Genomic DNA, 43780 nt, shown 5'->3' with positions numbered 1-43780 from the left:
GCCGAGGCGGCCAGGGCGGCGGTCGTCGCGGCGGCGAGGCGGTCGAGGTAGCGGGGGGTGAGCGGGATGCGGAGGACGACGAGCCGCCAGTAGAGGGGGCCGGCGATGAGGTCGAGGGCGAGGTCGCAGTCGGTGCCGGCGGCGAGTTCGCCGCGTTCCACGGCGGCTTCGACGATGGCCTCGGCGATGCCGCGCTGGGTGTCGCGCAGCGCGGCCTGCAGGGTCTCGGCGATCTCCGGGTTGCGGGAGGCCTCCGCCAGCAGGTCGGGGATGATCTGCGAGGCGAACGGGTGCCGCAGCGCCCGCGCCGTGATCTCCAGCAGCATCCGGATGTCGCCCAGCAGGCTGCCCGTGGCGGGTGCCGGGACGCCCAGGGCGGCGACGGCGGAGACCACGTCGAGGACGAGCGGCAGCTTGGAGCGCCAGCGCCGGTAGACCGCGGCCTTGCCGACGCCCGCACGCCGTGCGATGCCCTCGATGGACATCCGGCCGTACCCGACCGCTGCGAGCTCCGCGAAGACGGCGGCGCGGATCGCCTCCGTGACCTCGTCGCGGAGCACTGCCGCCCCGGCGGGCGGGCGTCTTGGGGGTGCGGTGTCCGGTGCCATGTCCGGTAGCCTACGCGACGACGGGACGGAACGGTTGCGTTCCAGCGCCCAGGTGGTCTAACGTCCCGGTAACGACGATACGGTCTCGTTCCGCCGGTGCACAACCGCCCCCCTTGCGCATCACCCCCGAACGGAAGCGCCCCCCTCGTGAGCCTTGACATCGAGTCCTCCTCAGCGGCGCCCGCGCCGCCCGGCGCTCCGGCGCCGTCCCCCGCAGAGCTGGCGGCCCGGCACGGCCTCACGGTCAGCGGAGCCCGTCCCGGGCTGGCCGCCTATGTGCGGCAGCTGTGGGGACGCCGCCACTTCATCACCGCGTACGCCACCGCCCGGGTGTCGGCGCAGTACACCCAGGCCCGGCTGGGACAGCTGTGGCAGGTGCTGACGCCGCTGCTCAACGCGGCCGTCTACTACTTCATCTTCGGCCTGCTGCTGAACACGGACCGCGGTGTCGACAACTACATCGCGTTCCTCGTCACCGGCGTCTTCATCTTCACCTTCACCCAGTCCTCGGTGCTCGCGGGCGTCCGCGCCATCTCGGGCAACCTCGGCCTGGTGCGGGCCTTGCACTTCCCCCGCGCCAGCCTGCCGATCGCCCAGACGATCATGCAGCTGCAGCAACTGCTGATGTCGATGCTCGTCCTCGCCACCATCGTGCTGATGACCGGCGAGGTGCCCGGGCCGTCCTGGCTCCTCGTGGTGCCCGCGCTGGTCCTGCAGTGCGTCTTCAACGCGGGCCTGGCGCTGGTGATGGCCCGGCTCGGCAGCAAGATGACCGACCTGGCGCAGCTGATGCCGTTCATCCTGCGTACCTGGATGTACGCGTCCGGTGTCATGTACAGCATCAGCCATTTCGCGTCCCACGCGCCGACCGCGGTCAAGATCGCCCTTGATCTGAACCCGGCGGCGGTCTACATCGACCTGATGCGCTTCGCGCTGATCGACAGTTTCACCTCCGCGCAGCTTCCCCCGCACGTCTGGGCGGTCGCCCTGGGCTGGGCGCTGGTCATGGGCGTCGGGGGCTTCGTGTGGTTCTGGAAGGCTGAGGAGAGGTACGGCCGTGGCTGAGCGCAGCGACACCACCCCGGGCGGCGAGCGCGTCCCCACCGTGATCGTGGACGACCTGCACATCGTCTACCGGGTGCACGGCGCGGGCACCGGACGCGGCACCGCGGTCAACGCGCTGTCGCGGCTGGTCCGGCGCAAGGGCAACCCCAACGTCCGCACGGTGCACGCCGTGCGCGGGGTGAGCTTCACCGCCCACCGGGGCGAGTCCATCGGGCTCATCGGCTCCAACGGCTCCGGCAAGTCCACCCTGCTCAAGGCGGTCGCGGGGCTGCTGCCGGCGGAGAGCGGCAAGGTCTACACCCAGGGGCAGCCGTCGCTGCTCGGGGTGAACGCCGCGCTGATGAACGACCTGACCGGTGAGCGCAACGTCATGCTCGGCGGTCTGGCGATGGGTATGTCGCAGGAGGAGGTGCGGCAGCGGTACCAGGAGATCGTGGACTTCTCGGGGATCAACGAGAAGGGCGACTTCATCTCGTTGCCGATGCGGACGTACTCCTCGGGTATGGCGGCGCGTCTGCGGTTCTCGATCGCCGCGGCGAAGAGCCATGACGTGCTGATGATCGACGAGGCGCTCGCGACGGGTGACCGCTCCTTCCAGAAGCGTTCCGAGGCCCGGATCCGGGAGCTGCGCAAGGAGGCCGGCACGGTCTTCCTGGTCAGCCACAACAACAAGTCGATCCGCGACACCTGCGACCGCGCCATCTGGCTCGAGCACGGCACGCTGCGGATGGACGGCCCGACGGACGAGGTGCTCAAGGCCTACGACGCGTTCACCCAGGGGAAGTGACGCCGCCCGGCGCGAGCGGGCTCTTCGACCGGGGTGGCGCAGCCCCTCGGACCGGAGGCCGGCGGCTACGGCCTCTTCCGCCTCGGCGGGAGGACCGTGGCCGCCTACGGGCAGCTCAGCGAGGAGGGCATGCGGCCCTCCTGGACGCTGTACTTCCGGACAGCCGACGCCGACGCCACCGCCAAGGCGGTGGAGCAGGGCGGCGGAACGGTCCGGTGCCGCCGCCTTCGTGCTGGGCCTGATCGGCCTGCCGGCCTTCACCATGGTGCTCGGCCCCTCGGCCCTGATCCTCGGCGGCGTCGCGCTGGTCCGGGGCACCCGCCGTCCCGTGCGGGCGCTCGCCGGCCTGGTGCCGGGCGCGACGGACCTGATGGTGCTGGTCGTGCTCGTCACCGCGCACACGGGTTTCCTCCGGCCGTTCGGCCTCTGACCCGGAGGGCTCAGCTCCGGGTCCAGCCGTCCCCCGGGGACCAGTAGTTGTACTCGGGGCGGCCCTTCACGCCACTGGTGCGGAAGGGGCGCCCGCCGTCGTCGATGCGGACCGTGTCCGACCGGCCGCCGGCGCTCCACTCCAGTTCCAGGTACCAGTCGCAGTCGCAGTGCACCGTTCGGGCGTGCACCCTGAGCACCAGCGGGTCCGATGCGGTGACCTGGTAGGGGAGACGGACCGCGGGGAGGGTGTGCTCGCTGTCGCTGCCGTCCCGCGGCTGCGCCTGCGGACGGGCGGCGTCGAGGTCCACCGCGTACTCGGCGGGCGTCAGCGCTCCGCCGCAGCCGTTGTCCATCGAGTACGAGGACCAGCGCAGCGGCTCCCGGCGGTCGGGGACACGGATGTGCAGGGCCTGGACGACCACCGGGGCCGCCCCCTTCGCGCTGATCGTGGCCTCGACGATGGTCGTGGCGCCGTGCACGGCACCCAGGGCGGCCGCCCAGGCCCGCGCGTCCTGGGAGACCGGCGGGGGAGGGACGGCCGAGGGCGGGCGGTCGATGAGGTAGCGGTGGCTGCAGCCGTTCTGCCAGACGTGCGAGCGCACGCTCCACACCAGCGGCTGCGCCGGCGCCGGGGGCCGGGCGGGCGTACCGCCGTCCGGTGAACGCGGAACGCTGGGTGTGGCCTGGCCCGACGGTTCGGTGGACGGGGCTCGCCCGGAGGGGGACGTCCCTGGTGACGCCGGGACCGTGCCCGTGCCGCCCGACGGGGCGGGCGCGCTCACCGACGCGTCAGAGCGCGCGGAGTGCGCGGGAAGGCGGGCCGGGGAGGAGGGGGAGGCGCGCCCCCGCAGGCCCTCGCTGCCGGTGCTGTCGGTCACCGCCATCGTGACCCCGGTGAGTACCAGCGCGGCCACCGACCCGGCGACCGCGGGCCGGGACACGCGGCGGCGCCAGGACCGCGGCCGTCGCGGCGGCGGTACGGCGCCGACCGGCTCGAGTTCGGCGGGCGCCTTCGGCGGCGCGGTCGGCGTCGCTTTCGGCGGCGCGGACGGTGTCGTCGCCGCGGGCGCGGGAGCCGCCGCGGTCCGCGTCGCCTCCGGTGCGATCTCGGGGTCCGGTGCGGTTTCGGGGTCCGGCAGGTGCGCGGGGCCGGCAGGCATCCTTCCGGCAGGCATCCTTCCGGCGGGCGCGATCCGGGTGCCGCTGCCAGCGGCGCGCTCCCGGTCGCGGTCGGGCTGTTCGCCGGGCTCCGGACCGGCCGCGCCGCCACCGCGGTTGCCCACCCGGCGGACCGCGTCGGCGAGCACCCACCGGCGGTGCAGCTCGACCAGTTCCTCCCGCCCCGCGCCGCACAGCCGTGCCAGTCTCTCCACGACCGCGTAGTCCGTCGGCACCGCGTCACCGTTGCAGTAGCGGTGCAGTGTCGACGTGCTGACGTGCAGCCGGGTCGCCAGCTGACCGTAGCTCAGCCCCGAACGCTCCTTCAGCTCGCGTAAGCCCCTGGCGAAGTGCTCGCTTCCCGCCGCCGTACCACCCATGTCCCGTGCCCCCGACGTCTTCCCGTGTCCCGGTCGCCCGTTCCAGGGCGCTCATGCCTCCCCAGGCCAGGGTACGCGCAACCGTTCCGGCGTCCCGGAAGAGGCCGCGGCTGTTGCCGGGTCGTGACGGCGCCGCGCAGGCTGGACACAGCACCGCCGCCGCTCGGCGACGGCCGACTCCACGATCCGACCACGGGGGAAGCACCTTGAACCGCACCATCATCCGCCGCGCCGCGGTGACCGCGCTGTCCACGGTCGCCGCCACCTCGCTCCTCGCCGCCGGCTCCGCCGAGGCGGGGGCCACCGCCGCGCCCGGCAAGGCGCCGAGGTTCCTCGCGCCGAAGGAACTGCCGCCCTACCCCTACTCGCCCTGGTACGCCGACCAGGTCCAGACCGGCCTGCCCGAGAGCGGCGCCGCCTGCGCCCTGCGCGGCCTGCCCCGCAAGGGCGTCTCCCACCGCACGTTCTGGACCGACCTGGACACCAACGCGCAGCAGGTCACCTTCACGGCCAAGAACACCAAGGCGGCACGCGACCTCGCCGCCGAGCTCCGCGCGTCCGTGCGGGGCTGCGCCGCTCGGTTCCTGGAGCAGCACCCGGGCTCGGAGGCCGACTGGAAGAGCTACGGCCGCCTCGCCGTGGAGGAGGGCGCACACGTCTACGGCGTACACGTGGCGCCCCCCGAGTCCGAGCACAACGTCCGGCTCTACGGCATCGGCCGTGACGGCCGCACCGTCACCGTCGTCGAGTGGGGTCAGATGGGAACCCTGGAGCAGATCCCGCTGAAGGCCTTCAAGAAGACCACATGGACCGCCGTGAACAAGCTGTACCGCTGACGCCGGCGCACGGGCGGTCCGTGGGACACCGGCGGCGGGGCACCAGGGGGGAGCCCCGCCGCCGGGAGCGGCGCCGCACCCGTCACAGCGGATCGACGCGGGTCAGCCCCCCGGCGTCGAGCCGCAGCCAGCGCGTGACGCCGATGGTCCGCAGGAAGGCAAGGTCGTGGCTCGCCACGACCAGTGCCCCCTCGTAGGACGCCAGCGCCGTCGTCAACTGCCGCACGCTCGCCGTGTCCAGGCTGTTCGTCGGCTCGTCCAGCAGCAGCAGTTGCGGCGCCGGCTGGGCCAGCATCAGCGCCGCGAGCGACGCCCGGAAGCGCTCCCCGCCCGACAGCGAGCCCACCGCCTGGTCGGCCCGCCCGCCGCGGAACAGGAAGCGGGCCAGCGACGCGCGGATCCGGTTGCCCGTCGCCTCCGGGGCGAACCGCGCCACGTTGGCCGCGACCGACAGCCCGTCGTCCAGGACGTCCAGCCGCTGCGGCAGGAAGCGCAGCGGCACGTGCACCGCCACCTCGCCCTCCGCCGGGAGGAGTCCGCCGGCGATCGTCCGCAGCAGCGTCGTCTTCCCGGCGCCGTTCCGGCCGACCAGCGCGATCCGCTCCGGGCCGTGCAGGTCCAGGTCCCCGGCCGGCGCCCCGTACGCCGTCCGCAAGGAACGCAGCGTCAGCACCGTGCGACCGGCCGGGACCGCCGTGTGCGGCAGGTCGACGCGGATCTCGTCGTCGTCCCGCACCGCGCAGGCGGCCTCGTCCAGCCGCTCCTTCGCCTCCGCCAGCCGCTCGGTGTGCAGGACGCGGTGCTTGCCCGCCGAGACCTGGGCACTGCGCTTGCGCAGCTTCATCACGGCGCGCGGCTCCCGCTTGGAGTCGTACATCTTCTGCCCGTACCGCTGCCGGCGGGCCAGTGTGACGTGGGCGTCCGCCAGTTCCCGCTTCTGCCGACGGACATCGGACTCCGCGACGCGCAGCATGCGCTCGGCGGCGTCCTGCTCGGCGGCCAGGACCTCCTCGTAGGCGTCGATGTCGCCCCCGTACCAGCGGACGCCGCTGTCGCGCAGCTCGGCGATCCGGTCGACGTGGCGGAGCAGTTCGCGGTCGTGGGAGACGACCACCAGCACGCCGTTCCAGCCCGCGACGGCCTCATGGAGCCGCCGCCTGGCCTCCAGGTCGAGGTTGTTGGTCGGCTCGTCGAGCAGGAGCACGCCAGGACGGCGCAGCAGCAGGGCCGCCAGCCGCAGCAGGACGCACTCGCCGCCGGACAGTTCGCCGACGACCCGGTCGAGGCCGACATGGCCCAGCCCGAGGGCGTCCAGCTCGGCGCGCGCCCGCTCCTCCACGTCCCAGTCGTCGCCGACCGCCGCGAAGTGCTCCTCCCGCACGTCGCCGGCCTCGATGGCGTGCAGGGCGGCCCGCGCGTCCGCGATGCCCAGGGCCTCGTCCACCCGCAGGGCGGTGTCGAGGACGACGTCCTGCGGCAGATAGCCGATCTCGCCGCTGACGCGCACGGACCCGTCGACGGGGGCGAGTTCGCCTGCGACGAGCCGCAACAGGGTCGACTTCCCCGAGCCGTTGAGTCCGATCAGACCGGTGCGGCCGGGGCCGGTCGAGAACTGGAAGCCGTCGAGGACGGCGGTGCCGTCCGGCCAGGCGAAGGAGAGGTCGGTGCAGGTGATGGAGAGGGTGGGATGTCCCATGTGGTCCTCCGGGTGCTCGTGACTGACGGTGGTCGGCACACGGGGACACCGAAGGCGGGCGCTGCGCTGAGGCGGCTGCTCACGGCCGAGGTCGCACACTGGCCCGCGCGGACGCCGGTTCGGCGCCGCGGGCACGGTGTCCCGGACCTCAGAAGAGCAACGGCCTTCTCCTTACAGACGATTGCAGGGCCGGGGCAGAAGGTACGCCGCGACCGGGCCCCCGGCAACGCGTTTACCGGGCCCGCTCGCGGAGCGGTCCGCCACCGGGGCGTCCCAGGTCCGACCGCGGGCGCGCCGGACGGCGGTGCCGTCGCCGTCGCCCCGAGCGCGGCGCTGCCCGGCAGGCGCAGCTGATCGGCTCCGCCCCTGCGCAGTGACCGGCGGTCGGTGCGGCGCCTCGCCTCGCGGTGCCGTTCGGCGTCCCCGGCGAAGGCCCCACAGGGCCCGGGGAGACCGGCCGGCGGAGACCTGAGGAAAATGGATTTGGTCCTGGCGTCGGCACCCCGTAGGGTGGTGTTCAACGACGCGGGGTGGAGCAGCTCGGTAGCTCGCTGGGCTCATAACCCAGAGGTCGCAGGTTCAAATCCTGTCCCCGCTACTGAAACCGAGGGCCCGGTGCGCACGCACCGGGCCCTCGGTCTTTCCCCGCCGAGCATGGCTTCCCTCCGTGCTCAGCGTTTGTGGAGCGGTTCGTAGGGCGGGACGTCGCGTCCCGGCTGCCAGTGCGGACCCTGGCGGATGCGCCGGACGATCACGAACAGGTCGACGGCCGTGGCGAGTGCCAGCAGCCCGAAGAAGACGGCCCACCCGGTCTGTCCGAGGCTGATGAAGAGCACGGTTCCCGCGATCGCCCAGACCAGGCCGAAGGCCGCGAGCGCGAACCGCGCCCGCAGCGCGCTGCGCGCTCGAAGCGGCTCATTCCCAGAACGTGCCATATGCATGGAAACCTCCTCGTTCTTCTCGTACCCGGTACCGCGCGTCCCATGACCCGGCGGCGTCGACGCCCCCGCTGACCGGGACGGTGCAACATTTCCGTCGCCCACGACGTCAGTGAGGTGAAAGGGACACCGGACGAGGTTGGGGCGGGGCGTGCACGAGGATCGTACGAAGGACTTCCTGGACTTCGCGGGGACCCGCGCGGCTCACCTCTTCCGCTCCGCGTGCCTGCTCACCGGCGGTGACACCCATCTCGCCGAGGACCTCGTGCAGGAGACCCTCGGCACGATGTACGTCACCTGGCGGCGCATCGCCACGGTCGGCAACCCGGCCGGCTACGCCCAGACCGTGCTCGTCCGCACCTTCCTCAGCCACAGACGGCGGCGCAGCAGCGGCGAGTCGCCCACCGCGGCGCTCCCTGATGTCCCCGCGGGCCACGACGGCACCGACAGCGACACCGCGCTGCTGCGGCTCACCCTCCTCGACGCCCTCGCCCGCCTGGCGCCCAAGGACCGCGCGGTCGTCATCCTGCGTTACTGGGAGGACCGGAGCGTCGAAGAGACCGCCGACGCGATGCGGGTCAGTTCCAGCGCTGTGCGCACCCGGTCGGTCCGGGCCCTTGCCAGGCTCCGCGACCTGCTCGGCGACAGTCTCGCCGAACGGGTCCCCTCCCCCTGATCCCGCCACGCCTTCGCTTCCCCTCGCGCTTCCGCTTCCCCTACTTCTCAGGACGGTGGTCCACCCATGCCCTTCGAAGACGAGCTCGGCGCCGCGCTGCGGCGCACCGGCGACGGCTTCAGCACCGACAGCCGCGCCCTGGCCGCGGCCGGCCTCGCCCGGGGCCGCCGGACCCGCCGCCGCCGGGCGGTGGCCTTCGCCGGCAGCGCGGCCGCCGTGGCGGCCCTGGGGGTGGGCGCGGCCCTGGTCGCCCCGGGTGAGGGCGTGCGGAGCACCGGCGCCGCGGCGACGGTCGCGGACACGGACACCGACCGCGGCTGGGGCCCCGAGACGGCCTCCGACCGCAAGATGCTCGCCCTCTTCGCGGGTTTGCTCCCCAAGGGCAGGATCATCAGCGGGCACGCCGCGGGTACGCGGCCAGGGGTGGACATGTTCCCCAGGGCCGAGGTCGTGTGGGACGACGGGCACGGCGCGTCGACGATCGCCGTCGGCCTCAGCCGCGCCGCGACCGGTCCGGAGGAGGCGCGGTGTCCCGATCTCGCCATGATGAGGGAGGGCAGTGCCTGCACGCGCACGGAATCCCGGGACGGATCGGTGCTGGTCGTGGTCAAGACGTGGGAGTACCAGGACGAACGCGAGGGCCCCAGGAACTGGCGGGCCGTCCTGACCACCCTGGAGGGCCTGCAGATCGAGGTCCAGGAGTGGAACGCGCCCGCGCAGAAGGGGGAGCCCACCACCCGGGACGAGCCGCCGTTGAACGAGGCGCGGCTCGCCGCCCTCGTGCGCGCGCCGGAGTGGAAGCCTCTGCTCGCCACCCTCCCCGACCCGTCGGCCCCGCCCGAGCAGCCCGGCACCGGCGAGCCGAGCGGAGGGGAGATCCTCGAACGCCTCAAGGCCGTCATGCCGCCGGGCCTGAAGATCACCGAGCTGGTCGGAGAGGACGGCTACGCCCACATCACCGTGGACGACGGCCGTGGAGCGACCCTCGTCGAGGTCAACGTCCAGCGGTGGAGGCCGGAGGAGGCCGGCGCCCTGCGCTTCGAGAACCCCACCACCCTGCCGGACGGCACCGAGGTGGACGCTCGCAAGGGGCCGGGCGACAAGGGCGGAGCGGGGATCCAGCGGTGGACGGCCGACACGTTCCGGCCCGACGGGCTGCGCGTCGTCATCGGGGAACTCAACTCCGGCGGCTACCACCGGCCTCCCACCCGCACCGCACCCGCCCTCAGCATGGACGCACTCGTGAAGGCGGCGACCGACCCCCGGTGGAAGGAGCTCGGATGACGACGGGCGGTGCATGACGCGCCCGGACGGCCGCACGCCGCGACCACTACGCGGCCGGCCCGCCCGCCGGGCGGCTCCACGGGATTCCCCGAGTCGCCGTCGGCCGGGGGACGGCGGGCCTAGAATCCGAGGACTGCTGTACGGCCCACCGACCCGTTCAGGGGGAGCGCACATGTCCCGACTCCCGTCCAGGCGTGCGATGTTGGGCGCGGTGGCCACAGCCGCGGGCGCCGTCGTCGTCGGATTCGACCCGGTCGGCAGAAGCTGGGCCGCGGCGGCGACCACCGCGGAGCGGACGGACCGCGGGCTGGTGGGGCTGCCCCGCCTGGACGGGACGCTGCTCACGGACGACGCCTCGCTCGGCGCCGCCGCGGACGACTACGGGCACATCGTGCACCGCAGGCCGGCCGCGGTACTGCGCCCGGGGTCGGTGGAGGACGTCGTCGCCATGGTGCGCTTCTGCAACCGGCACGGTCTGAAGGCGGCGCCGCGCGGTCAGGGGCACGGGACGTACGGGCAGGCGCAGGTCGACGGGGGGCTGGTCGTCGAGACTGCGCCCCTGGCGCGGATCGGCCCGGTCGCGGCGCACAGCCGTACCGTCACGGTCGGCGCCGGCGCCAAGTGGAGCGACGTCACGCGGGCCACTCTGGCGCACGGGCTCACCCCGCCCGTCTTCACCGACTACCTCGAACTCTCCGTCGGCGGCACCCTGTCCGTGGGAGGGCTCGGCGGGCAGAGCCACCGCCACGGCGCGCAGGTCGACAACGTCACCGAACTGCAGGTGGTCACCGGCGCGGGTGAGCTCGTGCGCTGCTCACCGTCGCGCCACCAGGACCTGTTCGAGGCGGTGCTCGCGGGCCTCGGCCAATGCGCCGTCATCGTCGCGGCGACCCTGCGCCTGGTGCCGGCCCCGACGACGGTCCGGCACTACCTGCTGCCGTACCACGACCTCGGCACCTTCCTCGCCGACCAGCGACTGCTGGTCACCGACGGCCGGTTCGACTACGTCGAGGGCCAGGTCCAGCCGGACGCCGACGGCGCGTTCCGCTCCTATGTGCTGGAGGCCGTCTCCTACGACGCCGATCCCGACGACGCCGCGCTGCTGGCGGGGCTGCGCCACGACGCCGCGGGCGCACAGGTCGAGAGCCTCGGCTATGTCGACTTCCTCGACCGGCTCGCCGCCTCGGTGGCTGCGCTCAAGGCCGCCGGACTGTGGAACTTCGCCCACCCCTGGCTCAACCTGCTCATCCCCGGCGCCAAGGCGGCCGCCGTCGCCGGGCGCATCCTCGACGCCCTCACGCCCGACGACCTCGGCCCCGGGGTCGTGCTGCTCTACCCGCTGCTACGGGAGCGCCTGCGCCGGCCCCTGCTGCGGGCGGGCCGGGATCCGGTTCCGTACCTGCTCGCCGTCCTGCGCACCACCCCGCCGCAGGACACCGCGACCGTCGACCGCCTCCTGGCCGCCAACCGTGCCGCGTCCGAGGCCGCGAGGGCGGTCGGCGGCACGCAGTACCCGGTCGGCTCCATCCCTTTCAGCCGCGCGGACTGGCGAACCCACTTCGGGTCCGCGTGGCCCGCGCTGGCGGCGGCCCGGCGGCGCTACGACCCCCGGGGGATCCTCGTCCCCGGTCAGGGAATCTTCTGAGGCGGGACGCCCGGGACGCGCGCCGCGCTCGCGGCCGGGACCGGCGGCGGCGTGCCACGCCACCCGCCTCAGCCCGGGATGATCAGGTCGATCCCGTACGCCGCCACCGCCAGGCACGCCGCGAAGCACAGGACCGCCACGACCAGGGCCGCCTTCTCCGAGCCGTCACGCGGCTGCCCGCCGCGCGGGCCCCCGGCGCGGCCCCACGCGACGATGCCCAGCGAGAACATCAGCACGACGGTGATCGTGATGCCGAGGCTGACCCCCAGCACCGCGCCCAGGTTGCCCCACTTGATCTCCATCCGGGTCCGCTCCTCACCGTCACCCTGCCGGCTGGCCGGCGGCGCTCGGCTCCGGCACACTCGCCCGCGTGTCGTTGACGTTGTCGGGGGTCACCGGCCGGCGCCGCGACAGGAGGTAGAAGCCCGCGGCGGCGACCAGCGCCACACCCGCCACGAGCCCCACACCCACGTCGCCGTGGTCCGCGACCCAGGCCGCCACGCCGCCCACCGCGGCCGCCGCGGGGAGCGTCAGCACCCAGGACAGGGCGATCCGCCCGGCCACCCCCCAGCGCACCTGCGCGAGCCTGCGGCCCAGGCCCGCCCCCAGGATGCTGCCGGTGCAGACCTGGGTGGTGGACAGGGCGAAACCCAGATGCGAGGACGCGAGGATCACGGAGGTGGCGCTGCTCTCGGCGGCGAAGCCCTGCGGGGAGTCGATGTGGGTCAGTCCCTTGCCCATGGTGCGGATGATCCGCCAGCCGCCCACGTAGGTGCCGAGCGCGATGGCCAGCCCGGCGCTCAGCACCACCCACCACGGCGGACCCGTCCCGGGAGCGAGCAGTCCTCCCGAGATGAGCGTCAGGGTGATGACCCCCATCGTCTTCTGTGCGTCGTTGGTGCCGTGGGCGAGCGCCACGAGCGAGGCCGAGCCCACCTGCCCGGCCCGGAAGCCGCGCTTCGCGACGTCGCCCCGGGTCCGTCTGGTGATCACATAGGCGAGATAGGTGGACAGCATCGCCACCAGGCAGGCCACGAGGGGCGAGGCGACGGCGGGGATCACGATCTTCTCCAGAACCTCGCCGGTGTTGACCGCGCCCGCGCCCGCGCCCACCCAGACCGCTCCGATGAGCCCGCCGAACAGGGCGTGCGAGGAACTGGAGGGCAGACCGAGCAGCCAGGTCGCGAGGTTCCAGATGATCGCCCCCACCAGCCCGCCGAAGATCATCGCAGCCGACACCTTGGCGTCGTCGACGATGCCGTCGGAGATGGTGCGGGCGACTTCCGTGGACAGGAACGCGCCCAGCAGGTTCAGCACTCCCGCCACCGCCACGGCCACCCGGGGCGCGAGCGCGCCCGTGGCGATCGACGTGGCCATCGAGTTGGCCGTGTCGTGGAACCCGTTGGTGAAGTCGAAGGCGAGAGCCGTGATGATGACGATGACGATGAGAAAGGTGACGGATCCCACCGGATACCTCCCGACGGGTGCGGTCCGCTTCACCGGGCCCCTGGTAGTAGGTGGTGTCGGCTCGGGATTCCAGGGTAGGCGAGGTGGAGGTGGAGTGCAGGGGAGGCTTTTCGCGGGGGCGGTTCCGCTGGAAATCCTGTCGCAGCAAGGGGGCCGTGGAGGGCAGGATGCGCGCATCATGGAGAGCAGCGAGACGCCGTACCGCATGATCCGGGCCGTGCACACCGACGACACCGTGACGGTCTATCAGGCGTACCGCCCGGAAATAGGTGATCATGCCGTGCGCCACGGCCGTTTCCCCGAGAGCTGGAGCCGCTCCCGGATGACGTGGATCAAGCCGTCCTTCCTCTGGATGATGTACCGCAGCGGCTGGGGACGGAAGGAGGGCCAGGAGCGGGTGCTCGCCCTCGAGATCACCCGTGACGGCTTCGACTCGGCGCTTCGCGAGGCCTGCCTGTCGCACTTCGACCGCTCGGTGTACCCCGACCGCGAGACGTGGGCCGAGCGCGTGCGGACCGCGCAGGTCCGCGTCCAGTGGGACCCGGAGCGCGACCTCTCGCTGCGTGCGCTGCCGTACCGTTCGCTGCAGCTCGGGCTGACCGGCGGGGCGACCCGCGACTACGCCGACCACTGGATCGTCCGGATCCGGGACGTCACCGCCCTCGCCCACCGCGTCCACGAGCTCGTGCGCTCCGGCGACCGCGAGGCGGCCGCCGCGCTGCTGCCGCCGGATCGGCCCTATCCGCTGGACGCCGCGACCGCCGCCGTGATCGGTGCGAGGCCGGGACTCAGCGGCCGTCCGGCGCCGCGGTGAGCCGCTTCGGGGCGGGTGCCTCCCTGGTCGGGGGGACGTGCATCCAGAGGGCCGGGCGCCGGGCGCCGACGGAGTGTGCTCATGGAGCTGGGGGTCCTCGAGCTCGGGGTCGACGGCGGGTGGACGGCCGCCGTCGCCCGCGTCGGGGAAGAGGAAGACGACGACCTTCCGGACGGCCTTGAGGACGCTCTCACGCCAGGAGATTCCTCGACCGCGACAGGCGGTCTTCCTCGCCTTTCGCGTTCGGAGAAGGGGATCGATACCGGGGGTGTGCCGTGCACGTGAACGCCCGATTCCCCTCGTCGATCGGCCGATGGGGCCTGCCTGTGACGGGATCCTCGGCGACGGTACGATCACCGTCATGCCCGGGCGTAGCGCAGCGGCAGACGCACCGCCTTGCTCAGGCGGATCACGCCGGTTCGAATCCGGTCGTCCGGGCAGCGGGACACACGGGCCCGTAGGGCAGAGGCAGACCCCCCGCTTCCTACAAGGCGGATACGCCGGTTCGAATCCGGCCGGGCCCCCGATAGGATCATCGCAATGCCCGGATGTAGCGCAGAGGCAGGCGCCCCTCCCCTCACGGAGGGATCACGCCGGTTCGTATCCGGCCGTCCGGGCAGCCGGGGAAGTACGGGTCCGTGGCGCGGCGGCAGGCGTGCCGGCTCCGCGCGGTCGGACAGGCCGGGTCGCGTCCGGCCGGATCACCCCCTCGCATCAGCGGTAGACACCAGTGGGGATCATGGGGGAGACGGGCGACATCACGGAGGCGGAACTCGCGGCCTTCGACACGGTGGTCGGCAAACTGCGCGAACTGCCCGTCGACGACCCGGTACGGCTGCGCGCCGAACAGGTGGCCGCCTCCTTCGCGCGTGACGGGCGGCTGCGGCGCAGGAAGACCCGTCGTGAGGACCGTGCCGCTGCGGACGCGGAGGTCGTGGCCGCCACCGCGACCGGCGCACGGGAGCGCCGGGAGGACGCTCCCCTCGACGACGCCCCGGAGGGCGGCGCGGCAGGGGAGTTCGCCAGGCCCCGCCGCTGCTACGTGTGCAAGTCCCCCTACCGGCGGGCGGACGCCTTCTACCACCTGCTCTGCCCCGACTGCGCCGGGGACAACACCGCCCGCCGGGGAGCGCGCACCGACCTCGCCGGCCGGCGCGCGCTGCTGACGGGCGGCCGCGTCAAGATCGGCTTCCAGCTGGCCCTGATGATGCTGCGGGACGGGGCGGAACTCCTGGTCACCAGTCGCTTCCCGCAGGACACGCTGCGCCGCTTCACCGAGGCGCCCGGCAGTGAAGGGTGGCTGCACCGACTCACCGTCGTCGCCGTCGACCTGCGGGACCCCCGCCAGGTCGTCGGTCTGTGCGAACGGCTCCGCGCGAACGGCGAGCCCCTCGACATCCTGGTCAACAATGCCGCCCAGACGGTTCGGCGGCCCCCCGAGTCGTACGCGGCCCTCATCGCCGGAGAACGCGCGCCGCTGGCCGCCGGCCGGCCACCCGTCGCCGTGCTCACCGCGCCCGGCTTCGGCACCGTCCACGCGCTGCCGGCCGCCGCCGGGCCCACCGCTGAACTCGTGCTGACCGAGACCGACGAGGCCGGGCTGCTGCCGGACACCGCCCCCGAGAACTCCTGGTCGGCGGAGCTCGGCGGACTCGACCCGGCCGAGGTGCTGGAGACCCAGCTCGTCAACTCCCTCGCCCCCGCACTGCTCTGCGACCGCCTGCTGCCCCTGCTGCTCGCCTCCCCGCGGCCGCGCCGCTACATCGTCAACGTCACCGCCGTCGAGGGGCGCTTCGCCGTGCGCAACAAGACCGCCGGCCATCCGCACACCAACATGGCCAAGGCCGCCCTGAACATGCTGACCCGCACCAGCGGCCCCGCGCTCGCCGCGCAAGGCGTCCACATGTGCAGCGTCGACACCGGCTGGATCACCGACGAGAACCCGCTGCCGAAGAAGAGCCGGCTGGCCGGCCAGGGCTTCCGCACCCCACTGGACGTCGTGGACGGCGCGGCCCGCATCTACGACCCGATCGTGCGCGGAGAGGCCGGACACCCGGTATCCGGCGTCTTCCTCAAGGACTACCAGGAAGCCGAGTGGTGACATGACGGACGACCGGCCGCCGTACGCGGGTGTCCCCGAGATCGTGCCCCGCCCGGCCGCCGATCTCGAGCCGCTGCTGGGCTGGCTGCGCGGAGGGGAGGGGGTGGCCGAACGCCGGGACTTCCCGGCCGGGACCGCCCTGCCCGACGGGCGCCTCGACCTGTGCAAGCAGGCGCTGGGCCCGGAGGGCGCGGCGGCGGTCGCCGAGGCCCTGCGCCAGGCCCCCGCCACCGGCTCCGTACGCCATCTGCTGCTCGGCACCGACGGGCTGGGCGATGCGGGTGCCGCCGCCGTCGCCGAACGCACCCGCGACACCGGAGTCGAGACGCTCTACCTCGGCTACAACGGCATCACGGCGGGCGGCGCCTGCCGCATCGCCGACCACCTGCGGGCCTCGCCCCAGGCGGTCACCGGGGTCTGGCTGAAGCGCAACCCGCTCGGCGGCGGCGCGGGCGAGGCCGGCGCCGGACTCGTCGAGGCGGCCCGGTCGTTGCGCACCCTGGATCTGGTGCAGACCGGACTCGACCCGGCGGGCCTCGCCGTGCTGGCCGACGCGCTCGTCGCGGCCGCCCGCTCGGGACGGGCCGTGGAGCGGCTGTTCGTCGGCGGCAACACCCTCGGCACAGCCGGTGCGGCCTGCCTGACGAGCCTCATCACGACCGGAGCGGTGGCCGAGCTGTATGTGTCCGCCGCCCGCCTCGGCGACGAGGGCGCCCTCCTGCTCGCCGAGGCCCTCGCCCGAACCCCGCACGGCCGGCTCACCCGGCTCTCCGTGGCCAGCAACGGCATCGGGCCGGCGGCCTGCGCCCGCCTGGTCGCCGCTGCGACGGCCGCGGGTGTGGAACTCCTGGACCTGGGACGGGTCAAGGCCGCCCGGACACTGGGCGCCGCGGACAACCGGGTCGACGCCGACGCGGCCGAGGCGATGGCCGCGGCACTGAGCGCGGCGCCGCACCGGCTGACCCATCTCGTGCTGGCCCACACGGGGATGCGCAGCCGCGAGGCGCACCGTCTGCTCGATGCCGCTCCGGCGGCCGCGACGGCGACCCGCTATGTGCTCGGCAAGGGCATCGCGACCAGTATCCGGAGGCGGCTTGACGCGCTCAGCGCGCACCTGCCGCCGCCGGCCCTTCCGGCGGACGTGGCCGCCGTGCGCAGTGTCCACCGCATGCCGCGCTGATCAGCGCGGCTTGGCGGCGAAGGTCTCGATCCAGAAGCGCTGCGCCTGTCCGGAGGCGGCTTGACGCGCTCAGGGCGCACCTGCCGCCGCCGGCCCTTCCGGCGGACGTGGCCGCCGTGCGCAGTGTCCACCGCACGCCGCGCTGATCAGCGAGGCATGGCGGCGAAGGTCTCGATCCAGAAGCGCTGCACCTGCTCCGAGGCCCCCACCAGATACGTCGAGCGCAGCTTGGGCGGCAAGAGCGCGACCAGCCGGGTGACCGCCTTGCGGTGCCGCTTGAGCTGCGACAGCTCGGCGTTGGCGATCACCTGGTGGACGACGTCGGTCTCGTTGTCGCCCTCCTCGGACTCCTCCCGGGCACGTCTCAGCCGGGCCTCCCAGGCGTCCACGTCCCGGGCCAGCTCGCGAAGCCCGGTCACCGAGCGGTTCGCCAGTCGGTCGACCAGGGCGGTCAGCGGCACGGGGGCGTACTCGCCGTCGCCCAGGTAGACGGTGGCCATCTCCAGCGGCAGACCCCGCTGGTGCAGCTTGATCAGCCGCTCGATGGTGCGCTTGGTGATCCATGCGCGGCCGTCCTCGTCCATGTCGTGCTTCCACCACTCCAACACCGTCTCGGCGAGGCCGCCGTAGCGCGCGATCAGCCACTCGTTGGCGGGGATGTCGCCCGGCTCGACGGTGAGCGAGGCAGTGAAGCGGGTCGCCTGGGCGATGTTGTTGCGGGACACCATCAGCCGTCGGCCCAGATGGTAGGGCGGGTTCTGCACCGCTATCTGGGCGCGCAGATTCTCGATCGGGCGCCCGGCCAGCGACCACTCCTGGGTGATCTCCATCAGCTTGGCGAACGCGGCCTTGTCCTTGGGCCGGTTGTACTCGTCCCAGACGATCGCCTTCGGCTCGCTCCCGGTGAACTTCTGCGCCAGCAGGGTGTCCAGCGAGCCGTCCCGGTCGGGGACGGGCGCGCACAGGTCCTCGACGTTGGTGACCGGCAGCGAGAAGTACAGCGGGTCCCGGCCCAGCCCCTGCCGCAGCGTCTCGCGCACCACCTCGGTCTTGCCGCAGCCGGGCGGCCCCTGGAGCAGCACCGACCACCGGTTGCGCAGCGCCGCCCGCACCACCGAGCGCACCGGGTCCGGCACGGTGGCCGGATTGGGCACCCCGAGCTCCGCGGCGATCCGGTCCAGGATCTCCGCCGTCCGGTTCTGGCCCGGGCTGCCGTCCGGCCGGGGCTCGGCCAGCCGCAGCCGCTCGCCGTTGACCAACGGCAGCCCCCAGCGCAGCGGGAAGCCCTCCCGGGCGTTGGCGAGGACGTGGTCCACGGTGCGCGGGGAGAGCAACTCGCGCACCGCGGGACCGAGCGACGCCCACAGGGCGAAGACCCCGTTCAGATCCCACTCCCGGTACTTCTCCGCCAGCTTGCGCCGCCACGCCGTGTCGCCGGCGGTCACGCGTATGGTGACCATGCGGTCGAGGACTGCCAGGTCGCCACGGCGTGCGGCCGTCTCGGACAGCGACTCGTTGTCGCTGAGGAACACCCCGATGCAGCCCAGCTCCCGCAGGTCGTACTCGCCAAGCGTCCAGTTGCAGGCGATCTGCATGAGCTGCGACTGGATCGTCTCGCCGGCCTGCAGCGAGTCGTCGATGAGCAGCACGAACGACCGCCCCGGGCGAAGCTGGCTCATCACCAGCTGGCGCAGCACCAGTTCGCCCGTGTGCGGATCTCGGACCGGGGCGCCCACCAGGAGGTCGTCCGGGGTGAGGTTGGCGGCCGGCACATAGACCAGTTCGGCGTACGGATGGGCCTCGGCGACGTGCGAGAAGAACGTCGACGTCTTGCCGATGCCGTGCTCGCCGAAGACCTGTCCGGTCTGCCCCATGTCGATCATCGCGTCGATGAACGACTCCAACCGGGAGGCCTCATGGCGGCCCTCGGGCGGCTGCGGATAGGTGGCGTTGGGTCGCCAGGGCCGGGGGCCGGCCGTGGCGGTCGTCGCGGTGGTGGTCATCTCGCTCCTGTCGTGACGCGGTGGCAGGCCATAGGAGGGTCATGGGCGTCGGGCCAGTCGTCGCCGCCCTCGGTGATCAGCCATATCCATGCGTCGGGATCCCGCGGCGTGATGTGCGGGGCGTAGCCGTCCGTCAACACGATCACCGCGTCGGGACGCTCCTCGAAGCGCCGGCCCTGGACCTCCGTACGCCCCTCCACGTAATCGCAGACCGTCTGGAAACTCGTGCCCCCGCCCCCGTACACCCGCTCACCGGGGGCGAAGGGCATCACCACGCCGTCGAAGGAGAGCCAGTGCGCCTCCACGCCGTCGATCCGCCCGACGAGTTCGGTCAGCCAATCGACCACGGAGTCCGGCATGGACCCGGAGGTGTCGTAGGCGATGACCAGGACCTTGTCGCGGACCGGGCCGCGCCGCGACAGCACGGGGCCGTGTCCGAGCGCCGCCAGCAGCGCACCCCGCTTCTTCGGGTAGACCAGCCGCTCGCCCTCCCGCAGCTTCGAGGCGACCACGTCGACCAGCCACCGCTGCCACCAGTCCACCCGACCCGTCCTGGCCGCCTCGCCCCGCAGCGTTCCGGCGCCCAGCCGGCCCCACAGCCGGGCCGTGCGCTCCGAGGCGCCCTCGGTGCGGCCCATGAGGTCGAGTAGTTCCCGCTCGGCTCCGGTGTGCCCGCGCCGCGCGGCCAGCAGCGAGTTGAGCAGGGACGAGGAGACCAGCGCGTCGATCGTCGCCTGGTCGCCCGGCACGCCCTCGCCCGCGAGGTGCACGCACAGTGAGGCCGGGGGCACCGGCGGGTGCTTCATCCGCTTGAGCTCGGTGTAGACGCCCATGTCGGTCTCGACGAACTCCGGGTAGGGAAGGGGCGTCAACCCCTGCTCCGCCAGATCCCGCTCGTACGCGGCGTGGATTTCGCGCGGGTCGACCCCGGTCGGCCGGCCGTCCCGCAGCGGCATCCTCTCCCGCCGGAGGCGGACCAGTGCCACATGGTTGATGGACACCTCCGCCGCGGTGGTGAAGACCGGGTCGTCCCGCAGCGCCGGCTCCGCGAGCAGATGCCGGTGCACCAGATGCCGGGCCTCGTGGAAGAGGACGAACGTGACCCCCTCCAGCCCGAGGTCGACGAAGAAGGCGGGGTTGTACAGCAGCAGCACCGAGCCGTCCCCCGAGGCCACCACCGCCGCGGTGTCCACGGCCGTGGTCGGGATCTGGTGCGGGCACTTGGCGTACAGCCAGGAGGCGATCGCCGACTCGGTCAGCCCGAAGTCGAGCAGTGCGGCCTCCTTCAGCCGCTCCGCCTCCGCCACGACGTCCGGATCCGCCGGACGCCACCGCTCCAGCGCCCGCCGGTCGGCGAGATCGACCACGGGTCGTCGTGACCGCTCGTCGAATCCCATGTCAGCCCCCCATTCCCAGGTCCGGATCCCGGCTAGCCCGGTGACTCAGTGTTACCAGAGGCCACTGACAACCGGTCACCGGCCGTCGCCCCGGCGCTCCCCGCGATCGCCCCCGCCGTCCCGATCAGCTCCGGCAGCGTGCCCGCGAAGGTCGGCAGGAGCTGCACCAGTACCGCCCACGCCTCGGTGTTCGCGCCCAGTTCCGCGCGCACCAGCGGCCGCAGCGCCTCGGCGGCTTCCAGCAGCCGCCGCGGAAACCCCCAGCGGCCCATGGCCAGGACGCGCAGGACGTGGCGGGCCGGCTTCGCGCCGGTCACGTACGCGGCGGGACCGTCCACGACGCCCGCGTCACGCAGCCGGTTGGTGAACTTGCGGTGCGTGCCGAACTGAGTGCGCAGCGCCGGCGGGCAGTCGGGGCGGACCGCCAGCGCCCAGCGGGCGTAGCCGGGCAGCGGCCGCTCCTCGTCCGCCGCGGCGACCACCCCCCAGTCGTCCCGGCCCACCAGCAGCGCCGCAGCGCGGCCCTGGGACATGCCCGTCACGGCGCGCAGTGCGGCGGTCAGCTCCTCCGGCCCGGAGGCAGGGTGAGTTCCGGTGCCGGAAAGCGGGCGAGGTCCGCGGGAACCTCCACGCGGCGGGAGCGATCGGGCCCGTAAGGGGCGCCGCCCACGATGTCGTACCGGACACGGTCGTCGGCACGCCAGTGGTGGTACACCACCGTGTTGACCTCGGGATCGTCCTCCTGGAGCATCCACCAGAGCACCGACGCGGGCACCTCGTGCCACCAAGGGCCCCAGCCCCACATCGGGTGCCCATGCGGCCTCGCGGACGACGCCGGATCCTCCTCAGGGACACCCGTCCGGCTCCGCGCACGCGCGGCGAGCGCCGGGTCCACGAGATCCAGCAGGAAGCCCAGTTCGCCGGCGGACACCGCCTCGTTCAGCATGCCGCGATCTTCTCACCCGCCGCCGACAGCGGGCGACTCAGATACCGCGGCGCATCACCCCGTCCAGCACCGCCGACCACGCGCGGACGATCCCGGTGCGGCGGGCGCCGTCGTCGGTAAGGAGGTTCGCCAGGCCCAGGCCCCGCGCCATGTCGAGGGTGGCCTGCACGGTCTCCCTGACCCCCGGCACCGCCTCGTCCGCGTCGAGCATCTCCACGGCGAGGCGGTGCGCCTCCCGTCCGATGCGGGTCTCCAGCGCCGTGACGCGGGGCCGCAGTTGCTCCTCGTTGGCGGCGGCCACCCACAGGTGCAGGGCGGCCCGGAAGATCGGCCCCGTGTAGAGGTCGACGACCATGCCGACCACGGCGTGCGTGCGGGGCGCGCCCTCGCGGGCAAGGGCGCGCGCGTGCTCCCGCAGGGCCGTCAGCCACTGCTCGGAGACGTACTCGATCGCGCCGGTGAACAGGTCCTCGCGGGTGGGGAAGTGGTGCTGGGCCGCTCCCCGCGACACCCCCGCCCGTTCCGCGACCACCGTCACCGTGCTGCCCGTCCAGCCGTGTTCGGCCAGGCACGCGGCGGCGGCTTCCAACAGCCGCCGCCGGGTGGCGCGGCTGCGGTCCTGCATGGGCGCGCGGGCGGCTGTGCTCACAGCGCCCAAGGCGCGGCCCGCCGTTCGAGGAACGCCCGCGTCCCCTCCGCCGCCTCGGACGATCCGAACAACCGGGCGGACTGCTCGATCAGCGCCTCCGCGTCCCTGTCGAAACCGCCCAGCACGGCGGCCGTCGTCAGCGCCTTGGACGCGGCGAGCCCCTGCGGCGACCCCGCGCGCAGCCCGGCGAGGATCCCGTCCAGCGCCTCATCCTGCGCGGCGACCAGTCCGGTGCGGACGGCCTCCGCGGTGCCGAAGACCTCGCCCGTCAGATAGCGCCGCGCGGCCGCCCGGGCGTCCATGCGCGGCAGCACCGTCAGCGAGATCACCGCGGGGGCGAGGCCGAGCCGCGCCTCGGTGAAGGCGAAGCTCGCCCCCGGCCCGGCCACCGGGATGTCGCAGGCCGCCAGCAGCCCGATGCCGCCGGCGCGCACATGACCCGTCACGTGCGCCACGACCGGCTTGGGCAGCTCCACGACCGCCCGCAGCAGCGCCACGAGCCGCCGCGGCCCCTCCGGCGAGGTCGCCTCCTTCAGGTCCGCGCCCGCGCAGAAGGTGCCGCCGGTGTGTGTGAGCAGCACCGCCCGCGTGCCCGGGTCCTTGCCGGCCCTGGCCAGTGCGTCGGACAACTCGTCGACCATGCGTGCGGAGAGCGCGTTGCGGTTGCGCGGGGAGTCCAGCGTCAGTGTGGTGACACCCCGGTCGTACGCGCTCCGCACGCAGGGTGCCGCGGCGTCGTCGGTCATCAGGAGGTTCCCCTTTCCCGGGCGCGCAGTTCGCGCCGGAGGATCTTGCCGCTGGCCGCCCTCGGGATCGCGTCGGTGAACTCCACCCGGCGCACCTTCTTGTACGGGGCGACCCGCGCCGCCACGTGGGCGACGACCTCCTCCGCCGTGAGGTCCGCGCCCTGCTGCGGCACCACGTACGCCTTGGGGACCTCGTTGCCTTCCTCGTCCACCACGCCGATGACCGCGGCGTCGGCCACCCGCGGGTCGGTGAGCAGCACCGCCTCCAGTTCGGCGGGCGGCACCTGGTAGCCCTTGTACTTGATCAGCTCCTTGACGCGGTCGACGACGTGCAGCCAGCCGCCGGCGTCCACCCGGCCGACGTCGCCGGTGTGCAGCCAGCCCTCCGCGTCGATCATGGCGGCGGTCTCCTCGGGCCGCCCCAGGTAGCCCTTCATGACCTGCGGACCGCGGATGTGGATCTCGCCGGTGGCGTCGTTGTCGGCCGCTCCGTCGAGCGGCACGATGCGCATCTCGGTGCTGGGCAGCAGCTTGCCGACAGCGCCGGGCGGCGCGTCGCGCGCGTCCAGCGGCACCACGTGCGTGCCCGGCGAGAGCTCCGTCATGCCGTACGCCTGCAGGATCGGCGGCAGCCCCAGCCGCTTGGAGCACGCCTGGGCCAGCTCCGCGTCGAGCGGCGCCGCCGAGCACAGCACGTACTCCAGCGAGCTCAGATCGTGCGCGGCGACCGCCGGGTGCTTGGCGAGCGCCAGCACGATCGGAGGGGCCACGAACAGCCCCTGCACCCGGTGGGCGGCCACCGCCTCGAGGAACTGCTCCAGGTCGAAGCGCGGCAGCACCACGACGGTCGCGCCCTTGCGCAGCGGGGCGTTCATGAGGGCGGTGAGCCCGTAGATGTGGAAGAACGGCAGCACCGCCAGGATGCGGTGCCCGGGCCCCATCGACAGCGCCGGGTCCAGCTGGGCCAGGTTGGTCGCGATGTTGCGGTGGGTCAGCATCACTCCTTTGGGCAGGGCGGTGGTGCCCGAGGAGTACGGCAGCGCGGCCAGGTCCTCGCCCGGGTCGAAGGCGATCTCCGGCTCCGCAGCGGTGCAGCCCAGCAGGTCGAGGACGCAGCGATGGCCCTCGGCGCTGTCGCAGACGAGGATCTCCCGGACGCCGCCCGCCTGTTCCGCCGCCTTGCGCGCGGTCTCCAGCAGCGGCGAGACGGTGACGATCCACGAGGCGCCGCTGTCCCGCAACTGCCGGGCGAACTCCTCGGCGGTGGCAAGCGGATGCACCGTGGTGACGGCCGCGCCGGCGCGCGTGGCGCCGTAGAAGACCGGCGGGTAGGCGATGGTGTTGGGACTGTGCAGGGCGAGGACGTCGCCTTTGCGCAGCCCGGACTCGGCGAGCGCCGCCGCGATGCGACGGGTGAAGGAGTCGAGCTGCGCGTAGGTGAGCGTCGTGCCCTCCACGCCGTCGACGAGCGCGGGCCGGTCGCCGAAGTCGGCGGCACGGCCCAGCACGGCCTCGTGGATCGGCAGGTCGACGGCGGGAACCGCGGGATACTCGCTGTGGAACACGGCCGGCTGCGCCATGGCCGTTCCCCCCTCCTCGTCGGACGTGCTCAATAGGACTTGGGCAGCCCCAGCGTGTGGTGCGAGACGTAGTTGAGGATCATCTCCCGGCTGACGGGCGCGATGCGGCCCACGCGTGAGGCCGTCAGCAGGGACGCCAGCCCGTACTCGGTCGTCAGGCCGTTGCCGCCGAGGGTGTGCACGGCCTGGTCGACGGCCTTCGCACCGGCCTCGGCCGCCGCGTACTTCGCCATGTTGGCGGCCTCGCCGGCCGCCGTGTCGTCCCCCGCGTCGTACAGGAACGCGGCCTTCTGCGTCATCAGCCGGGCCAGCTCCAGCTCGATGTGCGCCTGCGCCAGCGGATGGGCGATGGCCTGGTGCGAGCCGATGGGGGCCTTCCACACCTGCCGCGTACGGGCGTAGTCCACGGCCGCGGCGAGCGCGAAACGGCCCATGCCGATCGAGAAGGCGGCCGTCATGACACGTTCGGGGTTCAGGCCCGCGAACAGCTGCAGCAGCCCCGCGTCCTCGTCGCCGACGAGGGCCCGCGCGGGCAGCCGTACGTCGTCGAGGTAGAGGTGGAACTGCTTCTCCGGCGCGGACAGCTCCATGTCGATCGGCCGGAAGTCGAAGCCGGGCGTCCCGCGTTCCACCACGAACAGGCACGGCTTGAGCCGGCCCGTGCGCGCGTCCTCGGTGCGTCCCACGACGAGCGTCGCGTCGGCGATGTCCGCACCGGAGACGAAGACCTTGCGGCCGGTGAGCAGCCAGTCCGAGCCGTCGCGGCGGGCCGTGGTCGTCAGCCGGTGCGAGTTGGACCCCGCGTCCGGCTCGGTGATGCCGAACGCCATCCGGACGGAGCCGTCCGCGAGCCCGGGCAGCCACCGGCGCCGCTGCTCCTCGGTGCCGAAGCGCGCGATGACCGTGCCGCAGATCGCCGGGGAGACGATGAGCAGCAGCAACGGGCAGCCCGAGGACCCCAGTTCCTCGAGCACGATGGCCAGTTCGGCCAGACCCCCGCCCCCGCCGCCGTACTCCTCCGGCAGATTGACGCCGAGGTAGCCGAGCGAGCCGGCCTCCTGCCACAGCTTGTCGGTGTGCCGCCCCTCGCGCACGGCCTCGAGGAAGTAGGAACGCCCGTAGCGGCGCCCCAGGTCGGAGACGGCCTTGCGCAGCGCGCGCCGCTCCTCGCTCTCCAGCAGGACGTTGTCGAAGGTGCCTGCCGGTCCGTGCGCAGCGGGCGTGGCGCTCATCCGGACACCTCTTCCTGAACGACGGCCAGTACGGCTCCGACGTCGACCTGGCGGCCGGCCTCGGCGTGCAGTGCGGTGAGCACCCCGTCCGCCGGGGCGGCGACGAGGTGCTCCATCTTCATGGCCTCCAGCCACAGCAGCGGCTGCCCCGCGGCCACCTTGTCGCCGACGGCGACGTCCGCGAGCCGGACCACCGTGCCCGGCATCGGGGCCAGCAGCGAACCCGGCGCGATCCGGTCCTCCGGCTCGGGGAAGCGGGGGAGCGCGGTGAAGCGGTGGGCGCCCGCCGACCCGTCGACGCACACCTCGTCCCCGTAGACCGCGACGTCGAAGGCGCGGCGCACCCCGGCGACCTCCAGCACGACCCGGTCCGCGGTCCGCTCCAGGAGGCGGACGTCCGGGTGGCCCTCGGCGGCCAGGCCCTCGCGGCCGAGCCTGTAGCGGACCTCGTAGCGCGCGCCGTCCGGCTCGGCGCGGTAGGCCTTGGACTGCGGCGCCGACGGCAGGTTGCGCCAGCCGCCCAGCGGATGGCGGCCCGAGGCGTCGGCGAGCGCGGCGGCCAGGGCCGCCAGCCGCGCCGCGCCCTCGTCCCCGGCGGGCGCCGGGCCGAGGCGGTCCAGGAAGGCCGTGGACAGCCGCCCCGCGGCGAAGTCCGGGTCGCGCAGCACCCTCACCAGCAGGTCGCGGTTGGTCGCCAGGCCGTGCACCCGGGCCCGCTCCAAGGCGCTCGCGAGCAGCCGCAGCGCTTGCGGCCGGCCGGCGGCGTGGGCGACGACCTTGGCGAGCAAGGCGTCGTAGTGCACGCCGATCCGGTCGCCGTCGCCGAAGCCCGCGTCCACCCGCAGCCCCGGCGCCTGCGGCACCCGAAGGCGGTGCAGGACGCCCGTCTGCGGCCGCCAGTCGCGGTCCGGGTCCTCCGCGTACAACCGGGCCTCGACCGCGTGCCCGGAGGGCTCTGGGGGAGCGGCCGGGAGCCGCCCGCCCTCGGCGACGTCCAGTTGCAGCGCGACGAGATCCACGCCGAAGACGCATTCGGTCACCGGATGCTCCACCTGGAGCCGGGTGTTCATCTCCAGGAAGTACGCACGGCCGTCCGCCGTCACCAGGAACTCCACCGTGCCCGCGCCCACGTAGCCGATGGCCCGCGCCGCCGCGTCGGCCGCCTCATGGAGCGTCCGGCGCAGGGCGTCGGCGACACCAGGCGCCGGGGTCTCCTCGATCACCTTCTGGTGGCGCCGCTGCACGGAGCAGTCGCGCTCGCCGAGCGTCCACACGGTGCCGTGGGTGTCCGCCAGCACCTGCACCTCGATGTGCCGGCCGTCCTCGACGTACGGCTCCAGGAAGACCTCGCCGTCGCCGAAGGCGGACAGCGCCTCGGCGCCGGCGGCCGCCACCTCACGCTCGAGGTCGGCCGCCTCCCGGACGACGCGCATGCCCCGCCCCCCGCCTCCTGCCGCCGCCTTGACGAGCACGGGCAGCTCGCCGGGACCCGCCTCCAGCACCGGGACGCCCGCCGCCGCCATCAGGCGCTTGGCGCGGGTCTTGGAGCCCATCGCCTCGATGGCCTCGGCCCCCGGGCCGATCCAGACAAGGCCCGCCGCGAGGACGGCCCGGGCGAACACGGCGTTCTCCGACAGGAACCCGTAACCGGGGTGGACGGCGTCGGCGCCCGCGGCGAGGGCGGCCTTGACGATGAGGTCCCCGCGCAGATAGGTGTCGGCCGGCGCGTCGCCCGGCAGCCGGACGGCGGCGTCGGCCTCCCGGACGTGCGGGGCGGAGGCGTCCGCGTCCGAGTGGACGGCGACCGTGGCGATGCCCAGGTCGCGGCAGGTGCGGAAGATCCGGCGGGCGATCTCGCCGCGGTTGGCCACCAGCACTGATGTGATCAAGGTCAGGGCTCCTCACATCCGGAAGACGCCGAAGCCGCCGCGGGCGCCCTCGACCGGTGCGCTGTGCACCGCCGACAGGCACACGCCCAGCACGGTGCGCGTGTCACGCGGGTCGATGACCCCGTCGTCGTACAGCCGTCCCGACAGGAACATCGGCAGCGACTCGGACTCGATCTGCCGCTCCACCACGGCGCGCAGCCCCGCGTCGGCCTCCTCGTCGAAGGGCAGGCCCCGGGCGGCCGCCGACTGCCGTGCGACGATCGACAGGACGCCCGCCAGTTGGGCCGGGCCCATCACGGCGGACTTGGCGCTGGGCCAGGCGAACAGGAAGCGCGGGTCGAAGGCGCGACCGCACATGCCGTAGTGCCCGGCGCCGTAACTCGCGCCTATGAGGACGGAGATGTGCGGCACCCTGGAGTTGGACACCGCGTTGATCATCATGGCGCCGTGCTTGATGATGCCGCCCTGCTCGTACTCGCGGCCCACCATGTAGCCGGTGGTGTTGTGCAGGAAGAGCAGCGGGATGTCGCGTTGGTTGGCGAGCTGGATGAACTGCGCGGCCTTCTGAGACTCCGCGCTGAAGAGCACACCCCGCGCGTTGGCGAGGATCCCGACGGGATAGCCGTGCACGCGCGCCCAGCCGGTCGCCAGGCTCGGCCCGTACAGCGGCTTGAACTCGTCGAACTCCGAGCCGTCCACAACGCGGACGATGACCTCGCGCGGGTCGAAAGGGGTCCTGAGGTCGGCCGGGACGATGTCCAGCAGCTCGTCCTCGTCATGGAGCGGCGGGTCGTAGGCGGCGGCCGGGGCGGGGCCGTGCTTGCGCCGGTTGAGCCGGGCCACCACCCGGCGCGCGGTGCGCAGCGCGTCGGGCTCGTCCAGTGCGAAGTGGTCCGCGAGGCCGGAGGTCCGGGCGTGCATCTCGGCGCCGCCGAGCGACTCGTCGTCGCTCTCCTCGCCGGTGGCCATCTTCACCAGGGGCGGGCCGCCGAGGAACACCTTGGAGCGCTCCTTGACCATGATCACGTGGTCGGACATGCCGGGGATGTACGCGCCTCCGGCGGTCGAGTTGCCGAACACGACGGCGACGGTGGGGATGCCGGCCGCCGACAGCCGGGTCAGGTCGCGGAAGAGCGCACCGCCCGGGATGAAGATCTCCTTCTGGCTGGGCAGGTCCGCGCCGCCCGACTCCACGAGGTTGACCAGAGGAAGCCGGTTGGCGAGCGCGATCTCGTTCGCGCGAAGCGCCTTCCTCAGCGTCCACGGATTGCTCGCCCCGCCGCGGACCGTGGGGTCGTTGGCGGTGATCACGCACTCGGTGCCCTCGACCACGCCGATCCCGGTCACCAGCGACGCGCCGACCGGGTAGTCGCTGCCCCAGGCCGCGAGCGGCGACAGCTCCAGGAACGGGCTGTCCTGGTCCACCAGCAGCTCCACCCGCTCCCGGGCGGTGAGCTTCCCCCGCGCGCGGTGCCGGTCCACGTATGCGGGTCCGCCGCCCCTGAGCGCCTTCTCGTGCTCGGCCGCCAGCTCGGCGAGGCGTTCCAGCATCGCCGTACGGTTCGCGGAGCTCACGCCGCACCTCCTTCACGTGGACGGCGGCCCGGTCCCGGCGGTCCCGCGAACGCCTGGGCGATGTCCAGCCAGCGGTCGGCGTCCTCGCCCTCGGCGCGCACGGCCAGGTCGGCACGGTGCCGGCGGCGGGTCGCCAGCAGGCACAGGTCGAGCGCCGGTCCCGTCACGCGCTGTGCGGCGTCCTCCGGACCGTACGCCCACGTCGTGCCGTCGGGGGCGGTCAGCTCGACCCGGAACTCCTCGGCGGGCGGGGCGAGCCCGTTGACGGCGTACGCGTAGTCGCGGGCCCGTACGGCGATCCGTGCCACGTGCCGCAGCCGCGCGGTCGCGGGACGCCGGACGCCGAGGGCGTCCGCGACGTCCTCCCCGTGCGCCCAGGTCTCCATGAGCCGGGCCGAGGCCATGGACGCGGCGCTCATCGGCGGCCCGAACCAGGGGAAGCGCGTCCCGCCCGGCTGGGCCCGCAGCGCGGCCTGCAGTTCCGCCCGCCCCGAGCGCCAGCGCGCGAGGAGTTCGCCGGGCGGCAGTGCCGCGCCTTCCCCGGCGCCCTCGTCCACGAAGGTGCCGATCGCGGCGGCCGCCTTGTCCACCACGGACCCGAAGCCCTCCGGGTCGGTGACCGCCAGCACGGACTGCCGGTCGGTCCAGGCCAGATGCGCGATCTGGTGGGCCACGGTCCAGCCCACGGCCGGTGTCGGTGTCGCCCAGGCGTCTGGCGGGAGTCCGGCGACCAGGGCGTCCAGGCCCTCGCTCTCGTCGCGAAGGTCGTCCGGTACGGATGCGGGGTCGGACAAGGCTCCCCCTGAATGACGCGACGTCAGAAGCCGTGCGCGTCTCAGGCTGGCACCGGGGCGGGAAACAGGCAAGCGTGCTTGCATGATTTTCCGCCGGGCCCCGGTGCGGCGGCCCGGCGACCGCCTGATGGACTGCCCCGGGCCGGCCCGGCGATCCCGGGTCCGCGCCGTACGGCTCACCGGACGACCCGAGGTTCCCTGCACGCCATGTCACCCCTGTTCGTGGGATTCGTCCCGATACGGGCCCTCAGTGCGGCCGGTCACGTGGTCGGCCGGATCGGGCTGGCGGGGCAGCAGGCGGAGTTCGTCCTCGGGCGGTTCGAGGATCGGGCTGCTGCTGGTCGACCGCCCGTTCATCGGCGGCGGGGCCGGGCGCCTGCCGGGGGCTTGGCGCGGCGGCGGTCGCGCCGGCCGCTCGTCGGCTCGGGGTGGCGCGGAGCCCCCGCGCCGCGGGCTTCCGTTCGGGGACGGGCTCGGCCCGCCGGCGCGAGTTCGCGCACGGCGGCGCGCGCCTGATCCGGATGGTGGGCGACGTCGCCATGGTGACGCGCCGAACGGCCCGCGACGGCGGGGCGCCTTTGGGCGGGCGCTCCACCGTCGCGGGCCGGGTACGTCAGGCGCGGGCGGCCCGACGCGCCAGCAGGGCGTCCCTGCGCTCCTCGAACTTGCGGGCCTGGCAGTCCAGCTCACCCATGAAGAAGCCCAGCTCCTCCTGCGCCTTCAGGCCCTCAGGGCCGAGCCCCGAGGTCTCCAGCACCTTCAGGTGCCGCAGGACGGGCTGGAGCACGTCGTCGTGGTGGATGCGGAGGTTGTAGATGCCGCCGATGGCGATCCGCGCCGCGGAGCGCTCGAAGCCGGGCATCCCGTGCCCCGGCATCCGGAAGCCGACGACCACGTCACGGATCGCCCGCATCGCCTGGTCGGGCGCCAACTGCAGCGCGGCCGCCAACAGGTTGCGGTAGAAGACCATGTGCAGGTTCTCGTCGGTGGCGATGCGCGCGAGCATGCGCTCGCACATCGGGTCGCCCGACCCGCGGCCGGTGTTGCGGTGCGAGATACGGGTGGCCAGTTCCTGGAACGCCACATAGGCCACCGAGTGCAGCATGCTGTGCGCGTTGTCGGACTCGAAACCGTCCGACATGTGCCGCATGCGCAACCGTTCCAGCTCCACCGGGTCGACGGCCCGCGTGGTGAGCAGGTAGTCGCGCATGACGATGGCGTGCCGGCCCTCCTCCGCGGTCCAGCGGTGCACCCAGGTGCCCCAGGCGCCGTCCCGGCCGAAGAGGGTGGCGATCTCGTGGTGGTAGCTGGGGAGGTTGTCCTCCGTGAGGAGGTTGACCACCAGCGATATCCGGCCGACCTCGGTGACCTTCGACTGCTCCGGCGCCCAGGCCTCGCCGCCCATCAACCCGTCGAAGTCACGGCCCTGGCTCCACGGCACGTACTCGTGGGGCATCCATTCCCTGGCCACCGCCAGATGGCGGTTGATCTCGGTCTCGACGACCTCTTCCAGGGCGTACAGCAGCCTGGTGTCGCTCCATGCTTCCGATCCTGTGCTCTGGGACGGGGCAATGGTCACGCGGGGCTCCTGTGGGGGTCGCTGAGAGTGCCTACGGAATCGTAAGTTACGAAACCGTAGGTTAGGTAGCTCCCAAAAGGCAACCCGCCGTCAGGCGTACAGCTCCCGCAGACGGACGGAGAGGCAGGTCACGCACCCTTCGAGCTTCTCGAACTCGCTGATGTCCACCACAACGGGCTCATATCCGAGATCCGCCAGCAGCTCGGCGCTCCGCGGCGCGCTCGCCGCCATCAGCAGTCTTCCGCCGCCGAGCAGCACCACGTGCGCGCCGCCTTCCTCCGGAACCGGCAGGAACTTGGGAAATACTGACGGATCGTCGACCAGCGGCGGATACCCGATGACCGTGCCGTCGGGCAGCGCCGTCACCGCCGACTTCAAGTGCAGCACCTTGGTGACGGGTACGGCGACCACCCGCGCTCCCAGCGGTTCGAACACCGACCGCAGTTGCCGGACGCCCTCGGCGTCGGTCCGCCCGCCCCGACCCACGTAGACGGTGTCCCCGACCTTGAGCACGTCCCCGCCGTCCAGCGTGCCCGGTGGCCGCACCCTGTTGACCGAGAGCCCCAGCGCCGTGACCGCCTCCTCGGCCCCGGGCGCCTCCGCGCGCCGGGAGGCGGCGCCGGACCGGGCGAGCAGCGCCACGTTGCGGAAGACGACGACCGCGTCCTCGACGAACACCGCGTCGGGGCAGTCGTCGGCCGCCGGCGCCTCCACCGTCTCCCAGCCGTGGTGGCGCAGTGCCGCCACATACCCCTCCCACTGGCGCGCGGCCCGCCCGGCATCGACGGGGGAGCGCTCGAGGTGGGTCACCAGTCCTTCGGCGAGGCGCGGGCCGGGACGGCGGACGAGGGCCTTCTTGCTCGGCATGGGACGTTCCCTCCCTGGGTCGGGGGCGGTCGGCGGACGCCCCGGGCGCCGCAGCCGGGCGCAGGGCGAGGTCCGGCGGGGCGATAGCATCGGCAGCCTGATGAGTGCCACTCTTGTCGTCAAGGATCTTGCCGCAGGCCACGGGGACCGCGTCCTGTTCTCCGGCCTCGACCTCGTCGTCGCCCCCGGCGACGTCGTCGGTCTGGTCGGGGCCAACGGCGCCGGCAAGTCGACGCTGCTGCGCATGCTCGCGGGCCTGAGCGCTCCGGAGCAGGGGCAGCTGCGGCTCAGCCCGCCCACCGCGACCGTCGGCCACCTCCCGCAGGAACCCGAACGCCGCCAGGGCGAGACGGTACGGGCCTTCCTCGCCCGGCGCACCGGGGTCGCCGCTGCGCAGGCCGCGCTCGACACCGCCACCCAGTCTCTGGTCGACGGGGCGCCCGGTGCGGACGACGCCTACAACGACAGCCTCGAGCGGTGGCTCTCGCTCGGCGGCGCCGACCTCGAGGAGCGGGCCGAGGAGGCCGGCGAGGCGCTCGGTCTCGGCGTCGGCCTCGACACGCCCATGACGGCCCTGTCCGGCGGGCAGGCCGCGCGGGCGGGCCTGGCGTCCCTGCTGCTGAGCCGCTACGACGTCTTCCTCCTGGACGAGCCCACCAACGACCTCGACCTGGACGGCCTGGAACGCCTGGAGGCCTTCGTTCGCGGTCTCAAGGCGGGCACCGTCCTGGTCAGCCACGACCGCGAGTTCCTGACCCGCACGGTCACCCGCGTCGTCGAGCTCGACCTCGCCCAACAGCAGGTCAACACCTATGGCGGCGGCTACGCCGCCTACCTGGAGGAGCGCGAGACGGCCCGTCGGCACGCCAGGGAGGCGTACGAGGAGTACGCCGACACCAGGAGCGCCCTCGAGTCCCGCGCCCGCATGCAGCGCAACTGGATGGAGCACGGCGTCCGCAACGCCCGCCGCAAGGCGAGCGACAACGACAAGATCGGCAGGAAGCTGCGTGCCGAGTCGACCGAGAAGCAGGCCGCCAAGGCGCGGCAGACCCAGCGCATGATCGAACGCCTCGACGTCGTCGAGGAACCCCGCAAGGAGTGGGAGCTGCGCATGGAGATCACCGCCGCGCCCCGAGCGGGAGCGGTCGTGGCGACGCTGCGCGGCGCCGAGGTCCGCCGCGGGCCGGAGTTCACCCTCGGACCGGTCGACCTGCAGATCGACTGGGCCGACCGGGTGGCCATCACCGGCGCCAACGGCTCCGGGAAGTCGACCCTGCTGGCCGCTCTCCTGGGCCGGGTGCCCCTCGACGCGGGCGCGTCCCAGCTCGGCCCGGGCGTCGTGGTGGGCGAGGTCGACCAGGCCCGCAAGCTGTTCCACGGCGGTGATTCGCTGCTGGACGCCTTCGGCGCGGAGGTCCCCGACACGCCCCCCGCTGACGTGCGCACCCTGCTGGCCAAGTTCGGCCTCAAGGCCGCCCACGTCCTGCGCCCGGCCGCCACCCTCTCGCCGGGCGAGCGCACCCGGGCCGCTCTCGCCCTCCTGCAGGGGCGCGGCGTCAACCTGCTCGTCCTGGACGAGCCCACCAACCACCTCGACCTGCCCGCCATCGAGCAGCTCGAGTCCGCCCTCGCCTCCTACGAGGGCACCCTGCTGCTGGTCACCCACGACCGGCGCATGCTGGAGGCCGTCCGCACCACCCGCCGTATCCAGGTGGCTTCCGGACGTGTCACAGAGCACTGACGCCGTCCGGGAGGCGTGCCCGGACCCCGGTCGCGTGGGAAGATCGGCACCGTGACCGGGCCTGCGCGCACGACCTGCAGTCGGTCCGCGATCCGATACGAGGAGATACCGACGTGAGCATCTACGACATCCCCCTGCGCACCCTCACCGGTGAGCCCGCCTCCCTCGCCGACCACCGGGGCAAGGCCCTGCTGATCGTCAACGTGGCCTCCAAGTGCGGTCTCACCCCGCAGTACGAGTGCCTGGAGCGGCTGCAGAAGCGGTACGCCGACCGCGGTTTCACCGTGCTCGGCTTCCCCTGCAACCAGTTCGCAGGGCAGGAGCCGGGCACGGCCGAGGAGATCGGGACCTTCTGCTCCGCGACCTACGGCGTGAGCTTCCCGCTGTTCGAGAAGACCGATGTCAACGGTGACCAGCGGCACCCGCTGTACGCGGTGCTGACGGAGACCACCGATGCCGAGGGCGAGGCGGGCGACGTGCAGTGGAACTTCGAGAAGTTCCTCGTCGCCGCCGACGGCCGGGTGGTGGGCCGCTTCCGCCCGCGCACCGAGCCCGAGGCCGACGAGCTCGTCGCCGCCCTCGAGGCCCAGCTTCCCGCCTGAGGCTCCGGTCGGGCGCCCGGCTCGACTCCGCGTCCGGGCTCGCGGATGAGCCCGCGGAGGCTCTTGGGGCCGGCCTCGCCGTACCGGCTGTGCCGGCCGGTACGGCGAGCGCGATCCCCAGCCGCCGCCCGGGGCAGGCGGGCCGGGTGGCCTCCCCTGGCGCCAGGCGCCAGGGGAGGCCACTGGTCACCTGAGTGCCGCACCCCGGAAGCCGCCGGAAGAACGGCCGGTGCGGCCGCCATGGTGGCAGTCGGCCTGGCCTTCCCGCCCGGCGCCCCTGCGGCACCGGGTTCGCCGCCGCGCCGCAAGGCCGCGACGCCGTGCCCGCCGTCGCCGAGGACGCTCCCGGCGGTGCAGCACGACTCCCCGAACTCCGCGGCCGCTGGACCGAGCCTCCGCCCGGGGATCGTGCACCGAGGCCGTCCGCGCCCCGGGGGTGCCGGAGGGCGGTACCGAGTCGGTACCGGCGCACCCGCCACCGATAGGCTGAGCAGGGGGAAGCGACGGCCCGGCCCCCGTTGGCCTGCGGCTTTCCCGAGACCGAGACCGTACTCGTTCTGTGAGGATGCCCGTGACGCCCCGAGGTCCCGGCCGCCGGCCCGCCGCCCTGCCGTCGTGGCTGGCCCACCCCCTGCGCTGGCAGCGGGGGCCGGTGCCCTGGCCGGCGGTGTTGCGCGGGGCCCTCGCGGCGGGGCCGCTGCTCGCGCTGGGGATCGGGCTGGGGAGCCTCGAGTTCGGGGTGCTGGCGGGGCTGGGGGCGCTGTTCGCGGGCTTCAGCGACCTCCCCGGGACCCGCAGGGCGGGCGTCGTCCAGATCGGGCTGCCCGCGCTCGTCACCGCGTTCGGCGTCCTGGTGGGCGCGGTGACGCAGAGCGCTCTCATCGGCTGGTGGGCGCTGCCGGTGGTGTTCGCCCTGGGCGCCGCCTCCGGCGCGCTCAGCGTGGTGGGCCCGGTCTGCTCGCGGGCCGGGATGCACGGGCTGGCCGCCGCCGTGGTCGGAATGGGGCTGCAGCTGCCCGGTGGGCCCGGCTACAAGGCGGTGTGCTTCCTCGCCGGGGCGGTCTGGCTGCTCCTGCTGCGGCTCTTCCTACGTCCGCCGCGTCCGGCCGGCGGCGCGCTGGACGGCGAGCGGGCCTCCCTGGCCCGGATCTTCGACGCCCTGGCGGACGCCCTCGACGCCGTCGGAGGGCCCGGCGCCGAGGCCGCGCGGCGGCGGCTGAGCGCCGCCCTGGACCACGGCGACGAGGCGGTACGGCTGCGCCGGCTGAGCCGGCGGCTGCTGCGCAGGTCCGCGAGCCCCGGGGAGATCCTGCTCGCGGAGCGCTTCGGCGTCGCCACCGAACTGACCGACGCCGCCACCGCCCTGCTCTGGGAGGCCCGGCCCCTGCCGCCCGGCACCGGCGACGGCCCGCGGCGGCTCGCCGCGGCCGTGCGGACGGGGACACCGCCCGGTCCGCTGACCGTGCCCGAGACGTCCGCCCCTGGGACGGCCACCCCCGCGCGGGCGGTGTTCAACGCCATGATGCTGCACGCGTCCACCGTCTTCGCCCGCACGGTACCGGCCACCGGCTGCCCCGAGGACGCCGCCCCGCTCCCCGCCCGCGGACCGGCGCCGCTGATGCGCCGCCGCGTTCTCGGCCCCGTGGGCCGCGAGTACGCGCTGAAGGTCGCGGTGTGCGTCACCGCGAGTGCGGCCGTGGCCCTGGCCCTGCGCGCGGACCACTGGTACTGGCTGCCGCTCACGGCGGCGTTCCTGGTGAAGCCCGACATCGGCCCGCTGTTCTCCCGGGTCGTCAACCGCTTCTTCGGCACAGTGCTCGGCGTCCTGGTCTTCACGGCGCTCGCCGCGCCCCTGGGCGACGGGATCTGGTGGACGGCCGTCTGCGCCTGCGCGGCAGGCGCGCTCCTGCCCTTCGCGACCCGCCACTACGCGCTGCAGACCACCGTCGTCACGATCATGGTGCTGGCGTTCGTGTGGGCCGGCGGCGACACCCAGGCCGCCCTGCCCAGGCTGCTGGACACGGCGATCGCCTGCGCGATCGTCGTCATCGTGGGCCACCTGCCCCGGATCACCGGCAGCACCGCACGGGTCGGCCACCTGCTGGCCGTCGCCCAGCGGCGCACCCGGGACTACCTCGGGTACGTCCTGGCCGCGGCTGCGGGCGAGCGCCCTGAGCAGCGCAGGGTGTTGCGCCGGGCGGCCTACAGCGCTCTGGGCGAGGCCCGTGGGGCCGCCGAGACGCTCGCCGCCGAGCTGCCCTCCCGGCACGGAGGCAACGGCGACTGGTCCCGCGTGGTCGCGGCCACCGAACGGATCGTGGACGCGACGACCGCCTGCGTCGTCCGGATGGAGCAGGGCCACCCGCGTCCCTCGGCCCGCGAGGGGGCCCAGGTGGACGCCGCGCTCACGGCGGTCGCCGACACCCTGGACGGCCGTGCTCCCGCCGCGGGTCCCCCGAAGCTCCCCGCGACCCCCGAGTGCGAGACCATCGCGGACATCGTCAGCGAGCTGCACTTCATCCGCGGCATCGTGGCGGGCCTGCCCGTGACCGCGCGGGGCGGGCGCACGGCACGGCGTCCCGTCACCATCGCCGCGCCCGGAGACCCGAAGCCAAAGGCGGACAATCGTCGCGATCAAGACGGGTGAGGCGCTAAGGTCAGGCCAGTCGGCGACACCGGGAGGTTGACGAGGTGGCCGTATTCCTGCTCGGGGTGGGGGCCGCGTGCTGCCTGGGGCTCGGCTTCGTACTCCAGCAGTTGGCCGCCCAGCGCGCCCCCCTGGCCCACTTCCTCTCCTTCAGGCTGCTGCTGCACCTCATGCGGATGCCGCAGTGGCTGCTCGGCGTCTTCCTGATGGTCTGCGGCATGCTGCTCAGCGCCCTCGCGCTCACCAAGGGCGAGGTCTCCCTCGTCGAGCCGCTGACCGCGACCAATCTGGTCTTCGCGCTGGCGCTCTCACGCCGCCTCACCGGCCAGAGACTCGGCCGGCACGGCTGGTCCGGCGTGGTGCTGCTGGCGCTCGGCGTCACCGCCTTCATCGTGGCCGGCCGCCCCTCGGGCGGCGGTCCGCCCGCAGGGGCGCTGCGCCACTGGCTGGTGGTCGGCGTCGTCGTCGGCCTGGCGCTGCTGCTCGTCGCCTGCGCACGGCGGTTGCGTCCGTCGCCGGAGGCGACGGTGCTGGCGCTCGCCGCGGGCCTGCTGTACGGCCTCCAGGACGCCCTGACCCGGATCTCCGGCCAGATCGCCCAGGACGAGGGCGCCGGCGCCCTCTTCACGCACTGGCAGCCGTACGCCATCGTCGCGATGGGCCTGACCGGCCTGATGCTCGTGCAGAGTGCCTTCGAGTCGGCTCCGCTGCGTATGTCGCTGCCCGCGCTGACCGCCGCCCAGCCGCTGGCCGGGATCGCCTGCGGCGTCGGCTTCCTCGGCGACCGGGTGCGCGTCTCGCCCGGCGCGCTGGCCTGGGAGGCGGCGGGGCTCGCCGCGATCGCCGCGGGTGTCGTGCTGCTGGGCCGGCATCCGGCGATGCCGTGCGCGCACGGCGCGTCCCGCAAGGAGGCGGTCGGCGCCGACGGGCCCGGCGAGGAACCCGTCAGGGCCGTCCGCTGAGCGCTACCGCCGACACCTGACCGGCCGGTGGGGCGGGTCCACCGGCGCCGCGCACCGGGGGACACCGCACGGCCCACTTCTGCGGAGGTCCGGACCGAGCGGTGTGTCCCGGCGGTGGCACAGGGCGGGCGTGCCCGTCCGGTGACCGGTGCCGCGGCATCCCGCCGACCGCTCGCTACCGGCCCACCGTCCAGGTGAACCGGGGCTCACGGCGCTCCAGGAAGGCGGTCACGCCCTCTGCCGTGTCGTCGCTGCGCTCCGCCTGGCGGGCCCAGTGGCCGACCCGTTCCGGGGCGATCCGGGAGGCGGTGAACTCCTTGGCCGCCGCCTGCGTGAGCAGCGACCGGGAGGCCAGGACACCGGCGTACTCCTCGACCCGCTTGTCCAGCTCGTCCTCGGCCAGCACCTCGTCCACCAGCCCGGTCCGCAGCGCCCGCTCGTGACCGATGAGCTCCGCGGAGAACAGCAGGTGCTTCGCCGTCGCCGGTCCGACCAGGCTCACCAGCCGGTGCGTGGAGGAGGCGGGGTAGACGATGCCGAGCCGCGCCGGGGTGACCCCGAAGCGCGCGCCCTCCGCGGCGAACCGCAGGTCGCAGGCGGCCGCGAGCTGGCAGCCGCCGCCCACGCAGAAACCGCGGATCGAGGCCAGCGTGGGCTTGGGGAACGCCGCGAGGGCCTCCTCCGCCGCTACGGCCGCGCTCTGCGTCGTGCCGGACGTGCCGGAAGCGTCGGCCGGCGTGCGCAGCAGCCCGGAGATGTCCGCGCCGGCGCAGAAGGTGCCGCCGGCCCCGGCGAGCACCAGGACGCGCACGGCCGGGTCCGCCGCGAGACCGTCGAGGAGGCGGGGCAACTCCTGCCACATCGCCAGGGTCATCGCGTTGCGCTTGGCCGGATTGCTGATCGTCACGGTGGCCGTGGCGCCCACCGTGTGCACCACCAGGCCGGGCACGGACGGCTCGGACATGCCCTGATCCCTCATCTCGTCGTCGTCCCGGCCGGCACGGAGCACGGACGCCGCCCCACCGGGATCCTATCCCGGTCCGCGCCGCCGCATATCGGGTATATGGGCAGTAGCTCCCGACAGGCTCCGACGAGCGCAAGGAGGCGGCGGCCATGGCACCGTTCAAGGGACGCAGGAAACATCCGGAACCCCCGGAGGCCGGTATCAGGCGCAGCTTCGGCTGGGTCGCCGCCCTCGGAGCGGTCCTGGTGGCGGGCGGCCTGGTCGGGCTGTTCTACGTGGGCATCGCGACCATCACCTCGATGCTGCTCTTCGGCTGGCTGCTGCTCGTCGGCGGCGTCGTCGGCCTGGTGCAGGCGGTGCAGAACCACGACACCAACTACTTCTGGCTCGCCCTGGTCGTCGCGGCCCTCTACATCGCCGCCGGGGTGGTCGTGATCCGCAACCCCGAGCAGACGGCGGCCGCACTCACCATGTTCGCGGCGCTGCTGTTCCTGACGGGCGGCATCTTCCGCCTCTTCGGCGGGATGGTGGTGCGTGGGCCGCACATGGTGTGGACGCTCATCCAGGGCGCCGTCGGCATCCTGCTGTCGATCCTGGTTCTCGCCGACTGGCCGCACAGCAGCCTCTACGTCATCGGCGCCTTCTTCTCGCTCGCGCTGCTCTTCGACGGTCTGGGACTGCTGGGCGCGGGCCTCGGCGGCCGGCGGATCGTCGGAATGGTCGCTGATGTCCGGGACGCCCCGCTGACGCGTCAGTGACCGGAAAAGGTCGGATCAGTAAAGCTCATGTGGCTGGCACGCCCGATCGCAATGTGTCGAACCTGATCGAAAGGCACGGATTTTCGGTCAGCGGCTCGGGGCGGGCCCGCCGCCTGCCGACACTCGAACCGTGAGGCGTTCCCCGCCGCCGCCGTGAGCGGGCCGCGGGGGTCGCGGGTTGCATCGCGCGAATGCGAGGGTGAAGACCGCCATGGACGTACGCGGGAGCGTCCCGCCCCCCGAACCGGTGCCCTCGGTGGCTCCGGATGTCCCGCGCCCCTACGAGGGCGTGTGGCGCTTCACCGCTCCGGCGCTGGACTCCTCGGTGCCGCAGGCCCGGCACGCGGTGCGGGACCTGATCGTCCGCCAGGGCGTGCCGGTCGGCGAGGACCTGCTGCACGGAGTGCTGCTGATCGTCTCCGAACTGGTCACCAACGCCGTGCGGCACGCCGCGCTGCTGTCCCCGGAGATCGCCGTGGAGCTCGCCGTCGGCATGGACTGGGTACGGGTCGCCGTCGAGGACAACCACCCGTACCGGCCCAAGGCCCTCCAGGTCGACGACGCCGACACGAACGGGCGCGGCCTGCTGCTGGTCAAGACGGTCACCGCCGAGGCGGGCGGGATGTGCGACGTCCAGCAGACCACGACCGGCGGCAAGGTCATCTGGGCCGCGCTCCCGCTGCCGCGCGGCCTGGTGTCCTGAGCGCCCTGGTCGCGCCGCCGACCGGGCCGGTCCGACCGCGCGGCCCCGGACGCGCGGTGACCGCCCGGACCGCGCCGCAGGGGCTACCAGCCCGCGTCGCCCGTCAGCTCGCGGACCGCGGGCAGCGCGGCGTCCAGCACGGTCGGGAACCAGGCCGAGAAGGGCCCGGAGGCGCGGAGCGCGGCGAGTTCGGCGGGCGACACGAAGGCCGTCTCGCCGATCTCCTCCGGATCCGGGTCCGGGGCCGCGGTCACGAGGCCGACGAAGAGGTGGTTGTACTCCTGCTCGACCAGCCCCGACGCCGGGTCGGGATGGTTGTAGCGGACCGTGCCGGCCTCCCGCATCAGCGCGGGCGCGACGCCGAGTTCCTCGGCGGTGCGGCGCGCCGCGGCGACGAAGGGCGCTTCGCCGGGGTACGGGTGGCCGCAGCAGGTGTTCGACCACACGCCGGGGGAGTGGTACTTCCCCGACGCCCGGCGCTGCAGCAGCAGCCTGCCCTCACTGTCGAAGAGGAACACGGAGAACGCCCGGTGGAGCCGCCCCGGCGCGAGGTGGGCCGACAGTTTCTCCGCGGTGCCGATCGTCGCACCGGCCTCGTCGACCAATTCGAGCAGGATCGGCGCCGGGGCACCGTGGGAAGAGGGCTCCGCGGCGGGTGTGCGGGGCCGGTTGGCGGCGGGGCGTGTGGGCATGGCCATCCTTTGCTTCGACGACAAGACCTCAGTCTGCCTCACGCGGCGACGCCCGGTGCGGTTGCAGCGCGTCCCTGTCCCGTGACGCCGAGTCGCGCACTGCGGCGTCCCCATGGAGGCCACACGGATGGGCGCCCCGACGCCGCGGGCCGTTGACTCTCGCCTGGCGGCGTTGTCGTCGATCGCCGCAGCTCCGCTGCGTCTGTCTTCTCCGCCTTGCCGGACTGGGCCCTCGCCCCGCTCCCTTCTCCACCCGCCCATCCGCGCCACCTTTCAGTGGCACAGGCGCGCCTCGTGCTCCGCGTGACCGACCGGCTCCAGCTGGAAGGTGCAGTGCGCCACGTCGAAGTGGGTGCCGAGGCAGCCCTGCAGGTCGTGCAGCATCTTCTCGTGGCCGACCGCGTCCAGGACGTCCCGGCTCACCACGACGTGCGCGGAGAGCACCGGCATGCCCGAGGTGATCGTCCACGCATGCAGGTCGTGCAGCCCGGCCACCCCGGGCAGCGCGAGGATGTGGGCGCGCACGTCGGCCATGTCCACGTCCTTGGGCGCCGCCTCCAGCAGGACGTCGATCGCCTCGCGCAGCAGCCGCCACGTCCGCGGGACGATCATCAGGCCGATCAGGATCGAGGCCACGGGGTCCGCCCGCTGCCAGCCGGTGGCCAGGATGACCAGCGCCGCCACGACCACGGCCAGCGAGCCCAGCGCGTCCGCCATGACCTCCAGGAAGGCGCCCCGGACGTTCAGGCTGTCGCGCTGCCCGCGCATCAGCAGCAGCAGGGACACGAGGTTCGCCACCAGGCCGACCGCGCCGAAGACGACGGTCAGCCCGCCCTCGATCCCGGGGGGCGTGATCAGCCGGCGGACCGCCTCGTAGAAGATGAGGACACCCACGCCGAACAGCAGCACCGCGTTGGCCACCGCCGAAAGGATCTCCGCCCGCGCCAGCCCGAAGGTGCGGCGCTCGCTCGGCGGGCGGTTGGCGAAGTGGATGGCCACCAGTGCCATCGCCAGGCCCGCCGCGTCGGTGGCCATGTGCCCGGCGTCGGCGAGCAGGGCGAGAGATCCGGTGAGCGCGCCTCCCACGACCTCCGCCACGAGGATCAGCAGGGTGATGCCGAGCGCCGCGCGCAGCCGACCGCGGTAGGCGGCGGCCGCCGTGCCCGTCGGGACGGTCCCCGGCCCGTGCGGGTGGCCGTGGCCGTGCGCGTGTCCAGCGCCCATCGCGCGCCGCTCCCGTCCGTCGCCCTCCGCGCGACGGCGTGTCCGCGCGCGGAGACCGGCGAGCCCAGTGAACAACGGCCGCCATGGCTGGGCAACTCGCCGGCTGCCGCCGCCGTCGTCCGTGGTGACCTGCGGTGATAGGCGTGGGTGGCGGGGAGGCGGTGGTGGTCAGGCGGCGCGTGCCTCCGGGTGGCGCCGGCACCAGCCTTCCCAGGCGGATTCGACCATCTCGCGGATGTCGCGGGTGGCCGTCCAGCCCAGTTCCCGCCGGGTCAGCTCGGACGACGCGACCACGCTGGCCGGGTCGCCCGCCCGTCGAGGCAGGATCACCGGCTCCATCTCCTTGCGCCCGGTGACCTCGAGGATGACGTCGATCAGCTCGCGGACGGAGACGCCCTCGCCGCGTCCGATGTTCACCGTCAGGTCGGTGCCGCCGTCCCGCTCGCCGACCCAGCGGGCCGCGGCGAGGTGGGCGTCGGCGAGGTCCTCGACGTGGATGTAGTCGCGCACGCACGTGCCGTCGGGGGTCGGGTAGTCGGCCCCGAAGATCTGCGGGGCCTCGCCCCGGGTCAGCCTGTCGAAGACCATCGGGACGATGTTGAACACCCCGGTGTCCGCCAGAGCGGGCTCGGCCGCCCCCGCGACGTTGAAGTAGCGCAGGCAGGCGGTGGAGATCCCGTGCGCCCGCCCGGCGGACCGGACCAGCCACTCGCCGGCCAGCTTGGTCTCGCCGTACGGGCTCATCGGCAGGCACGGCGTGGACTCGGTCACCAGCGGCACGTCGGGCAGGCCGTACACGGCGGCGGAGGAGGAGAAGACGAAGCGGCAGATGCCGGCGTCCGCCACCGCCTCCAGCAGTGTGCCGAGGCCGCCGAGGTTCTCCCGGTAGTAGCGCAGCGGCTGCTCCACCGACTCCCCGACCTGCTTTCTGGCGGCCAGGTGCACGACACCCGTGATGCCGTGGTCGGCGATCGCGCGATCCAGGACAGCGCGGTCCAGAACGGATCCATCGACCACCGGGACGTCCGCGGGCACCCTGTCCGGCACACCGGCCGAGCCGTCGTCGAGCACGACCACGCGCTCGCCCGCGCGGGTCATCGCCCGCACCACATGTGATCCGATGAAGCCGGCGCCGCCGGTGATCAACCACGTCATGGCGCCAC

General features: G+C 73.6%; 40 protein-coding genes and 4 tRNA genes. 21 read left to right on the top strand and 23 right to left on the bottom strand.

Translation table 11 applies throughout. The annotated features are described in order from the left end of the window. Positions 1 to 608: TetR/AcrR family transcriptional regulator (locus tag AC3ET4_RS21850; RefSeq protein ID WP_431951943.1), on the bottom strand; the 608-nt coding region annotated here is incomplete at its 3' end. Positions 609 to 755: 147 nt separating this feature from the next. Between AC3ET4_RS21850 and AC3ET4_RS21845 the strand changes: the two genes are divergently transcribed. The 3 genes from AC3ET4_RS21845 (at position 756) to AC3ET4_RS21835 (ending at position 2890) form a co-directional block, all read left to right on the top strand. Next, positions 756 to 1673 carry an ABC transporter permease gene (locus AC3ET4_RS21845; RefSeq protein WP_431951941.1) on the top strand — a complete coding sequence of 306 codons (918 nt, stop codon included), beginning with the start codon at positions 756 to 758 and terminating at the stop codon, positions 1671 to 1673. Continuing rightward, positions 1666 to 2460, top strand: a complete 795-nt coding sequence (locus tag AC3ET4_RS21840) for an ABC transporter ATP-binding protein (protein WP_431951939.1) — start codon at positions 1666 to 1668, stop codon at positions 2458 to 2460. The genes AC3ET4_RS21845 and AC3ET4_RS21840 overlap by 8 nt, the downstream gene beginning before the upstream one ends. Before the next feature lie 229 nt (positions 2461 to 2689). Further along, positions 2690 to 2890, top strand: a complete 201-nt coding sequence (locus AC3ET4_RS21835; RefSeq protein WP_431951937.1) for a hypothetical protein — start codon at positions 2690 to 2692, stop codon at positions 2888 to 2890. Positions 2891 to 2900: 10 nt separating this feature from the next. Here AC3ET4_RS21835 and AC3ET4_RS21830 read toward each other — a convergent pair whose 3' ends face one another. Continuing rightward, the gene (locus tag AC3ET4_RS21830) at positions 2901 to 4430 is read right to left on the bottom strand and encodes a helix-turn-helix domain-containing protein (protein WP_431951935.1); all 1530 of its coding nucleotides are present in this window, start codon (positions 4428 to 4430) and stop codon (positions 2901 to 2903) included. 206 nt (positions 4431 to 4636) lie between these two features. Between AC3ET4_RS21830 and AC3ET4_RS21825 the strand changes: the two genes are divergently transcribed. Then, complete coding sequence (locus AC3ET4_RS21825) at positions 4637 to 5266, top strand: hypothetical protein (protein WP_431951933.1); 630 nt, start codon at positions 4637 to 4639, stop codon at positions 5264 to 5266. A gap of 82 nt (positions 5267 to 5348) precedes the next feature. On the opposite strand, the gene AC3ET4_RS21820 is transcribed toward AC3ET4_RS21825, so the two are convergent. After that, entirely contained in the window at positions 5349 to 6962 is a 1614-nt protein-coding gene (locus tag AC3ET4_RS21820; RefSeq protein ID WP_431951931.1) for an ABC-F family ATP-binding cassette domain-containing protein, read from the bottom strand. A 524-nt stretch (positions 6963 to 7486) separates the two neighbouring features. Between AC3ET4_RS21820 and AC3ET4_RS21815 the strand changes: the two genes are divergently transcribed. Then, positions 7487 to 7560, top strand: a tRNA-Met gene (locus AC3ET4_RS21815). A 73-nt stretch (positions 7561 to 7633) separates the two neighbouring features. Here AC3ET4_RS21815 and AC3ET4_RS21810 read toward each other — a convergent pair. Beyond that, positions 7634 to 7897, bottom strand: coding sequence for a DUF6343 family protein (locus AC3ET4_RS21810; RefSeq protein ID WP_431951929.1), 264 nt, complete (start codon positions 7895 to 7897; stop codon positions 7634 to 7636). 154 nt (positions 7898 to 8051) lie between these two features. On the opposite strand from AC3ET4_RS21810, the gene AC3ET4_RS21805 reads away from it, so the two are divergent. The 3 genes from AC3ET4_RS21805 (at position 8052) to AC3ET4_RS21795 (ending at position 11505) form a co-directional block, all read left to right on the top strand. Next, complete coding sequence (locus tag AC3ET4_RS21805) at positions 8052 to 8576, top strand: SigE family RNA polymerase sigma factor (protein WP_431951927.1); 525 nt, start codon at positions 8052 to 8054, stop codon at positions 8574 to 8576. 66 nt (positions 8577 to 8642) lie between these two features. Continuing rightward, complete coding sequence (locus AC3ET4_RS21800) at positions 8643 to 9860, top strand: hypothetical protein (protein WP_431951925.1); 1218 nt, start codon at positions 8643 to 8645, stop codon at positions 9858 to 9860. A 211-nt stretch (positions 9861 to 10071) separates the two neighbouring features. Continuing rightward, entirely contained in the window at positions 10072 to 11505 is a 1434-nt protein-coding gene (locus AC3ET4_RS21795) for an FAD-binding protein (protein WP_431951923.1), read from the top strand. 68 nt (positions 11506 to 11573) lie between these two features. On the opposite strand, the gene AC3ET4_RS21790 is transcribed toward AC3ET4_RS21795, so the two are convergent. Next, complete coding sequence (locus AC3ET4_RS21790; RefSeq protein ID WP_431951921.1) at positions 11574 to 11807, bottom strand: hypothetical protein; 234 nt, start codon at positions 11805 to 11807, stop codon at positions 11574 to 11576. A gap of 19 nt (positions 11808 to 11826) precedes the next feature. Further along, positions 11827 to 12972, bottom strand: coding sequence for an inorganic phosphate transporter (locus AC3ET4_RS21785; protein ID WP_431951919.1), 1146 nt, complete (start codon positions 12970 to 12972; stop codon positions 11827 to 11829). 178 nt (positions 12973 to 13150) lie between these two features. Here AC3ET4_RS21785 and AC3ET4_RS21780 point away from each other — a divergent pair, with 178 nt between their 5' ends. The 7 genes from AC3ET4_RS21780 to AC3ET4_RS21750 all read left to right on the top strand — a co-directional run bounded on the left by AC3ET4_RS21780 (position 13151) and on the right by AC3ET4_RS21750 (position 17067). Further along, positions 13151 to 13786 (top strand): DUF4291 domain-containing protein, encoded by a 636-nt coding sequence (locus AC3ET4_RS21780; RefSeq protein ID WP_431951917.1) that lies wholly within the window; start codon positions 13151 to 13153, stop codon positions 13784 to 13786. 81 nt (positions 13787 to 13867) lie between these two features. Beyond that, on the top strand, positions 13868 to 14071 hold the full coding sequence (locus AC3ET4_RS21775) for a hypothetical protein (protein WP_431951915.1): 204 nt from the start codon (positions 13868 to 13870) through the stop codon (positions 14069 to 14071). Positions 14072 to 14151: 80 nt separating this feature from the next. Continuing rightward, a tRNA-Ser gene (locus tag AC3ET4_RS21770) sits at positions 14152 to 14224 on the top strand. A 13-nt stretch (positions 14225 to 14237) separates the two neighbouring features. Further along, positions 14238 to 14310: transfer RNA gene (locus AC3ET4_RS21765), tRNA-Arg, on the top strand. A 20-nt stretch (positions 14311 to 14330) separates the two neighbouring features. Then, positions 14331 to 14403, top strand: a tRNA-OTHER gene (locus AC3ET4_RS21760). Positions 14404 to 14525: 122 nt separating this feature from the next. Beyond that, positions 14526 to 15887: an SDR family NAD(P)-dependent oxidoreductase gene (locus AC3ET4_RS21755; RefSeq protein WP_431951913.1), complete on the top strand. Its 1362-nt coding sequence runs from the start codon at positions 14526 to 14528 to the stop codon at positions 15885 to 15887. Between the two features lies 1 nt (position 15888). Then, positions 15889 to 17067 (top strand): leucine-rich repeat domain-containing protein, encoded by a 1179-nt coding sequence (locus tag AC3ET4_RS21750; protein ID WP_431951911.1) that lies wholly within the window; start codon positions 15889 to 15891, stop codon positions 17065 to 17067. A gap of 146 nt (positions 17068 to 17213) precedes the next feature. Here AC3ET4_RS21750 and AC3ET4_RS21745 read toward each other — a convergent pair whose 3' ends face one another. From AC3ET4_RS21745 to ddaH, 13 genes are all read right to left on the bottom strand, one after another. Continuing rightward, the gene (locus tag AC3ET4_RS21745; RefSeq protein WP_431951909.1) at positions 17214 to 19070 is read right to left on the bottom strand and encodes an ATP-binding protein; all 1857 of its coding nucleotides are present in this window, start codon (positions 19068 to 19070) and stop codon (positions 17214 to 17216) included. After that, positions 19067 to 20467: a vWA domain-containing protein gene (locus AC3ET4_RS21740; protein ID WP_431951907.1), complete on the bottom strand. Its 1401-nt coding sequence runs from the start codon at positions 20465 to 20467 to the stop codon at positions 19067 to 19069. The genes AC3ET4_RS21745 and AC3ET4_RS21740 overlap by 4 nt, the downstream gene beginning before the upstream one ends. A 32-nt stretch (positions 20468 to 20499) precedes the next feature. Further along, positions 20500 to 21009 (bottom strand): hypothetical protein, encoded by a 510-nt coding sequence (locus AC3ET4_RS21735; RefSeq protein ID WP_431951905.1) that lies wholly within the window; start codon positions 21007 to 21009, stop codon positions 20500 to 20502. 17 nt (positions 21010 to 21026) lie between these two features. Next, entirely contained in the window at positions 21027 to 21413 is a 387-nt protein-coding gene (locus AC3ET4_RS21730; protein WP_431951903.1) for a hypothetical protein, read from the bottom strand. 37 nt (positions 21414 to 21450) lie between these two features. Next, positions 21451 to 22071: a TetR/AcrR family transcriptional regulator gene (locus tag AC3ET4_RS21725; RefSeq protein WP_431951901.1), complete on the bottom strand. Its 621-nt coding sequence runs from the start codon at positions 22069 to 22071 to the stop codon at positions 21451 to 21453. Continuing rightward, the gene (locus tag AC3ET4_RS21720) at positions 22059 to 22808 is read right to left on the bottom strand and encodes an enoyl-CoA hydratase family protein (RefSeq protein WP_431951899.1); all 750 of its coding nucleotides are present in this window, start codon (positions 22806 to 22808) and stop codon (positions 22059 to 22061) included. Before AC3ET4_RS21720 ends, AC3ET4_RS21725 begins: the two co-directional genes overlap by 13 nt. Then, on the bottom strand, positions 22808 to 24388 hold the full coding sequence (locus AC3ET4_RS21715) for an AMP-binding protein (protein ID WP_431951897.1): 1581 nt from the start codon (positions 24386 to 24388) through the stop codon (positions 22808 to 22810). Before AC3ET4_RS21715 ends, AC3ET4_RS21720 begins: the two co-directional genes overlap by 1 nt. A gap of 29 nt (positions 24389 to 24417) precedes the next feature. Beyond that, positions 24418 to 25620, bottom strand: a complete 1203-nt coding sequence (locus AC3ET4_RS21710; RefSeq protein ID WP_431951895.1) for an acyl-CoA dehydrogenase family protein — start codon at positions 25618 to 25620, stop codon at positions 24418 to 24420. Next, on the bottom strand, positions 25617 to 27509 hold the full coding sequence (locus AC3ET4_RS21705; RefSeq protein WP_431951893.1) for an acetyl/propionyl/methylcrotonyl-CoA carboxylase subunit alpha: 1893 nt from the start codon (positions 27507 to 27509) through the stop codon (positions 25617 to 25619). Before AC3ET4_RS21705 ends, AC3ET4_RS21710 begins: the two co-directional genes overlap by 4 nt. Positions 27510 to 27521: 12 nt before the next feature. Continuing rightward, positions 27522 to 29060, bottom strand: coding sequence for an acyl-CoA carboxylase subunit beta (locus AC3ET4_RS21700; RefSeq protein ID WP_431951947.1), 1539 nt, complete (start codon positions 29058 to 29060; stop codon positions 27522 to 27524). A 20-nt stretch (positions 29061 to 29080) separates the two neighbouring features. Further along, positions 29081 to 29878: a TIGR03084 family metal-binding protein gene (locus AC3ET4_RS21695; protein WP_431951891.1), complete on the bottom strand. Its 798-nt coding sequence runs from the start codon at positions 29876 to 29878 to the stop codon at positions 29081 to 29083. Positions 29879 to 30491: 613 nt separating this feature from the next. After that, positions 30492 to 31457: an acyl-ACP desaturase gene (locus AC3ET4_RS21690; RefSeq protein ID WP_431951889.1), complete on the bottom strand. Its 966-nt coding sequence runs from the start codon at positions 31455 to 31457 to the stop codon at positions 30492 to 30494. Positions 31458 to 31547: 90 nt separating this feature from the next. Further along, entirely contained in the window at positions 31548 to 32324 is a 777-nt protein-coding gene (gene ddaH / locus AC3ET4_RS21685; RefSeq protein WP_431951888.1) for a dimethylargininase, read from the bottom strand. 100 nt (positions 32325 to 32424) lie between these two features. Here ddaH and AC3ET4_RS21680 point away from each other — a divergent pair, with 100 nt between their 5' ends. From AC3ET4_RS21680 to AC3ET4_RS21665, 4 genes are all read left to right on the top strand, one after another. Further along, positions 32425 to 34065 carry an ABC-F family ATP-binding cassette domain-containing protein gene (locus AC3ET4_RS21680; RefSeq protein ID WP_431951886.1) on the top strand — a complete coding sequence of 547 codons (1641 nt, stop codon included), beginning with the start codon at positions 32425 to 32427 and terminating at the stop codon, positions 34063 to 34065. 113 nt (positions 34066 to 34178) lie between these two features. After that, on the top strand, positions 34179 to 34667 hold the full coding sequence (locus AC3ET4_RS21675) for a glutathione peroxidase (RefSeq protein ID WP_431951884.1): 489 nt from the start codon (positions 34179 to 34181) through the stop codon (positions 34665 to 34667). A 571-nt stretch (positions 34668 to 35238) separates the two neighbouring features. Then, a complete protein-coding gene (locus AC3ET4_RS21670; protein WP_431951882.1) occupies positions 35239 to 37314 on the top strand; it encodes an FUSC family protein in 2076 nt (691 codons plus the stop codon). 44 nt (positions 37315 to 37358) lie between these two features. After that, positions 37359 to 38276 (top strand): DMT family transporter, encoded by a 918-nt coding sequence (locus tag AC3ET4_RS21665; protein ID WP_431951880.1) that lies wholly within the window; start codon positions 37359 to 37361, stop codon positions 38274 to 38276. A gap of 175 nt (positions 38277 to 38451) precedes the next feature. Here the strand turns inward: AC3ET4_RS21665 and AC3ET4_RS21660 are convergent, their stop codons facing one another. Beyond that, positions 38452 to 39240, bottom strand: a complete 789-nt coding sequence (locus AC3ET4_RS21660) for an enoyl-CoA hydratase/isomerase family protein (protein ID WP_431951878.1) — start codon at positions 39238 to 39240, stop codon at positions 38452 to 38454. Positions 39241 to 39389: 149 nt separating this feature from the next. Here AC3ET4_RS21660 and AC3ET4_RS21655 point away from each other — a divergent pair, with 149 nt between their 5' ends. Together AC3ET4_RS21655 and AC3ET4_RS21650 are read left to right on the top strand one after the other, a co-directional pair. Then, on the top strand, positions 39390 to 39998 hold the full coding sequence (locus AC3ET4_RS21655; protein ID WP_431951876.1) for an HdeD family acid-resistance protein: 609 nt from the start codon (positions 39390 to 39392) through the stop codon (positions 39996 to 39998). A gap of 211 nt (positions 39999 to 40209) precedes the next feature. Continuing rightward, a complete protein-coding gene (locus tag AC3ET4_RS21650) occupies positions 40210 to 40701 on the top strand; it encodes an ATP-binding protein (RefSeq protein WP_431951874.1) in 492 nt (163 codons plus the stop codon). A gap of 83 nt (positions 40702 to 40784) precedes the next feature. On the opposite strand, the gene idi is transcribed toward AC3ET4_RS21650, so the two are convergent. From idi to galE, 3 genes are all read right to left on the bottom strand, one after another. Continuing rightward, positions 40785 to 41393 carry an isopentenyl-diphosphate Delta-isomerase gene (gene idi, locus AC3ET4_RS21645; RefSeq protein ID WP_431951872.1) on the bottom strand — a complete coding sequence of 203 codons (609 nt, stop codon included), beginning with the start codon at positions 41391 to 41393 and terminating at the stop codon, positions 40785 to 40787. 273 nt (positions 41394 to 41666) lie between these two features. Beyond that, positions 41667 to 42617, bottom strand: a complete 951-nt coding sequence (locus AC3ET4_RS21640; protein ID WP_431951870.1) for a cation diffusion facilitator family transporter — start codon at positions 42615 to 42617, stop codon at positions 41667 to 41669. 168 nt (positions 42618 to 42785) lie between these two features. Further along, complete coding sequence (gene galE / locus AC3ET4_RS21635) at positions 42786 to 43772, bottom strand: UDP-glucose 4-epimerase GalE (RefSeq protein ID WP_431951945.1); 987 nt, start codon at positions 43770 to 43772, stop codon at positions 42786 to 42788. Positions 43773 to 43780: the final 8 nt, after the last annotated feature.

The organism is Actinacidiphila sp. bgisy167 (genome assembly GCF_057707665.1).
This window is presented reverse-complemented; position numbering and strand designations above follow the sequence as displayed.

What these genes read in the sequence shown, in the direction of transcription:
- AC3ET4_RS21830 (WP_431951935.1), bottom strand. Translation starts at nt 4,430, where the DNA reads ATGGGTGGTACGGCGGCGGGAAGCGAGCACTTCGCCAGGGGCTTACGC.
- AC3ET4_RS21820 (WP_431951931.1), bottom strand. Translation starts at nt 6,962, where the DNA reads ATGGGACATCCCACCCTCTCCATCACCTGCACCGACCTCTCCTTCGCC.
- AC3ET4_RS21810 (WP_431951929.1), bottom strand. Translation starts at nt 7,897, where the DNA reads ATGGCACGTTCTGGGAATGAGCCGCTTCGAGCGCGCAGCGCGCTGCGG.
- AC3ET4_RS21800 (WP_431951925.1), top strand. Translation starts at nt 8,643, where the DNA reads ATGCCCTTCGAAGACGAGCTCGGCGCCGCGCTGCGGCGCACCGGCGAC.
- AC3ET4_RS21790 (WP_431951921.1), bottom strand. Translation starts at nt 11,807, where the DNA reads ATGGAGATCAAGTGGGGCAACCTGGGCGCGGTGCTGGGGGTCAGCCTC.
- AC3ET4_RS21780 (WP_431951917.1), top strand. Translation starts at nt 13,151, where the DNA reads ATGGAGAGCAGCGAGACGCCGTACCGCATGATCCGGGCCGTGCACACC.
- AC3ET4_RS21775 (WP_431951915.1), top strand. Translation starts at nt 13,868, where the DNA reads ATGGAGCTGGGGGTCCTCGAGCTCGGGGTCGACGGCGGGTGGACGGCC.
- AC3ET4_RS21755 (WP_431951913.1), top strand. Translation starts at nt 14,526, where the DNA reads ATGGGGGAGACGGGCGACATCACGGAGGCGGAACTCGCGGCCTTCGAC.
- AC3ET4_RS21750 (WP_431951911.1), top strand. Translation starts at nt 15,889, where the DNA reads ATGACGGACGACCGGCCGCCGTACGCGGGTGTCCCCGAGATCGTGCCC.
- AC3ET4_RS21745 (WP_431951909.1), bottom strand. Translation starts at nt 19,070, where the DNA reads ATGACCACCACCGCGACGACCGCCACGGCCGGCCCCCGGCCCTGGCGA.
- AC3ET4_RS21740 (WP_431951907.1), bottom strand. Translation starts at nt 20,467, where the DNA reads ATGGGATTCGACGAGCGGTCACGACGACCCGTGGTCGATCTCGCCGAC.
- AC3ET4_RS21730 (WP_431951903.1), bottom strand. Translation starts at nt 21,413, where the DNA reads ATGCTGAACGAGGCGGTGTCCGCCGGCGAACTGGGCTTCCTGCTGGAT.
- AC3ET4_RS21720 (WP_431951899.1), bottom strand. Translation starts at nt 22,808, where the DNA reads ATGACCGACGACGCCGCGGCACCCTGCGTGCGGAGCGCGTACGACCGG.
- AC3ET4_RS21715 (WP_431951897.1), bottom strand. Translation starts at nt 24,388, where the DNA reads ATGGCGCAGCCGGCCGTGTTCCACAGCGAGTATCCCGCGGTTCCCGCC.
- AC3ET4_RS21710 (WP_431951895.1), bottom strand. Translation starts at nt 25,620, where the DNA reads ATGAGCGCCACGCCCGCTGCGCACGGACCGGCAGGCACCTTCGACAAC.
- AC3ET4_RS21700 (WP_431951947.1), bottom strand. Translation starts at nt 29,060, where the DNA reads ATGCTGGAACGCCTCGCCGAGCTGGCGGCCGAGCACGAGAAGGCGCTC.
- ddaH (WP_431951888.1), bottom strand. Translation starts at nt 32,324, where the DNA reads ATGCCGAGCAAGAAGGCCCTCGTCCGCCGTCCCGGCCCGCGCCTCGCC.
- AC3ET4_RS21680 (WP_431951886.1), top strand. Translation starts at nt 32,425, where the DNA reads ATGAGTGCCACTCTTGTCGTCAAGGATCTTGCCGCAGGCCACGGGGAC.
- AC3ET4_RS21660 (WP_431951878.1), bottom strand. Translation starts at nt 39,240, where the DNA reads ATGTCCGAGCCGTCCGTGCCCGGCCTGGTGGTGCACACGGTGGGCGCC.
- AC3ET4_RS21655 (WP_431951876.1), top strand. Translation starts at nt 39,390, where the DNA reads ATGGCACCGTTCAAGGGACGCAGGAAACATCCGGAACCCCCGGAGGCC.
- AC3ET4_RS21650 (WP_431951874.1), top strand. Translation starts at nt 40,210, where the DNA reads ATGGACGTACGCGGGAGCGTCCCGCCCCCCGAACCGGTGCCCTCGGTG.
- idi (WP_431951872.1), bottom strand. Translation starts at nt 41,393, where the DNA reads ATGCCCACACGCCCCGCCGCCAACCGGCCCCGCACACCCGCCGCGGAG.
- AC3ET4_RS21640 (WP_431951870.1), bottom strand. Translation starts at nt 42,617, where the DNA reads ATGGGCGCTGGACACGCGCACGGCCACGGCCACCCGCACGGGCCGGGG.
- galE (WP_431951945.1), bottom strand. Translation starts at nt 43,772, where the DNA reads ATGACGTGGTTGATCACCGGCGGCGCCGGCTTCATCGGATCACATGTG.